Source organism: Limnohabitans sp. (assembly GCF_031539105.1).
Taxonomy (GTDB): Bacteria; Pseudomonadota; Gammaproteobacteria; order Burkholderiales; family Burkholderiaceae_C; genus Limnohabitans.
The window spans coordinates 1-55,394 of record NZ_JAVKLM010000038.1 but is presented as its reverse complement, the minus strand read 5'-3'; the positions used below and the strand labels follow the sequence as shown (position 1 = coordinate 55,394).

The window sequence follows — 55,394 nt, the reverse complement described above, 5'->3', positions numbered from 1 at the left end:
GATCATCGCTTCTCAGCTGGCTTGGCCTGAACTGAACTTTGGCATCCCTTGGTTGACCTACGGTCGTCTGCGTCCGTTGCACACCAATGCGGTGATCTTCGCGTTTGGCGGTTGCGCTTTGTTTGCCACCAGCTACTACGTGGTGCAACGCACCTGCCATACAGCCTTGTTCTTGCCTAAGCTGGCAGCCTTCACCTTTTGGGGTTGGCAGTTGGTCATCTTGGCTGCAGCGGTCAGCTTGCCATTGGGTTTCACTCAAGGTAAAGAATACGCCGAGCTCGAGTGGCCCATCGACATCTTGATCGCTGTGGTGTGGGTTGCTTACGCCGTGGTGTTCTTCGGCACGGTCGGTACACGTAAGGTCAAACACATTTACGTGGCCAACTGGTTCTATGGTGCGTTCATCATCGCGGTGGCTTTGTTGCACATCGTCAACAGCGCTGCAATTCCTTCCGGCATGATGAAGTCTTACTCTGCTTACGCTGGCGCACAAGATGCGATGGTGCAGTGGTGGTACGGCCACAACGCGGTGGGCTTTTTCTTGACTGCTGGCTTCTTGGGCATGATGTATTACTTCATCCCCAAGCAAGCCGGTCGCCCTGTCTACTCGTATCGTTTGTCGATCGTTCACTTCTGGGCTTTGATCTTCACTTACATGTGGGCGGGTCCTCACCACTTGCATTACACCGCGTTGCCTGACTGGACTCAGTCTTTGGGCATGGTGTTCTCCTTGGTGTTGTTGGCGCCTAGTTGGGGCGGCATGATCAACGGCATCATGACTTTGTCTGGCGCATGGCACAAGCTGCGTGATGACCCTATCTTGCGTTTCTTGATCGTGTCCTTGTCGTTCTATGGCATGTCCACTTTCGAAGGTCCCATGATGGCCATCAAAACGGTGAACGCGTTGAGCCACTACACAGACTGGACTGTCGGCCACGTGCACTCAGGTGCTTTGGGTTGGGTGGGCTTGGTGTCTATGGGTTCGATCTACTTCTTGATTCCTAAGTTGTTCGGTCGCAAGGAAATGTTCAGCGTCAAGGCGATCGAAGTTCACTTCTGGCTGGCCACCATCGGCATCGTCTTGTACATCGCTGCCATGTGGATTGCTGGTGTGATGCAAGGTTTGATGTGGCGCGCCATCAACGCCGACGGCACATTGACTTACACCTTTGTTGAGTCAGTCAAAGCCACTTATCCGTTCTATGTGATTCGTGTGTGTGGTGGCTTGTTGTACCTGAGCGGCATGATCATCATGTTGTGGAACGTTGTGAAAACTGTAACCAGCGGTCAAACCGTCAGCGTTGCCATTCCAGCACCTGCACACGCCTGAGGAGAAATAAATGTCTGATAACAAATCCAAAGGCTTCTCCCACGCGAGTGTGGAGACCAATAACTTTTTGATGATCGTCTTGATCTTGATTGCTGTCGCTTTCGGCGGCTTGGTTGAGATCGTGCCTTTGTTCTTTCAAAAGTCCACCACTGAACCTGTGACAGGCGTGAAGCCCTACACCGCGTTGCAGTTGGCGGGTCGCGATGTTTACATCCGCGAAGGTTGCTACAACTGCCATTCACAAATGATTCGTCCCTTCCGCGCAGAAACTCTGCGTTACGGCCACTACTCTGTGGCGGGCGAGTCTGTGTATGACCACCCCTTCCAATGGGGCAGCAAGCGCACCGGTCCAGACTTGGCTCGCGTGGGCGGCAAGTACAGCGACGAATGGCACCGTGTTCACTTGAACAACCCACGCGATGTGGTGCCTGAGTCCAACATGCCTGAATACCCATGGCTGTCAAAGAACTTGGTGGACGCTGCACAAGTGCCTGCCAACATGGCTGCTTTGCGTAAAGTGGGTGTGCCTTACTCGGATGAAGAAATCGCCAAAGCCTCAGAAGACGTCAAGGGTAAAACCGAGATCGAAGCTGTGATTGCTTACCTCCAAGGCTTGGGCCTTGCGCTCAAATAAGGAGCCATGACCATGGATGTCAATGATCTGCGCATCGTCACCACTTTGCTGTCGTTTGCTGTGTTCATCGGCATCATGGTGTGGGCTTTTTCTCGACGTAACAAAGAAGATTTTGAGGCAGCATCGAAGCTGCCCCTCGATCAAGACTAAGGCCACAGGCCTTTGTAAAGGAATCGAATCATGAGTGATTTCACAAGTAATTTTTGGTCGATCTTTGTGTCTGCCATCGCCATTTTGGGCATCGTTTACTGCGCATTTTTGCTGTGGTTCTCGGCCCAAGTAAAGGTTTCAGCACATGAAGAAGATGGCACAACGGGCCACGTGTGGGACGAAGACCTGCGCGAAATGAACAACCCTTTGCCACGCTGGTGGTTGTGGCTGTTCATCATCACCATGGTGTTCGCTGCGGTCTATTGGACGGCTTACCCAGGTTTGGGCAGCTTTGATGGCAAATTGGGTTGGACTTCACAAAACCAATACGAAGCCGAAGTGACCAAGGCGAACAAAGACCTCGAGCCTTTGTACGCTGCTTTCAACGCACAAACACCTGAGCAACTGTCTCAAGACCCCAAGGCCATGGCTGTGGGCGAGCGTTTGTTCATGAACAACTGCGCACAGTGCCACGGCTCTGACGCACACGGTTCTAAAGGCTTCCCAAACTTGACCGACAAAGACTGGTTGCACGGTGGTACCACCGACAAGATCAAAGAAACTTTGACCAAAGGTCGCATTGGCCAAATGCCTCCCATGGCTGCTGCTGTGGGCACGCCTGATGACATCCGCAATGTGTCGCACTATGTGTTGAGCTTGTCGGGTAGCCCTCACGACTCCGTACGCGCTGCTTTGGGTAAGTCTAAGTTTGGTGCTTGTGCTGCCTGTCACGGCCCTGATGGTGCCGGCATGCAAGCTTTGGGTTCTGCCAACTTGACCGACAAAATCTGGTTGCATGGCTGGGGCGAAGAAGCCATCACCGCGATGATCAATAACGGCAAAGTCAACCAAATGCCTGCGCAAGAAGGTCGTTTGACGGAATCACAGATTCACGTGTTGACGGCTTATGTGTGGGGCTTCTCCAATAAACCCGACACCACGAAGTAAAACACTTTGAACTCTGCTGACGACGCCAAGCAGCGCAAAACCATCCCCATTGTTCCAGAGCCTTCGGGCTCTGCGGACGAGGCGATGGTTTCGCTTTATGCTGCATCGAAAAAAATCTACCCTCGTTCTGTCGAGGGTATCTTTGCGTATTGGCGCTGGATTTGTGTTGTCTTGACGCAGTTGGTGTTTTACGGCTTGCCTTGGTTTGAATGGGGCACACGCCAAGCGGTGCTGTTTGACTTGGCATCGCGCCGTTTTTACATTTTTGGTTTGGTCTTGTACCCGCAAGACTTTATTTATCTCACCGGTCTGTTGGTGATTTCAGCATTGGCGTTGTTCTTGTTTACCGCTGTGGCTGGTCGTTTGTGGTGCGGTTACGCCTGCCCGCAAACGGTGTACAGCGAAATTTTCTTGTGGATTGAGCGCAAGGTCGAAGGCGACCGTTCGGCCCGTATGCGCTTAGATGACGCCAATTTCTCCATGGAGAAATTGGTCAAGAAATGGTACAAGCACATCATTTGGATCTTCTTGTCGGTCTGGACGGGCTTTACCTTTGTGGGCTACTTCACCCCCATCCGTGAATTGGCGATGGAGTTCTTCCTGACGCAGATGAGTTCTTGGGAACTTTTCTGGGTGTTCTTCTACGCATTCGCCACCTACGGCAACGCAGGTTTCATGCGCGAACAAGTGTGCAAATACATGTGCCCGTATGCGCGCTTTCAAAGTGCTATGTTTGACAACGATACGCTCATCGTCACTTACGACGCAGAGCGTGGCGAGCCCCGTGGCCCACGCTCTAAAGCTTCAGACTCAAGCAGCTTGAATTTGGGCGCTTGCGTGGATTGCACCTTGTGTGTGCAGGTGTGTCCGACGGGTATCGACATACGCGATGGTTTGCAGTACGAGTGCATTGGATGTGGTGCCTGTGCAGATGTGTGCGACACCGTCATGGACAAGCTCGGTTATGCCCGAGGTTTGGTGCGTTACTCCACGCAAAATGCCATGGACAACAAGTGGACGCCCGAACAAATGTGGCAACGTTTGAAGCGTCCAAGGATTCAGATTTACACCATGATTTTGGTGGCAGTCACTGTGGGTTTGTTTGTTTCGCTGAGCCTACGCACGCCTTTCAAAGTGGATGTGGTGCGTGACCGTTCGACTTTGTCGCGTATCACCGAGTCCGGAACTTTGGAGAACGTGTATCGCTTGCAAATCATGAACGCTGCTGAGACCGTTCAAACCTATCGCTTGTCTGTCAAAGGCGTACCGAATTTGAAAATCACGACTGAGACCGAGGTGATGGTTGATCCTGCACAAGCCCGCTGGGTGGTGTTGCGTGCAGACATTCCTTACGGTTCTGTCGAGGGCGGCTCGCACAAGATCATGTTCGAAATTCAGGCCGTGGGTACGGATGCCTTTGTGGTCGAAAAATCTGTGTTCATCGTTCCTAGGTAATCCATCATGAAACAACATACAACCGATACCAAACCTTGGTGGCAATATGGCCACGTCTGGCTCATCATCTCTGGGCCAGCCGTGGTCATCGTGGCGGGCTTCATCACTTTGGTGATTGCCATCCGAATGCCAGACCCTGTTTTGGCGGAAGACTATTACCGTCGTGGTTTGAACATCAATCAGACCTTGGCTGCAGAAAAGGACATGCAACTTGCGCCTGCCATGCAGTCGCGCAACCATGTGGTCACACCAAAACCCGAGTCTGCCAAACCAAATACCCCCACGAAAACCCCATAACTTCTCAGGCCTATTAAGAACTAGACTGATTGGAGTCCTTGTAAGGAGAATCAGTATGTTGGCTCAGCGAATGATGTGGATTGCATGGCCCGCCTTTTTGGTGGCGGGCGTTTTAGAGGTATTGGTCTTTGCGTTTGTTGATCCACAGGATATGCAATGGTTGGGTCAACCCATTGAGCTATCACGACAGGGTGTGTATACCTTGTCGTTTTTTGTGTTTTGGAGCGTCACTGCGGCCTCTAGTGCTTTGACCACTTTGCTCTCGCTGTCCCCCTTCGAGATGAACCGTTGCACACGGGTGCCGACCGAGCGTCCAGATGGTTGCCCCAAACAAGAGGTGTGTCGCGATCCCTTAACGGCTTAACTTGATTGGCAGTTTTGTGCGTTAACGATGTGCTTGAGTGCGTCGGCATTCAAGATGCGCACATGGCGTTGTTTCACTTCAATGACGCCGTCGTCTGCAAACTTCGAGAAGGTGCGGCTCACTGTTTCGAGCTTCAAGCCAAGATAGCTGCCAATTTCTTCGCGCGTCATGCGCAATATCAACTCTGATTGAGAGAAACCTCGCGCGTGCAAGCGTTGCACGAGGTTCAGCAAGAAAGCTGCCAAGCGCTCTTCAGCGCGCATGCTACCCAAGAGCAACATCACACCGTTTTCACGCACGATTTCACGGCTCATGATTTTGTGCACATGGCGTTGCAGCGATGTGATTTCGCGCGACAACTCCTCAATGCGATCAAACGGCATCACGCACACTTCGGCGTCTTCCAGGGCCACGGCATCGCAGGTGTGGTGGTCGCTCACGATGCCATCCAAGCCGATGATCTCGCCAGCCATTTGAAAACCGGTCACTTGGTCGCGCCCGTCTTCAGCAGAGATGCGTGTTTTGAAGAAGCCCGTACGAATGGCGAACAAGGAATTGAACTTATCGCCATTTCTGAACAGGTTTTCACCACGTAAGACTTTGCGGCGTGTGGCCACCACATCGTCGACACGCGCCATCTCACTCTCGTTCAAGCCTAGCGGCATGCATAGCTCGCGCAAATTGCAATTGGAACAAGCGACTTTGATAGCGGTGATATTCATCGGCATGTACTGTATTTGAGTTGATACAGGTCAACTTTTGAGAGTGGCAACGCACCTATTATGGTGGCCAAATATGACGCGGATCTTATGAATACTTTAGTGATTAGCCCTGAACTGTTGCAGCGTTATGACGTTGCAGGACCACGCTACACCTCTTACCCAACAGCCGATCGCTTTGTGGAGGCTTTTGGTGAGGCTGATTACTTGCAAGCCTTAGAGCAGCGGCGAGATGGCTTGGGCACGAAGCCCTATCCCTTGTCACTCTATGTGCATATCCCGTTTTGTGAGTCGCTTTGTTATTACTGCGCCTGTAACAAGATCATCACCAAACACCATGAGCGCGGCGCCGAGTATTTGCATTACCTTGCGCGTGAGGTGGCTCTCAACATCGCACACCTCGGCCAAGGCCAAGTGGTGTCGCAGCTGCACTTGGGCGGTGGCAGCCCGACGTTCTTAAGTGACGCAGAGTTGGCGCAACTCATGGTTATGTTGCGTCGCAACTTTCAGTTTGCGCCCGGTGGTGAATACTCGGTCGAGATCGACCCGCGCACGGTCACGCGTGAACGCTTGGCCCATTTGGCCGAGCAGGGCTTTAACCGCCTGAGCTTTGGCGTGCAAGACTTTGAGCCTGCTGTACAAAAAGCCGTGCACCGTATTCAACCTGCAGAGCAGGTGTTTGACTTGGTGGCCGCATCGCGGGCGTTGGGCTTTGAGTCAGTCAACGTCGATTTGATTTATGGCCTGCCCATGCAAACGCCAGAGACTTTTGAGCGCACGCTAGAGCAAGTCACCCAGCTGCGTCCTGACCGCATTGCTTTGTATGCCTATGCCCATTTGCCCGAGCGGTTCAAGCCGCAACGGCGCATTCATACCCAAGACTTGCCACCTGCTGCGTCAAAGCTGGTCATGTTGTCGAGCGCGATGCGTGTGTTGCTGGCAGCGGGTTACGTGTATGTGGGCATGGACCACTTTGCCTTGCCCACCGACGCCTTGGCCGTGGCCAAACGCCAAGGTCGCTTGCATCGCAATTTTCAGGGCTACAGCACACAGCCCGACTGCGATTTGATTGCCTTGGGCGTCTCATCCATTGGACGTGTTGGCCCCACCTTTAGCCAAAACGTCAAAACTCTGGACGAGTACTACGACTTGCTCAAACAAGGCCGTTTGCCTGTGGCCCGTGGCATGGCATTGACGCGTGACGACTTGGTGCGTCGCACCGTCATCATGGCACTGATGTGTCAGGGTAGCGTGCTGTTTGAATCGGTGGAGTTGTCGCACCTCGTGGACTTCAAGCAATACTTTGCAACAGAGATGGCAGCGTTGACTGCCATGCAAGATCAAGGGCTATTAACCCTCGACGACTCTGGCATTCAAGTCACAGAGCTGGGTTGGTTTTTTGTGCGCGGCGTCGCCATGGTGTTTGACAAATACCTGCAAGCCAACCAGAACCGCGCCAGGTTCTCTAAAATCATCTGATGAATAAAACTCTGGCCCTCACCGCACTCCTCATGGGGCTGGCGGGTGGGCCGCACTGCTTGGCCATGTGCGGTGCGGCCTGCGCCGGCATTGGACGTGCCGCTCAAAAACAAACAGGCGGTCAGGGCACCTCAGCCATGCTCTTGTTCCAGTTGGGTCGCATCATTGGCTACAGCACATTGGGTGCAGTGGCGGCCAGCACCATGCAAGGTGTGGGTTGGCTCAGCACTCAGTCGGCGGTGTTTCGGCCTGTATGGACTTTGTTGCACATCGTGGCCTTGATGGTGGGTGTGCTTTTACTTTGGCGTGGCGAACAACCCATTTGGCTCGAAGGTTTTGGTCGTGGCATTTGGCGTCGCGTGCAAAGCATGACGGCGCACCTCAAGCTGCGCAATGGTGGCGCAGTGGTGCTGGGAGTTTTGTGGGCCTTGATGCCATGTGGTTTGCTCTACGGCGCGCTCTTGGTGGCGGCACTCAGCAACAGTCCTTTGGAGGGCGCGGGCGTGATGGCTTTATTTGCACTGGGTAGCGCTGTTGTGTTGACCATTGGCCCTTGGGTATGGTTGCGCCTGCGTGGTGCGCAAACTGTGGATGGACGCAGTGGCGCATGGGGTGTGCGTTTGGCAGGTTTCGCGTTGGCAGCCAGCTCAGGCTGGACTTTATGGATGGGCTTGGTCGAGTACCAAGCACCATGGTGCTTGGTGCCTCAATAAGCCTTAGGCTGCGGCGCTCAGTACTTCAGATGGTCGCTCAGCAACTGAGCTACATGAATGGCTTGGCGAGCCGCACCATCTTCAATTTGATGGCGGCAACTTGTGCCGTCGGCCACCACAATCGCTTCAGGCTTGGCACGCACAGCGGGCAACAAACTCAGCTCTGCCATTTGCATCGACACCTCTAAGTGCGAGGCTTCGTAGCCAAAACTACCGGCCATGCCGCAGCAGCTGCTTTCAATCAACTCGGGCGCAGCGTTGGGAATGAGGCGAATCACATCCAACACAGGCGGCATCAAACCAAAGGCTTTTTGATGGCAGTGGCCATGCAGCAAGATGGCTTTGTCCGCAGGCTTGAGGTGAAGTTTCAGTTCATCCAGAGCACCCGTTTTGGCTTCGCGTGCCAAGAACTCTTCCAGCAGCAAAGCTTGTTCGCTCACGCGGTGTGCGCTGTCACCCAAACCCAACACCAGTGCTTCATCACGCAGCGTGAGTAAGCACGAGGGCTCTAGGCCCACGATGGCAATGCCGCGCTCGGCAAAGGGCAGCAAAGTGTCGATCAGCTCACGGGCGTGTTCACGTGCTTTGTCCACCATGCCGTTGGCCAAAAAGGTGCGACCGCAACACAAATGACCCGCATCAGCACCGTGGCCGCGTTCGTTTTTCGACGCCACATGCACGCTGTAGCCTGCCGCTTGCAACACACGCAGGGCGGCGTGGGCGTTGCTTGATTCAAAGTAGCCATTGAAAGTGTCGACAAACAACACCACAGGTTTATCGGCGCTCAGCACGGCTTCTTTTGAAACGCCTTGAGTACCTTGGTTGAAGAAATGTTGGCCTTGCCAAGTGGGCCAGCTGCGTTGCGCGGACAAGCCTGTGAAGCGTTCGGCCAGCTGAGCCAGCAACGGAATTTTGTTGCGCAAATTCAGCATCCCAGACCAACGCGCCGCATGCCTTGCGTAGCGTGGCAAATAAGCAATCAGGAGGTCTTTGAGGCTGAAGCCGTGTTTGGCTTTGTAGTGGTGCAAGGTTTCCACTTTCATGCGTGCCATGTCTACGCCCGTAGGGCAGTCGCGCTTACAACCCTTGCAGCCCACACACAAGTCCATGGCTTCCATCAACTCGGGGTTGCTCAGGCCCTCAACGCCGAGCTGACCACTCAAAGCCAATCGCAGGGTGTTGGCGCGGCCACGCGTGAGGTGCTTTTCGTCGCGGGTGACGCGGTAGCTGGGGCACATGGTGCCTGCATCAAATTTACGGCAAGTGCCGTTGTTGTTGCACATCTCCACCGCTTTGGCAAAGCCTTGGGCCGCGTCGCCACCGGTGCCGGGTGCCGTGGTTTGCTCGGTGGCGGGGTCGTTTTGCACGTCCCAGGCACGCCAGTCGAGGGCGGTTTGAATCGGGATGACTTTGTAGTCGTTGCCGAAGCGCATCAGCGAGGTGTCGTCCATCTTGGGTGGGTTGACGATGCGCTGGGGAGACAGCAAATTCAAAGGGTCTAAGTGCTGTTTGATTTGCGTGAAGGCTTCATTGATCTTGGGGCCGAACTGCCACTCAATCCACTCGCCGCGGCACAGACCATCACCGTGCTCCCCGCTGTAAGCGCCTTTGTATTTGCGCACCAAGGCACTGGCCTCGTCGGCAATTTCTCGCATCTTGGCCGCGCCGTTACGACGCATGTCCAGAATAGGGCGCACATGCAGCGTGCCCACCGACGCGTGGGCGTACCACGTGCCTTTGGTGCCATGGCGTTTGAACACTTGGGTCAGCTCGTCGGTGTATTCAGCCAAGTTGGCCAGCGGTACGGCACAGTCTTCGATGAAGCTCACGGGCTTGCCATCACCTTTGAGGCTCATCATGATGTTGAGGCCGGCTTTGCGCACTTCCCACAGGTTCTTTTGTGGTGTGTCGTCGATCATTTCCACCACACTGCCAGGCATGCCTAAATCACCCATGAGCTCTACCAGTTGACGCATTTTCGGCTTCAGCATCTCTTTGTTGGCGCCTGCAAACTCCACCAGCAGCACAGCCTCGGGCTCACCAATCAGGGCAGTGCGAATGGTGGGTGCGAAGGCCGGGTTTTGCAGAGACAAATCAATCATGGTGCGGTCGACCAATTCGACCGCTGTGAGCGTGCCATCGCCCAGCTTGACGATGTGCTGGGCTGCATCCATGGCTTTGTAGAAGCTGTCAAAGTTCACCACGCCCAAGACTTTGGCGCGTGGCAGGTCACTGAGTTTCAAGGTGAGTGATTTCGTCAAGCCCAGCGTGCCTTCGCTGCCAATCAGCAGGTGTGCCAAGTTCACCGAGCCATCGTGGGTGTAAGGGCGCTCGTTTTGGTTGTTGAAGATGTCGAGGTTGTAGCCGGCGACACGGCGCATGACTTTGGGCCAATGGGCCTCAAGCTCGGGTGTCAGGCCTTGTGCCAAGTGCTTGACGAAATCGCCCATCTGTTGAGCGCGTCCGCTGCTTGTGCCGTAATTGCCGAGTTGCATTAATTCGCCATTGCTCAGCCATGCATTGGCGCCCACCACGTTGTGCACCATGTTGCCGTAGGCGATAGAGCGGCTGCCGCACGAGTTGTTGCCCGCCATACCGCCCAAGGTGGCTTGCGCGCTGGTGGAGACATCGACTGGAAACCATACGCCATGCGCTTTGAGTTGGGCATTCAAGTGGTCCAGCACCATGCCGGGTTCGACCTCGACGGTGCGTGCTTCCACGTCGAGCTGGATGACGTTGCGAATGTGTTTGCTGTGGTCAATCACCAAGCCTGCACCCGTGGTTTGTCCGCATTGGCTGGTGCCGCCGCCGCGCGGCACGATGGGCACGTTCAAGTCGCGACAAATCTCTAGTGCGATGGGCACCTCGTGTGCGTGACGTGGCACAAACACCCCCACGGGTGTGACCTGGTAAATCGACGCATCGGTGGCGTAGCGGCCACGGTCGGCGGCAGAGAACAACACCTCGCCTTGGGTTTCAGCACGCAAGCGTGCGGCCAACTTGCCAGCAACTTCATTGCTGATGGTGGCCACGCGTTCGTAGGTGTTGGCGGGTGTGTCGGTGATGTGGCGGGGCAGAGGGGCGTTCATGGTCAGGCTTTGAGGGGGTGTTTGGTGAGCGTAGTGGCGCTGGTCTGTTGGGCGAGCAATTGGGCAATCACCACATCGCGTTTGTTTTCTAGGTGTTTGAGTAGCACACGGCTGAGTGCTGGCGCATCGCGGGCTTGCAGTGCATCAATCATTTGCGTGTGCTCCGCCATCGCGTTGTTCCACTTCTCTTCATCTTGGTTGGAACGAAAGCGTAGGGCTTGCAAACGCGCGTTGACTTGGTCATAAGTGTTTGATAGCACTGGGTTTTTGGCCGCCGCATTGATGGCGCGATGAATGACGGCGTTGAGTCGGTAATAGGTGGAGAGGTCACGGCGCACATGGGCCGCCATCATTTCCAAATGCAGGGCACGAATTTCGTTCAGTTCGGTGTCTGTGATCCGCTGGGCGGCCAGCATGCCGGATTGGCTTTCTAAGCCCGCCATCACCTCAAACGTGTTGCGCACATCGGCCTCCGTCAAGGCCACAGCCACAGCGCCACGGTTGGGCAGCAACTCCACCAAGCCCTCGGCTGCTAAGGCCTTGATGGCTTCACGCAAAGGCGTGCGGGAAATGTTCAGCGCCTCGCACAAGGTGCGTTCGTTGAGCTTGGCGCCTGGTGCAATTTGGTTTTCCACCAGCATCTGGCGCAGTCGGTGGGTGACTTGGTTGTGCAAGGCGGCACGGGGGATGGTCAAGATGTCTGCAGTCATGGCTTTATTTTGTATGCAAAAAATTCGATCGTCAATCTATGAATTTAAAAGGTATTTAGGGTTTTCGATAGTTGTTAAATGAATTTTGTATGCAAAAAATAGACAAATATTCAGGAGATATTTGTTCATGCTCAATTTAGACTTTCACCCCACCGGCCGCCACTTTTTGCAAATTCCGGGGCCCTCGCCTGTGCCAGACCGCATCTTGCGGGCCATGAGCTTGCCCACCATTGACCACCGCGGTCCTGAGTTTGCGGTGTTGGGCTTGAAGCTGATCGCCGACATGCAAAAGATTTTCAAAACCAAGCACCCGGTCATGATTTATCCCTCGTCGGGTACCGGCGCTTGGGAAGCGGCTTTGGTGAACACCTTGAGCGCGGGCGACCATGTGCTGATGTATGAAACCGGACATTTCGCATTTTTGTGGAACAAGTTGGCCACCCGCTTGGGCATCAAGACCGAAGTGCTGGGGATGGCTGGGGTCGAGGGCTGGCGCCACGGGGTGAACGCCGACATGATCGAGCAGCGCCTCAAGGCCGATACCACCCACAGCATCAAAGCCGTGTGTGTGGTGCACAACGAAACGTCCACAGGCGTGACCAGCGACATCCCCGCGGTGCGCCGAGCCATCGATAACGCCAAACATCCGGCCCTGTTGTTGGTCGACACCATTTCAGGATTGGCCTCAGCCGACTATCGCCACGATGAATGGGGCGTGGACGTGACGATCAGCGGCTCGCAAAAAGGTTTGATGCTGCCGCCTGGCATCGGCTTCAACGCCTTGTCACCCAAAGCCATTGAAGCCAGTAAACATGCCACGCTTCCGAAATCGTTTTGGGCATGGGACGAGATGCTGGAGATCAACAAAACGGGTTATTACCCATCCACGCCCAACACCAACCTGATGTACGGTTTGAGCGAGGCCTGCGACATGATTTTGGGCCAAGGCTTGGAGGTGGTGTTCAAACGCCACCTGCGTTGGGGCGAGGGCGTGCGCTCTGCGGTGAACGCGTGGGGCTTGCCGATTCAGTGTGCCGATGCCAAGGTGTATTCACCCATCTTGACGGGCGTGATGACGCCTGAAGGCATTGACGCCGACGCCGTTCGCAAGGTGATTTACGAGCGCTTTGATTGCTCGTTAGGCACGGGCTTGGGCAAAGTCAAAGGTCGCATGTTCCGCATTGGCCATTTGGGGGACTGCAACGATTTGACGCTCATTGCTGCGTTGTCCGCTTGCGAAATGGGCCTCAAGCTCAGTGGCGTGAAGTTGGCGGGCTCTGGCGTGCAAGCGGCCATGGACTTTTTCTCGGCACACCCCGTGCCACCCTTGGTCAGGTCTTAAAAACACAAAGGAGACAGCATGAAACGCAGAACGCTACTTCAGGCCAGCGCCGCCACAGCCGTCACATTGGCTGCTCCCATGATTCAAGCGCAAACCTTGCCCACTGGCCCCATTCGCATCGTGGTGGGTTTTCCACCTGGTGGGGGCACCGACGCATTGGCCCGCGTGCTGGCACAAAAGCTTCAAGCCATGTGGGGCGTGACCATCGTGATTGACAACAAAGGTGGTGCAGCGGGTGTGATTGCAGCTGACTACGTCGCTAAGCAACCCGCCGATGGCAACACCTTGCTGATGGCGCACATCAACAGCCATGCGTTGGCCCCTAGCTTGCAGCCTAAGTTGGGCTACAACGTCGAGCGCGATTTCACACCCATTGGCTTGGTGGGTGTCACGCCCAATTTGTTGATTTGCAACGAAAACCAACCCGCCAAAACAGTGAAAGACTTGGTCGCGCTGTGCAAAAAGAATCCAGGACAAGTCAGTTTTGCTTCTGCAGGCGGCGGCTCGGCGCAGCACTTGGCGCTGGAGATGTTCAAGTTGCGTGCAGGTATTGATGCGCTGCATGTGCCCTACAAAGGTTCAGGCCCTGCCTTGACCGATTTGATTGGTGGTCAAGTTCAATACTGTTTTGAAACCATGACCTCAGCCACGCCGCACGTCAAAAGCGGCAAGGCCATTGCACTGGCGCAAACTCGCCCCAAGCGTGCCAAAGGTCACCCCAATGTGCCGACCATGGACGAGCAAGGATTTGCCGGCTTTGACGCCACCACTTGGTATGGTTTGGTGGGCCCAGCCAAGATGAACCCTGCCTTTGTCAAGCGCATCAACGAAGACATGAACCGCGTCATGGCCATGCCCGATGTGATCGAAAAGTTTGACCAATACGGCGCCGAAGACGGCGGTGGCACGCCCGAGCGTTTTGCTGAATTTATCCGCAGCGAAACCCAGAAATGGGCCAAAGTGATCAAAGACGCCAAGGTTCAGGTCGACGCCTAATCTGGGTGCTCCAAGTCAAAGGCCTGTTGTTTAGCTCGACAGGCCTTTGTACAACATATAAGCGGCCAGAACATATAAAACGCTGGCAAACACGCGTTTGAGTTTCTTCACTGGCAACATGTGTGCTGCCTTAGCGCCCAAGGGTGCTGTGAACACGCTGCAGGCGGCAATCACAACCAAGGCAGGTACCCAAATAAAGCCAAACGCATCATCAGGCAAGCCTTGCACCGACATGCCGCTGATGACGTAGCCCACCACGTTGGCCACGGCAATTGGGAAGCCCAAAGCCGCGCTGGTGGCTACCGCGTTGTGAATTGCCACGTTGCACCACGTCATGAACGGCACGCTGATAAAACCGCCGCCCGCACCGACCAAGCCCGAGATAAAACCAATCACACCACCGGCGCCCATGAGGCCCGCAGTGGCTGGCACTTGACGGGTAGGCGCTGGCTTCTTGTCTAAAAACATTTGGGTGGCTGAGAAGCCCACAAACAAACCAAAGAAGATGGCCAAGTAAGAGCCCTTGAGCATGGCGAACACACCCAAACTGCTGATCAGGCTACCCAACACGATGCCTGGTGCCAAAGCCTTAACCAAATCCCAACGCACTGCGCCACGCTTGTGGTGCGCCCGCACGCTAGATACCGAGGTGAAGATGATGGTGGCCATGGATGTGGCAATGGCCATCTTGACGGTGAGGTCTGCATCCACACCCCGCTGCGAGAGCATGAAGGTGATGAAGGGCACCATCACCATGCCGCCCCCAATGCCAAGCAAGCCAGCTAAAAAACCTGTGCAAATGCCGAGCGCGACGAGTTCAAGAATCAGTTGAGGTTGGAAATCCATGAGGTGCAGGCCTTAAAAATAAAAGGTGTCTGCAAGGCTCCCCAGGACCGTCATCCTGAACCGGGGGTTCAGGTGGGCGAGGTCAGGTCAACGTTGGGTTCATCTGACGCGAGACGATCACGCTCATCAACCGATGTTCCAAGCCCGAGCTCTATGAGCATTGGTTCAAGGAAATATAAAGCCCTAAGGACTTGCAGACGAATCGATTGTAGGCGCGCTTAGATCAGCTGGTTGTCGCGTGCGAGCACCGCATCCATGCGCTGCAGCAAGTTGTGCAGGTCGGTGGTGCCACTGCTCAAAGTGCTGCCGTCGCCGCTGGCTTGCACTGCAGCTGGACGGTCGGTTAAGTCAAACGCCAAGTTGAGCGCGGCCAACACGGCAATGCGGTCGCGGGCTTTGATCTTGCCGGCATCGCGAATTTTGCACATGGCTTGGTCGACCTTACCCACCGCTTCGCTCAAGCGAGTTTCACCACCTTCGGGGCAACCCAGCACATAGCCTTGACCCATGATTTGAACTTCGATTTGCTTCACACGTTGTCCTTTGTCGTGGCCTCTGTGCCTTGGGGCAGGCGATCAATCAATGCATCAATGCGGTGTCGGGCTGCGCCTAAACGGGACTTGAGCAAGTCGCGCTCGTGCGTGAGCTCTTGCACCTGGGCTGCCAGCAAAGCATTGGTGCGTTGAAGTTCTTCGTGGCGAAGCAACAAATGCTCGACACGCTGGGCAATTTGATCGATCAGGGGTGTTTGTGACATGGCCACAACATTTTAAGGTGGCTGCAAGGTAAATCGTTAAAATTATCAATGTTGGTGCTCGAGGTGTGGTTCACATACCTCAGTTCAACGGGAAGCAGGAGGGTGGCGTCGACCAACTCGACAACACCTAACCTGCGCTGCCCCCGCAACGGTCAAGCGGACGAGCCCTTTGGCTCCGCTTCTGTCACACAGCCACTGAGCGCCTTGAACAAGCGCTTGGGAAGGCGACAGAGGTAGTCTCCGCCAGCCCGGATACCGGCCAACAAGGTGGCGGTGCGTCTAAAAAACGTGCCGCTAATTCGCTCAAGCACTGTCGGGGATGGCGGTGAGGGCACACAAAGTTGGTATTTAAATCATGAAGAAATTTATTCGTCCGCGTGCGCGTGCAATAGCGCGCTTTGCTACGCCTGCGCTTTCTGTGTTGTCTTTGGCAGTTGCTGCTAGCGTTCAGGCGCAAGACATTGAAATCAACCCGGTGGTGGTGGTGTCTAGCCGTGTGAACGAGCAACTGTCGGACGTTTTGCCGTCTGTCAGTGTGATCAACAAGTCGGACATCGAAAAGTTCCGATATGCAGATTTATATGAACTGCTCTCTGGGCAAGCAGGTATGCAGCTGACTCGTGCGGGTGGGGCAGGTAATCCGACCTCTGTGTTTATGCGTGGTGCGAACAGTACTCAGACTTTGGTTTTGGTCGACGGCATACCGTTTGCATCTCAAGGCGCGATTGGTGCTATTTCTCCTTTAGAAGCTATTCCTGTGGCGCAGGTTGAACGCGTCGAAATTTTCCGAGGTAATGCTTCGGCCGTCTACGGCCCGGGGGCTGCAGGGGGTGTGATTCAAATTTTCACGCAATCTGCCACCGCATTGACAGAGGGCGTGGATGTAAAAGCAGAAATGGGATCGCTTAACTCTCGCACGCTTCAAACGTCAATGCGAAAAAACCTAGGGGATGGTCAACTTAGCCTCACCTTAAGCGACAACCGTTCTGATGGAATCAGCACTTTGACACCAGCCCGATATTCCAATTTACCCAACATCAAAGTAAACCCGGATCGCAATGGTTTTGACTCACAAAGCTTAGGCCTAGGATGGCGTCAGAATTTATCAGTGGCTACTCAATTGGCGTTTCACTATCTCAACACGTCAACGTTGGCCAGTTATGACAACCCATATGCCAATTCAACTTCAGAGCGCTGGGGCAGCAAATCTAAATTGGAGTTGGGCGGAGCTCAGTTGTCACATCGTATTTCTGAGGTGTGGAAAACCACACTGACATATGGTCAGTCGATATCTAAGCTGAGCACATTGACCAACGATATCTTGAATGCAGACTACGGAACTTCTAATTCGCGTCAGCAACAGTTGAAGTGGGATAACTTGGTGGCTTTAGGCAATGAAACTCAAATTACATTTGGCTATGGCAACCAAGTAGCTGAGCTTGATACGGGGCGGACTTCCTACGATAACAACGCTTCACCTGTCGACATTTATGTCAAAAAATCTGTTCGTCAAGAACGTTTTTTTGGAGGAGTCAATCAACAAGTTGGGGCGTGGTCATGGCGCGCTAACCTCAGCTATGAACAGTTGCCAGGTAGCCAATCGGGAGACACTTACCTTGTTGGAGCAGGATATGAACTCAACCGCAATTACAAAATCACCTTGACGCGTTCAACTGCCATCCAGTCACCAACAGTTGGGCAGCTATACGACGTGGCCTATGGAGGAAATGTGGCTCTCAAACCAGAGCACTCGTCCTCCACGGAAGTCGGCTTGCAATTTAAAGATGACAACAGCTTTTGGCGCGTGGTGGCCTTCGATGTTCAGTACAAAGACATGATCGCTGCCAGTACTAACCCTGTGGGCGATCCATTTTGGGCGGCTCAATACATCACACAACTTGAGAATTTAAGTAGCACCCAAAACAAAGGTTTTGAGTTCGCTTACGCCAGAAAGTGGGCTTCATGGGGGGCTCAATTGGCATATACCTCTCAAAATCCTGAAAATCTGAACTCAAGTCGTCCGATACAAAATCGAGCTAAGAGATTTGGCTCTGTCACCGTCAGCCACTTCTTGGACGATCGCACCAGTTTGAATGCCAAGGTGCTTGCCACGTCGGATCAATGGACACCTATGACCGGCTCTTTCAGTTCCGCTGCATTGGTTCCGGGTTATGCAGTCTTGAATTTGTCGGCAGACCACAAGGTTCGCCCTGATGTCAAGCTGACTCTGAGTGTTCTAAACGCCTTGGATAAAACCTATTTCCATTTGGACGGGTACAACAATCCAGGCAGGTCCTATTTCATGGGGCTTAAGTACGCCTACCGTTGAAGTTATGAAGCCACATTTTCTCCCCCAACGCATCGTCTGCCTAACCGAGGAAACGACCGAGTGGCTGTACCTGCTGGGGGAAGAGGCGCGCATTGTGGGCATCTCGGGTTACACCGTGCGCCCGCGTCGTGCGCGTGACGAGAAGCCCAAAGTCAGCGCGTTCTTAAGCGCCAAGATTGACAAGATCTTGGCGCTCAATCCCGATTGCGTGTTTGGGTTTTCTGATTTGCAGGCCGACATTGCGGCCCTGCTCATCCGTGCGGGTGTGCAGGTCACGGTGTTCAACCAGCGCAGTGTGGATGAGATTTTTTCGATGCTCTACCAAGTCGCTGCGATGGTGGGGCAAGCAGAGCAGGGGCTGGCGCATTTGCAACAGATGCGTGCGCAGCTAGACGCTATTCAAGCAAAAGCGGCTACGTTCAAGCGCCGACCCAAGGTCTATTTTGAAGAGTGGGACGAGCCACACATCAGTTGCATCCGTTGGGTGTCTGATCTGATTGGCATCGCAGGCGGCGACGATTGTTTTCCTGAGTTGGCGCAAATGCCCATGGGTAAAGATCGCATCATTGCCAATGGCCAAACCATCATCGACCGTGCGCCCGATATCATCATTGGCTCGTTGTGCGGCAAGAAGTTTCGCCCTGAAAAAGCAGCAGCACGCGAAGGCTGGCAAGACGTACCAGCGGTTCGCAACAACCAAATTTTTGAAATCAAATCTGCCGATATCTTGCAGCCAGGCCCAGCGGCCTTGACCGATGGCGTGGCGCAGTTGCACCGCATCATTCAGCAGTGGGAGGCAACGCATGCTTGAGCGTTTCACAGCGATTCGTCGGATTGCCTGGCTCGTGCTTTTGGGGTTCTGCACCCTATCCCAAGCCGAGGTGTTGCGCGACGACCGCCAGGTCGACGTGACCATCATCAAAACTCCACAACGCATCGTCAGCCTGTTGCCATCGCTCACCGAAACCGTTTGCGCTTTGGGTCAATGCCAAAAATTAGTGGGTGTGGACCGGTATTCCAACTGGCCCGAGACTATTGCCAAATTGCCGCGCATGGGCGGCGGCATCGACCCCAATATTGAAAGCGTGGTGGCCGCCAAGCCCGACTTGGTGTTGATGGCCACTTCGGCACGCGGTGCTGAGCGTTTTGCCGCATTGGGCTTGACGGTGTTGGCGTTAGAGCCCCGCTCGCACGCTGACGTGCAGCGCGTCATGCGCATCGTGGCCCAAGCCTTGGATGTGCCGCTAGCTGAGAGTGACCGCGTGTGGCGACACATCGATGCTGCGGTGAATGCCGCCGCGCAATCGATTCCTGCGCAAGCCAAAGGTCAGCGTGTGTACTTTGAAGTCAGCGCTGCGCCGTATGGTGCCAGCGAGTCATCGTTCATTGGTGAGACCTTGCAGCGCTTGGGTGCGCGCAACATCTTGCCTGCGTCGCTAGGGCCATTCCCAAAAATCAACCCCGAGTTTGTGGTGCGTGCGCAACCTGACATCATCATGGTGGGCGACAGCAACTTTGCCGATATGGCATCGCGCCCCGGTTGGCAAAACATGCACGCCATGCGCACACAGCGTGTGTGTCATTTCAAGTCAGAAGAGTCTGATGTGCTGGTGCGCGCTGGTCCGCGCATGGCAGAGGCTGCGCGTTTGATGGCCAAGTGTTTGACTGACAAAGCCAATGACAAGCCGAAAGGTCAGCCATGACGACGCACGGTCCACGTTGGTCACCTGTGCTGGTGGCGTTGAGTTTGTTGTTGTTGTGTTTGCTCGGCATCTCAGCAGGCAGTGCCGTGGGCAGCACAGGGTTTGAAAGCTGGATAGGCGCTCTGCAAGATGACACAGCTTGGCAAATCGTGTGGGACATCCGTTTGCCCCGCAGCGTGGGCGCTTGCGCCGCAGGTGCATTGCTCGGCCTTGCAGGCGCATTGGCGCAAGGCTTGTTTCGCAATCCCTTGGCTGATCCGTATTTGTTAGGCAGTGCATCTGGTGCCTCGCTGGGTGTGGCCGTAGCCTTGGCGCTGTTTGGCGCTCACCCGTTTGCCACTGACTGGTTGGTGCGCGTGGGTTTGACAGGCGCCGCGTTTGTGGGCGCCGTGTTGGCGGTGATGCTCACCTTGGTGTTGGCGCGTGGTGTGCAACACACGCTGCGTTTGTTGTTGGCAGGCGTGATTGTGGGTGTGGTGTTAGGTGCGTTGGCGTCACTCATTACCCTCATGCGTCCCGATGTATTGCAGGGCATGCAGGGCTTTTTGTTGGGCTCCACCAGCTTCATTGGTTGGAACGCATGCGTGTTGATGTTGGGTGTGTTGCTGGTGTGCTTGGTGTTGGCCTTGGCATTCAGCCGCGTGCTGGATGCTTTGAGTTTGGGCGAGTCCACAGCCTTGAGTTTGGGGCTGCCGATCGCGCCCGTGCGTGTGGCGCTGGTGTGTGTGTTGGCTTTGGCCACAGGGACTGCCGTGGCACAAACGGGATTGGTCGCGTTTGTCGGTTTGGCCGCGCCGCACTTGGTGCGATCGTTGGTGAAGACCAAGCACAACTGGATGGTGTTGCTGTCCACCTTGATGGGCGGCGTGTTGTTGTTGGTGGCTGATTTGCTGGCCCGCATGTTGTTGTCACCGCAAGAAATGCCTGTTGGCGTGCTCACAGCGGTGTTGGGCGGCGGCTATTTGCTTTGGCTGATGTGCCGCAGCCAAGTGGCGGGGGTGGCGCGATGAGCTCGCAAAAAATAGCCCTGCGTTTGCACGATGTGCACGTCTCTCTTGCAGGACAAGAGGTTTTGCACGGCATCGATATGTCTTTTGTAGCGGGGCGCTGGACCAGCATCGTGGGTCCCAATGGCGCAGGCAAGTCCACCTTGCTCAAAGCCATGGCGGGACTCTTGCCCATCACGGGCAGCATCTTTTTGTTTGACCAAGAGCTGATGGCGACGGATCGCAAGCTGCGTGCGCAGCAGCTGTCTTGGTTGGGTCAAAACGAATCAACATCTGATGATTTGCGTGTGTGGGACATGGTCATGCTCGGACGCATGCCGCATCAAGACTGGTTGGCTGCGCCCAATGCGCACGACCATGCCGTGGTGGAAACTGCTTTGAAAGCCACACAGGCGTGGCGCTGGCGCGAACGTTCAGTTGGCCAGCTCTCAGGCGGCGAGCGTCAGCGCGTGTTGTTGGCCCGTGCCATGGCGGTACAAGCCGAAGTGATGTTGATGGATGAACCATTGACCAACCTTGACCTACCTCACCAAGTGGATTGGTTAGAGCAAGTGCGCTGCCTGACCTTGCAAAACACCACCGTCATCAGCGTGCTGCACGAAGTGGGCATGGCCTTGCATGCAGACGACATGGTGGTCATGCAAGCAGGGCGTGTGGTGCACCAAGGTGCGTGTGCAGATGCTGCCACGCACCGTGCCGTAGAAGCCGTGTTTGACAAACGCATGGCCATTCACTCACTGGATGGCCAGTGGGTGGCTGTGCCTAGGTTGTCAAACTAAGGCTTCGGCGTCTTGGGTTTGAAGCTACAAAACTCAGACACACCACACTGCCAGCACAGTGGTTTGCGCGCTTGGCACACGTAGCGGCCATGCAAGATGAGCCAATGGTGCGCGTCTACCAAGTACTGTTCGGGTATGCGCTTCATCAGTTTCATTTCCACCGCCAACGGTGTTTTGCCTGGGGCTAAGCCCGTGCGGTTGCCCACGCGAAAGATGTGCGTGTCCACCGCCATGGTGGGCTCACCAAAGGCCACGTTCAACACCACATTCGCCGTTTTGCGGCCCACGCCCGGCAGGGCTTCTAGTGCTTCGCGTGTGCGGGGCACAAGGCCCGCGTGTTGATCGACCAAAATGCGGCAGGTTTGTATCAGGTGTTTGGCTTTGCTGTGATACAGGCCAATCGTCTTGATATAGCCCTCAAGGCCTTCGAGGCCAAGGTTCAAAATTTGCTGCGGGGTGTTGGCCGCTGGAAACAAGCGGCGCGTGGCCTTGTTCACACCCACATCCGTGGCTTGGGCACTCAGCAGCACAGCGGCTAGCAACTCGAACACGCTGGTATATTCCAACTCGGTATTGGGCTGCGGATTGGCTGCTTTCAGCGTCGCGAAAAAAGGCTCAATGTGCTGTGTTTTCATCCGTCCATTATTCCCCACGCTATGCCCTCAACTATGAAGTTTGCTGACCGCCTCAACAACGTTGAAACCTCCGCCATTCGTGAACTGTTCAAACTGCTGGGCAAGCCCGGCATCATCAGCTTTGCAGGCGGCTTTCCCGACAGCGCCATGTTTGACGTGGATGGCATTCGCGAAGCCAGCAACTTGGCACTTACCGAAGAGCCAGGTGCAGCTTTGCAATATGGCGCCACCGAGGGCTACAACCCACTGCGTGAACAGCTCGCTGCCTTCATGGCCAGCAAAGGCGTGACCGGCTTAGACGCCAACGGCCTCATCGTTACCACCGGCAGCCAACAAGGGCTGGACCTGATTGCCAAAACTTTGCTCAACCCAGGCGATGTGGCCTTGGTCGAAGGCCCCACGTTCTTGGCCACCATTCAGTGCTTCCGTTTGTATGGCCCGCAAGTGGTGGGTGTACCCATCGACGCGCACGGCGTGCAAGTGGACAAGCTTGAAGAAATGATGGTGCAACACAAACCAAAGCTCGTGTACCTCATTCCAACCTTTGGTAATCCAAGTGGTGCCACCCTCAGTCTAGAGCGCCGTTTGCGTGTGCTCGAACTCGCCGTGAAATACAAAACCGTGGTGGTCGAAGACGACCCCTATGGCGACCTGTACTTTGGCGAAGCACCACCGCCATCGTTGCTCGCTTTGAGCGACCAAGTGCCGGGCAGTCGTGAATGGCTGGTGTATTGCGGCTCGCTTAGCAAAGTGCTGTCACCCGGCCTGCGTGTGGGCTGGATGATTGCCCCGCCCGAGCTGTTGGCACGCGCCACCATGTGCAAACAGTTCAGCGATGCACACACCTCCACCTTTGCGCAAGCCACCGCTGCGCATTACCTCAAAGCAGGCCGCATGCCCGCTACCTTGGCGCACGTGCGCAGCGTGTACGCCGAACGCGCCCAAGCCATGGGCGAAGCCCTGAAGCGCGAACTGGGTGATGCCTTGACCTTCACCCAGCCCCAAGGCGGTTTGTTCTTCTGGGCCAACCTCACGGGTGCAGGCGGCAAGTTGAAGGACGGTGCTGAATTGGCCAAACGCGCGATTGAAAAAGGCGTGGCCTTTGTGCCGGGTGCGCCGTTCTTTGCGAACAACCCCGACGCATCAGCGATTCGTTTGAGCTTTGCAACGGCAGATGTGGAGAAGATCAAAGAGGGCATCGCCCGGTTAGGGCAAGCGCTTTAAAGTGCCTGCATTTGCAAACAAAAAAGGCTGCTCATTTGAGCAGCCTTTTCGTTTGTCGGGGTCTATAAATTAACCAGCGATAGCCTGATAAGCCGAAGCATCCATCAAGCCATCCAATTCAGCAGGGTTGCTGAGCTTCACCTTATAAAACCAACCCTCACCCTCGGGGTCGTTGTTGGCCAGTGAAGGGTCAGCGCGCAAGGCTTCGTTGTGTTCGAGGATTTCTACACTCGCCGGCATGTGCACGTCGGCGGCGGCTTTGACCGACTCGACCACGCCGGCCACGGTGCCTTGTGCAAATGTTTTGCCGACGTCTGCGAAGTCCACAAACACGATGTCGCCCAGCGTGTCTTGTGCGTGTTGGGTGATGCCTACCAAAGCGGTGTCGCCTTCGATGCGCACCCAAGTGTGTTCTGCGTGATATTTGTTCATAGTCTTACATACCGCTGTAGTTAGGGCCGCCACCGCCTTCAGGCGTGACCCAGATGATGTTTTGAGTGGGGTCTTTGATGTCGCAAGTTTTGCAATGCACGCAGTTTTGCGCGTTGATTTGCAAACGGTCGCTGTTGTCGTCGTTCTTCACGTACTCGTACACACCGGCAGGGCAATAACGGCTCTCGGGGCCTGCGTAGGTGGCGAGGTTGATGTTCACGGGCACTGACGCGTCTTTGAGCGTCAAGTGTGCGGGTTGGTTTTCTTCGTGGTTGGTGTTGCTGATGAACACGCTGCTCAAGCGGTCAAACGTGAGCTTACCGTCGGGCTTGGGGTAGTTGATTTGGGCGTGCTGTGCGGCGGGCTCCAAGCACACATGGTCGGGCTTGTTGCCGTGCAGGGTCCACGGTGGCGTGGTTATGCCGAGCTTGGGCAGCAGCCATTGCTCAATGCCGGTCATCACCGTGCCGACCAACATGCCTTTTTTGAACCACAGCTTGAAGTTGCGGTATTGGTTGAGCTCTTTGCTCAGCCAGCTGTTCTCAAACGCAGCAGGGTAGGCGCTCAGCTCGTCGTTGGCTCGGCCTGCAGACACTGCTTCGTAGGCTGCGTCAGCAGCCAACATGCCGCTCTTAATCGCGGCGTGGCTGCCTTTGATGCGTGCAGCGTTCAAGTAGCCTGCATCGCAGCCAATCAGTGCGCCACCTGGAAACACGGTTTTGGGCAAAGCTTGTGGCGTACCGTTGTTGATGGCGCGTGCGCCGTAGCCAATGCGCTTGGCTCCTTCGAGGTGGGCTGCAATGGCTGGGTGTGTTTTCCAGCGTTGCATTTCTTCAAAGGGGCTGAGCCATGGGTTTTTGTAGTCAAGCCCCAGCACAAAGCCGAGCGTGACTTTGTTGTCTTCGAGGTGGTACAAAAAGCCGCCGCCAAAGGCGTCGTCTTGCATGGGCCAGCCAGAGGTGTGCACCACCAAACCGGGCTTGGCTTTGGAGGGATCGACTTCCCACAGCTCTTTCACGCCGATGGCGAAGCTTTGTGGGTCGCGGCCTTCGGCCAAGTTGTATTTGGCAATGACTTGTTTGCCCAAGTGGCCACGTGCGCCTTCGGCGAAGATGGTGTACTTGGCATGCAGCTCCATGCCGAGCTGGAAGTTGTCGGTGGGCTCACCGTCTTTGCCGATGCCCAAGTTGCCAGTGGCGACGCCCTTTACTGAAGGTAAACCGCCATGCTCGGCGCCATCGTCGTTGTAAAGCACTTCAGCAGCCGTGAAGCCAGGGAAGATCTCTACGCCCAGCGATTCAGCATGCGCCGCCATCCACTTCACCACGTTGCCGAGCGCCACCACATAGCAGCCGTCGTTGTGGAAGTTGCGCGGCATCAGCCAACCCGGCACGCGGCTGACGCCAGTTTCGGTCAGCGTCAGCAAGTCGTCGCCCGTGACTTCTTGGTTCAGTGGGCAGCCGAGTTCTTTCCAGTTGGGTATGAGCTCGGTCATGGCCTTGGGGTCCATCACTGCGCCAGACAAGATGTGTGCGCCTGGCTCGGAGCCTTTTTCCAGCACCACCACTGACACGTCGTTGCCTTTTTCAGCAGCCAGTTGTTTGATGCGAATGGCCGTGGCCAAACCACCGGGTCCGCCACCAATCACAACCACGTCGTACTCCATGGCTTCACGTGGGCCGAACTGGGCGAGGATTTCTTCTTGTGTCATTTGTTATCTGTCTCGGTCTTTTGTCAGAGGTGAGACAGATTTTAGGGCCTGCCATAGATGCACTTGTCATAATGAAATAACTCAACCTTCAGGAGCTCAGCATGGCGTACAGCATGGATTTGTCGGGCCGCGTGGCCTTGGTCACCGGTGCATCAAGTGGTTTGGGCGCGCAATTTGCCCGCACCTTGTCACGCGCAGGCGCAGCTGTGGTGCTGGCCAGCCGCCGTGTGGAAAAGCTCAAAGAGCTGCGTGCCGAGATTCAAGCGGAAGGCGGCGACGCCCATGTGGTGAGTTTGGATGTGACGACCTTGGGCAGCATCAAATCCGCCGTGGCCCATGCCGAGACTGAGGTGGGCAGCATCGACATCTTGGTGAACAACTCAGGCGTGAGCACCACCCAGCGCGTGCAAGACGTGACCGAAGAAGACTTTGATTTCACCTTCAACACCAACGTGCGAGGTTCGTTCTTCATGGCGCAAGAAGTGGGTAAGCGCATGCTGGCCCGTGCCAAGGGCGCAGCGCCCGGCACCTACACAGGTGGGCGCATCATCAACATTGCCTCAGTCGCCGGTCTGCGCGTGTTGCCGCAAATTGGCCCGTATTGCATGAGCAAAGCGGCGGTCATTCAAATGACCAAAGTGTTGGCCATGGAGTGGGGCCGCTTTGGCATCAACGTGAATGCCATTTGCCCGGGCTACATTGACACCGAAATCAACCACCACCACTGGCAAACCGAGCAAGGTCAAAAGCTGGTGAACATGTTGCCGCGCAAGCGCATCGGTAACCCGCAAGATTTAGATGCCTTGCTGGTGTTGCTGGCCAGTGCAGAGAGCGCGTTCATCAACGGCGCCATCATTTCCGCGGACGATGGATTTTCGGTATGAGATACGAGATTCCTGAGAACAAAAAGCTGGTGTACGAGTGCACCATCCCCATGCGCTGGGGCGACATGGATGTGATGGGTCACGTCAACAACACGATTTACTTTCGCTACCTTGAAATCGCGCGCGTGGATTGGTTGCGTCAATTCGACGCCGAACCCAAACCCGAGGGTGAAGGCCCTGTCATCGTGAATGCGTTTTGTAACTTTTACAAACAGCTTGAATACCCAGGTGATGTGCTAGTGAAGATGTATGCCAGCGACCCTGGCCGCACCACATTTGAGACCTGGGCCACGATGGAGCAGGCCGCCAACCCCGGTGTGATCTACGCCGCAGGCGGGGCCACCACCATTTGGGTGGACTTTCCCAAGCAAAAAGCGGTGGACTTGCCCGATTGGGTGCGCGAGATGGTCACGCCTTAAGCGGCTTCAAAGCACTACGGGCGCAGTGGCCGCATCCAGCTGCGTGAGCCACAGCAGCGCAGCTTGGCGGTCGGCTCCGCACATGTCAGCCGATGGCTGCAAGCCTCCACAAAACGCAGGCCGCTCGGGCTTGCCAAACACAGCGCATCGCATGTCGGGCAGCAATTGCACACATGGCACGCCTGCAGGTTTGCCATGCGGCATGCCGGGCAGGGGGCTGGTGATGGAGGGCGCGATGCAGCACGCGCCGCATCCGGTGCGACATTCCATGATGGGCTTCAAGTGGCTTGGGCTGGGACCATGATTTGGGCGCATTTAACCCACCACCAGTTTGTGCACCAAGTCTGCAGTGGTGGATGCTTTGTATTTGCGCATCAGCTTGGCGCGGTAAATTTCTACCGTCCGGTGGCTGATGCCCAGTGCTCTACCAATTTCTTTGGAGGTCATGCCCTCCATCAAGAATGCAGCCACCTCTCGTTCACGTGCGGTTAGCTCAGCCCGAACAGGGCGTGTGGCGCTGAGGTCTTCAAAGCTCCAAATGCCAGCTTCGTGGGGTGAATCTAAGTTCAACGCACGGCCTGTGACGTGGCACCAAAAGGGTTCGCCCTTCAGTCGACCATCAATGCGTTTCATCAGACGGTCGTCAGCGTACAGGCCTTTGGTGTTGAGGCTGAGTTTGATGCGTGCGCCCGTGCGCTCGTACTCATCCGCGCTGGGGTAAAGCACCTGAAAGGACTGGCCAATCAGCTGCTCGCGCGTGGCACCAAACATGTCGCACAGGTGTTGGTTGCAGTCCACCATGGTTCGGTTGCGCGACAGCACCAGCCCCACGGGGGCGAGGTCAAAGGCTTGGCGGTAATCAATCATGGGAGAGGCTTCAAGGGGTCTGTGCTTACGAAGAACTACGTAGTTTGTTACGTAGTATCGTAATGCCATTCTGTTGTACTTTGACTGGAGTCTCCCTTGAACAAAGTTTTCCCTTCTGCTGCTGAAGCACTCAAAGACATCGTGGCCGACGGCCAGCTGATGGCTGTGGGTGGTTTTGGCTTGTGTGGCATTCCTGAAGCGCTGATTGACGCCTTGCGCGACAGTGGTGTGAAGGACTTGACCGTCATCTCCAACAACGCTGGCGTAGATGGCTTTGGTTTGGGCAAGTTGCTTGAAACCCGCCAAATCAAAAAAATGATTTCTAGCTATGTGGGCGAGAACAAAGAGTTCGAACGCCAATACTTGGCTGGCGAGCTAGAACTTGAATTCACCCCCCAAGGCACCCTCGCTGAAAAGCTGCGTGCAGGCGGCGCTGGCATTCCTGCCTTCTTCACCAAAACTGGTGTGGGCACTTTGGTAGCAGAAGGCAAAGAGCTGCGCGAGTTTGACGGCCAAACCTATGTGATGGAGCGCTCGTTGGTGCCCGATATTGCGTTGGTCAAAGCCGAAGTGGCCGATATGTCGGGCAACTTGCGCTTCAACATGACCGCACGCAACTTCAACCCCGCGGCAGCCACCGCCGGCAAGATTTGCGTGGTGGAAGTCGAGCGCATTGTGGCCACGGGCGAACTGGCCCCTGACGACATTCACTTGCCTGGCATTTATGTGCACCGCATCGTGCACAACCCCACGCCCGAGAAACGCATTGAAAAGCGCACCACCCGCGACCGTAAATAAGGACACCACCATGGCTTGGACTCAAGACGAAATGGCCGCACGTGCGGCAAGCGAACTGCAAGATGGTTTTTATGTGAACCTCGGCATTGGCATTCCCACGCTGGTGGCCAACCACGTGCCAGACCACGTGGAAGTGTGGCTGCAAAGCGAAAACGGCATGCTCGGCATTGGCCCGTTTCCCTATGAAGATGAAGTCGACGCCGACCTCATCAATGCGGGCAAACAAACCGTCACCACCATCAAAGGCTCAGCGATTTTTGGCAGCGATCAATCGTTCGCCATGATTCGTGGCGGCAAGATCAACCTCTCCATCCTTGGCGCAATGCAGGTGAGCGAGAAGGGCGATCTGGCCAACTGGATGATTCCCGGCAAGATGATCAAAGGCATGGGCGGCGCGATGGACTTGGTCGCAGGCGTCAAGCGCGTCATCATCTTGATGGAACACGTGGCCAAGAAAAAAGACGGTACCGAAGATTTGAAAATCTTGAAAGACTGCACCTTGCCTTTGACCGGCGTGGGTGTGGTGGACCGCATCATCACCGACCTCGCGGTGATGGATGTGGTCCCTGAAGGCCTCAAAGTGATTGAGCTGGCCCCTGGCGTGACCCGTGAGTTCTTGCAAAGCAAAACGGGCGTGACCTTGATTTAATTCATCGTCGTCACACAACGAAAAAGCCGCTCTGTTTTTGAGCGGCTTTTTTATTTGGAGCGGGTGATGGGAATCGAACCCACGTTATTTGCTTGGGAAGCAAGAGTCCTACCATTGAACGACACCCGCGAATGAGTTTGTATTGTAGGTAGCTTAGATGTGAAAACAGCATCCGCTAGGGATGCTGTTTGAGGGGGGAGCGTGGCTGAGGTTTAAGCGGTAGCCAGTGCCTGCTGCATGACTTGACCGACTTGGTTGAAGTAGTCATGTGCCATTTGCGTTGGCGTCAAATATTTGGTGCGGCGGTTTTTGCCTTCAAACACGGTGTCGATCATGCCCAGTTCACGCAACTGGTCGAGCTTGCGGTGAATCGTGGCTGGTGAGGCAATGGTGTTCAATGCCATGGCATCTGTCACGGTCAAGGGCTTTTCAGAGGCGTGACGAACAGCAATCACTTCGAGAAGCTTCTTGGCGTCCAAGTCCATCACAGGCGCGTTCGCTTGTCCATCTAAGGCGTGGATGAGGTTGAGAAAGCGCAGATAGATTTGTTTGGATTCCATTAGGTATGTCCTTGATTACATAGGTAAAACGTATCTCTATTGTAAATAACAAAACTGTCATAAAAGAAGTAAAACCACGTAGAGCTACGTTTCTAAAGGCTTTGTCATTATTTGTGGATGTCGCCCAGGCACAAATATTTCATTTCTAGGTACTCATCCATGCCGTGGCTAGACCCTTCCCGACCCAAGCCCGATTGCTTCACACCACCAAAGGGCACATGCTCGGTGGCGATCACGCCCACGTTGATGCCGACCATGCCATATTCCAGCGCTTCGCTCACGCGGTAAATGCGGCCAATGTCGCGGCTGTAAAAGTAGCTGGCCAAGCCAAACTCGGTGTTGTTGGCGGCGTCAATCGCTTCTTGGTCATGTGAGAAGCGGAACACAGGGGCGAAGGGGCCAAAGGTTTCTTCGCGGGCGCACAGCATGTCGGCGCGGGCGTCGGCAATGACGGTGGGCGCATAAAACTGGCCTTCCAGCTTGTGGCCACCTGCCATGACTTTGCCGCCTTTGGCAATGGCGTCTTGCACATGGCGCTCGACCTTTTCAACTGCTGAGTCTTCGATGAGCGGGCCTTGCACCACGCCTTCGTCAAAGCCGTTGCCCACTTTGAGGGTTTTGACCTTGGCTGAGAACTTTTGCACAAACTCGTCGTACACAGCGTCTTGCACGTAAATGCGGTTGGCACACACGCAGGTTTGGCCGGCGTTGCGGTATTTGCTGGCCATCGCACCTTGGACGGCACTGTCGATGTCGGCATCGTCAAATACGATGAAGGGGGCGTTGCCGCCGAGCTCTAAAGCCAGCTTTTTGATGCTGGGCGCAGACTGCGCCATCAAGATGCGGCCCACTTCAGTGGAGCCTGTGAAGCTGATGTGGCGCACGATGTCGCTGCTGCAAAACACCTTGCCAATGGCAATGCTGTTGTCGCTGTCGGCGGTGATGATGTTCACCACGCCCGCAGGGATGCCTGCACGAATGGCCAGCTCAGCGGCGGCTAGGGCGGTGAGAGGTGTGAGTTCGGCGGGTTTGATGACCACTGGGCAGCCCGCTGCCAGTGCAGGTGCTACTTTGCGGGTGATCATGGCCAGTGGAAAGTTCCACGGCGTGATGGCGGCGCACACCCCGATCGGTTGCTTCAAGACCATCAAGCGACGGCTGTTGTCAAACTGGGGCAGTGTCTCGCCATTCACGCGTTTGGCTTCTTCGGCAAACCACTCCACGAAGCTGGCGCCATAGGCCACTTCGCCTTTGGCTTCGGCAAAAGGCTTGCCTTGCTCGGCAGTCATGATGCGGCCCAAGTCCTCTTGGTTGTCCATGAGCAGGTCAAACCACTTGCGCAACAAGATGCTGCGCTCTTTGCCGGTTTTGTTGCGCCATGCGGGCCAAGCTGCATTGGCGGCGTCAATCGCAGCTTTGGCGTCTTGGGGGCCGAGGTTGGCCACATCGGCCAGTTTTTGACCAGTGGCGGGGTCATGCACATCAAAACGGCTGGCACCTTTGACCCAATGGCCGTTGATCAAGGCATCAGTCTTGAGCAAAGTGGGGTCGTTGAGCAAAGAAAGGGGTGCTGTTTTCATGTCCATCTCGGTCTCCAAAATAATTACGTGAAGCATACCGCCGCCCCAAAGCCAGCAATGACTCTGGGGTGACACCCAAACTTATAATTCGAGGATGACTACACCCCAATTCACCGTCGCCGACATTCGCAAAACATTTTTAGACTTCTTCGAGTCCAAAGGCCACACCGTTGTGGCCTCTAGCCCATTGGTACCGGGTAACGACCCCACCTTGATGTTCACCAACTCGGGCATGGTCCAGTTCAAAGACGTGTTCTTGGGCGAAGACAAGCGCTCTTACGTGCGCGCCGCCTCGGTGCAAGCCTGCTTGCGTGCCGGTGGCAAACACAACGATTTGGAAAACGTGGGCTACACCGCACGCCATCACACTTTCTTCGAAATGCTGGGCAACTGGTCTTTTGGTGACTACTTCAAACGCGAGTCGCTCAAGTGGGCGTGGGAGTTGTTGACCGAGGTCTACAAGCTCCCCGCCGACCGTTTGCTGGCCACTGTGTATCAAGAAGACGACGAAGCCTATGACATTTGGACCAAAGAAATTGGCCTGCCCCCCGAGCGCGTGATTCGTATTGGCGACAACAAAGGTGGCCGCTACAAGAGCGACAACTTCTGGATGATGGCCGACACCGGCCCCTGTGGCCCTTGCTCAGAAATCTTCTATGACCACGGCGACCACATCCCTGGCGGCCCACCCGGCAGCCCCGATGAAGACGGCGACCGTTTCATCGAAATTTGGAACAACGTGTTCATGCAGTTCAACATGGACGAAACAGGTGCCGTCACCCGCTTGCCTGCGCCTTGCGTGGACACGGGCATGGGCCTTGAGCGTTTGGCTGCCATCTTGCAACACGTGCACAGCAACTACGAAATCGACATCTTTGATGCCCTCATCAAAGCCGCATCGCGCGAAACCGGCTGCCAAGACTTGGGCCACAAGAGCCTGCGCGTGATTGCTGACCACATTCGTGCCACCTCGTTCTTGGTGAGCGACGGCGTCGTGCCTAGCAACGAAGGCCGTGGCTATGTGCAGCGCCGCATCATCCGCCGCGCCATTCGCCACGGGTATTTGTTGGGTCAGAAAAAACCGTTCTTTCACAAGCTCGTGCCTGACTTGGTCAAGCTCATGGGCGAGGCCTACCCCAACATGGGTAGCCAAGCCGAGCGCATTGCGTCGGTGCTGAAAGCCGAAGAAGAACGCTTCTTTGAAACCCTTGGCGTGGGCATGCAAATTTTGGATGCCGCTTTAGAAGGTGGCGTCAAAGTGTTGCCAGGCGATGTGGCCTTCAAGTTGCACGACACCTACGGCTTTCCACTCGACTTGTCGGCCGACGTGTGCCGCGAGCGCGGCCTGAGTGTGGACGAAGCGGGCTTTGCCGCTGCCATGGAAAAACAAAAGAGCCAAGCCCGCGCCGCTGGCAAGTTCAAGATGGACAAGGCTTTGGAGTACACAGGCGCTGGCAACACGTTTGTGGGCTATGACGACCTCAAAGCCACGTCTAAAGTGGTGGCCGTTTATTTAGACGGTAACTCCGTGGCTGAACTCAAACACGGCCAAACCGGCGTGGTGGTGTTGGACACCACCCCTTTCTACGCTGAGAGTGGCGGCCAAGTGGGCGATGCTGGTGTGTTGGTGAGCGGCTCTGCCAGCTTTGCAGTGGAAGACACCTTGAAGATCAAGGCCGACGTGTTTGGCCACCACGGCACCTTGACCCAAGGCACGTTGGCCGTGGGCGACCACGTGGATGCACAAGTCGACATTCAAGTGCGCGCGGCCACCGTGCGTAACCACTCGGCCACCCACTTGATGCACAAAGCCTTGCGCGAAGTGCTGGGCGACCACGTGCAACAAAAAGGCAGCTTGGTGAATGCCGAGCGCACCCGTTTTGACTTTGCGCACAACGCGCCTGTGACCGATGCGCAGATTCGCGAGATCGAAGCCAAGGTCAACGCCGAAATTTTGGCCAATGCCGCTGCACAAGCGCGTGTGATGGACATCGAATCCGCTCAAAAAACTGGCGCCATGATGTTGTTCGGCGAAAAGTACGGCGAGACCGTGCGCGTGCTCGACATCGGCTCTAGCCGTGAGTTGTGCGGTGGCACCCACGTCAAAGCGACGGGCGACATTGGCTTGTTCAAAGTGGTGGGCGAGAGCGGTGTGGCCGCTGGGGTGCGCCGCATTGAAGCCTTCACTGGCGCGAATGCCTTGGCTTATTTGCAATCGCTCGAAGACTCGGTGTCCCAAGCTGCTGGCGCACTCAAAGCGCCAACAACGGAACTCAACGCTCGTTTGGCTCAAGTGTTGGAGCAAGTCAAAGCGCTTGAAAAAGAAGTGTCGGCCCTCAAAGGCAAAGTGGCTTCTGCTCAAGGCGATGAGTTGATGACACAAGCGCTCGACGTCAAAGGCACCAAGCTCTTGGTGGCCAAGCTCGACGGTGCAGATGCCAAAACATTGCGCGACACCATGGACAAGCTCAAAGACAAGATGAAGTCTGCCGTGATTGTTTTGGCTGCTGTGGACGGCGAAAAGGTGAACATTGCCGCTGGCGTGACCGCTGACAACTTGGGCAAGGTCAAGGCTGGCGAGTTGGCCAACTTTGTAGCCCAACAAGTCGGCGGCAAAGGCGGCGGCAAACCCGACATGGCCATGGCCGGTGGCACCGATGCCGCTGCTTTGCCCAAGGCCTTGGCCAGCGTGCAAGCTTGGGTGACCGAGCGCGTTTGATGCGCTTTTTTGTTGGCCTTGTGCTGAGCATGGCCTTGTCAACTGCGTGCGCGCAGTTTGACAAAACCGCGTGGCACGTCAACACGACGATGCCAAAAATTGAAGCCGTTGATTTGCAAGGTAAAGCTTGGACCAACACTGAGCTATCAGGCAAAGTGGTGGTGCTCAACTTTTGGGCGACGTGGTGTGCCCCCTGCAAAGACGAGCTGCCCACTTTGCAAACCCTGCATGACATCAGCGACGCACACACGGTGGTGCTCACCATCAACGTGCGCGAGCCCGCAGCTCGCGCGTCGCGTTACATGCAAAGCACGGGCATGACGTTTCCTGTTATCTCAGACGCCAAAGGCGACTTGGCCAAACGCTGGGGAGTGACGGTGTATCCCACTACGATCCTCATTGCACCCAACGGTCAAGCCCGCTGGCGCGTGGTGGGTGATGTGGACTGGAGTGGGCCGCAGGCCAATGCGTGGTTGGCTGAAGTACGTCACAACGCTTCACCCACCAACGCGCTTTCTAAGGCCGCCAACCCCAAGCGATAATTCGCACGCCTCGCGCACTCTGTGTGAGGCGACCTGCCTTCGGGGCATCTAGGTATGCGCCGACAGGTCTCACTCATTATTCGGAGCTCTCTTTCATGACTCTCGTGCGTCGTTCCCTTCTCAAGGGGGCCGCAGCTGCGTGCGCCCTCTCTGGTGTGCCCAGCTTTGCTTTGGCCCAAACCACTCCCCAAAATTCTTCTCAAGCCGCTCGCCGCTTCGAGCCACAAGCGGGCCAATGGCGCACGTTTGAAGTCACCACCCGTGTGGACTTGGCTGACGCCAAAGGTGCCGCCTCACGCGTGTGGTTGCCAGTGCCCAGCATCAACTCGGATTGGCAACAGTCCTTGGAAAACAGTTTCCAATCCAACGGCACCTCGCGCATGACGAGCGACGGCAATGAAGGCGCGCGCATGCTCTACACCGAGTTCGCAGCTGGCGTGACCCCGTTTGTCGAAATCACCAGCCGTGTGCAAACGCAAAGCCGATTTGTGGATATCACCAAGGCTTCATCACCCGCGTTCACCCGCGAAGATGCGGGCACATTGCACCACTACACCCGTGCCACCAAGCTGTTGCCTACCGACGGCATCGTGCGCACCACGGCCCTCAAAGCCACGCAAGGCGCGAAGACCGATGCGCAAAAAGCACGCGCTATTTACAACTGGGTCGTGGCCAACGCATGGCGCGAACCCAAGACACGCGGTTGCGGCGAGGGCGACATCAAAACCATGTTGGAAACGGGCAATTTAGGTGGCAAGTGCGCCGACATCAACGCCTTGTTTGTGGGCCTGTGCCGCTCGGTCGGCGTGCCTGCACGCGATGTGTACGGCATACGTTTGGTGCCTTCGGCCTTTGGCTACAAAGAGTTGTCGGGCAACCCCGCCAGCTTGAAAGGCGCGCAACATTGCCGCGCTGAGGTGTATTTGCAAGCCCACGGTTGGGTGGCGATGGACCCCGCCGACGTGGCCAAAGTGATGCGCTTAGAAACGCCTGAGTGGATCAAACGCACCGACAACGCTGTGGTGCAACCCGTGTACAACCGCTTGTTCGGCGGCTGGGAAGGCAATTGGCTGGGCTGGAACACCGCGCACGACGTGGTACTGCCCGGGAGCAAAGAAGACCGCTTGGGCTTCTTGATGTACCCCGTGGCTGAGACGGTCGATGGCCGCGCAGACTCTTACGCGCCTGATACCTTCAAGTACCAAATCACGGCACGCGAAATCAAGGTGTAACGTTTTTTCACAGCGCAATGCTCAAACGCATCGTGCTGTGAAACTCTCTGGCCTGACCCGTGACGGGGTCGGTGAAAGCCACGCTTTTGGCCAGCAGCTGCAACGGGTGGCTGAAGTCTTCCTCCGCATCTGGTCCGCGTAACACCGTGGGATAAAACTGGTCGCCCTCCAGCGGCAAACCCAGCGCCATCATGTGCACACGCAGTTGGTGGCGCTTTCCGCTGATCGGCTCTAGCTGGTACAGCGCTCGCGTGCCTTCTACTTTCAGCAGGCTGATGCGTGTTTCGCTGTTGGGCTCGCCCAGCACTTCTTGTGTTTTGAAAAAAAGCGCATCCGGCTGCAAGCGGCTGGTGTGTGTGTATGGCAATTCAAGCGCAGGGTTGTAAGCCGCCACTGCTTGGTACACCTTGTGCATTTCTTTGTCGCGAAACAGCGCGTGATACGCATCACGGTCAGAGAAGCGCTTGCCAAACATCACGAGACCCGCAGTTTCTCGGTCGATGCGGTGCAGGGGCACGAGGTCATCGTTGCCTGTGAGGTGCTTGAGCTGCACCAATAAACTTTGCTGCACATAGCGGCCCGCGGGTGTGACTGGCATGAAGTGCGGTTTGTCCGCCACCATCAAATGGTCGTCTTCAAACACGATGCTGGCCTTCTCAGGCAGCACTGGCTCGTTGGCGATGTGGCGGTAATAGTAGAGCTTGGTTCGTGATGTGTAGGCCTGCGTGGCTTTGACGGGCTGGGCTGATTCATCCAACACCAGTTGGTCTTCAAAGCGTTGAAGCCACTCGTCACGAGAGATGTCTGGCATGCGCTCCAACAAAAAATCAAGCACCGTGGGCCAAGGCCCAACTGGCAGTGACACGCGGCTTGGGCCTACGCCGTTGCGCGTGGGGATGCGCATGTGTGCCAGAGCTTTCAGACCTTGGTGAATACCAAGTCCCACACGCCGTGACCGAGCTTCAAGCCGCGGTTTTCAAATTTGGTGAGGGGGCGGTAGGCGGGCTTTTCGGCAAAGCCGCTGGCGTCGGTGGCTGTGTTTTTCAGTAAGGGCTCGGCAGACACGACTTGCATCATTTGCTCTGAATACGGCTGCCAGTCGGTGGCCAAGTGCAGGTAGCCACCTGGCTTGATGTGTTTGGCCAAACGGTTGACGAATGCACTTTGAATCAAGCGGCGCTTGTGATGGCGGCTCTTGTGCCAAGGGTCAGGAAAGAAGATGTGCACGCCGTCTAGGCTGTTTTCACCCAGCATGTGGTCCATCACCTCAATCGCGTCGTGCTGCACGATGCGGATGTTGCCAATGCTTTCTTCACCGCAATGCTTCAGCAAAGCGCCGACACCTGGTGCGTGAACCTCGCAACACAAAAAGTTGTCCTCAGGGCGCGTGTGTGCAATCTTGGCGGTGGCGTCGCCCATGCCAAAACCAATTTCCAAAATCAGTGGGGCAGAGCGGCCAAAGGCGGCGACCACATCTAAACGCTCAGGCGTGTAGGGCACCAAAAACTTTGGACCGAACTGCTCAAACGCACGTGTCTGACCGGGCCCCATACGCCCCGCGCGCAGCACGTAGGTTTTGATGACGCGCATGAAAGGTGCGTCGGTTTTCGGAGCGTCGGGTGTGATGGGCGTGTCAGCAGTCATGGCAGGCGAGTCTTTGAATAACCGGTGATTATCGCGGCACTGAACTGCTTATTTGTGGCCATGCATTTGTCCATGCGGTGAGGGCATGCTCTATCGATGCGCCATCGTTGGAGTTAGGCAGACCTAGGGCGAGTGCAGCAGCTTGAAGTGCCAGAAGTGGTTCACTTAAGTCCAGCGCCTCAGCGCCATTTTGTTTACTCAGCTTTTCCCCGTTTTCACCCAACACCAACGGCGTGTGCATGTAGCTGGGCGTGGGCAAACCTAGCGCACGTTGTAGCAAGATTTGTCGTGCGGTGTTGTCGGTCAGGTCTGCACCACGAACGATGTGGGTGATGCCTTGCGCAGCATCGTCCACCACCACGGCAAGTTGGTAGGCCCACAGGCCGTCGGCGCGGCGCAGCACGAAGTCGCCTACTTCTTTCGCCACGTCTTGTTGTTGTGGTCCGAGCAAACGGTCATGCCATGCAAGAGGCGTATCTAGTTTTAAATCGTCAATGACGCGTTGCACATTCAGCCGCCAAGCGCGTGCGGCTTTGCCATTCAAACCGTCGCGGCAAGTGCCGGGGTAGACGGCGGCAGTGTGGCGTTCACGCGTGTGGCCCATCAAGGCTTGTGCATCTTCAATCTCTTTGCGCGAGCAGCCGCAGGGATAGGCCCAGCCTTTGGCAATCAAGCGATCAAGTGCAGCTTGGTAGGCATCGCTGCGTTGTGATTGCCACATCACTGGCGCATCGGGCACAAGACCGAATTTAGCGAGCTGTTGGAGGATGTGTTGGTCTGCGCCGGGGATGCAACGCGGTGTGTCCACGTCTTCAACGCGCACCAGCCATTGACCACCGTGCGCGCGTGCGTCTAGCCAGCTGGCGAGTGCCGCAACGAGCGAGCCCGCGTGAAGCGGGCCCGTGGGGGATGGAGCGAATCGACCGACGTACGGCAATTAAAAACGCTTGGCGGATTGGCAAACAGCCAAGGCGAGTTCAAGGCCCGACACAAAAGCGTCTTCTACGCGATGGCCCAAGTGCCAGTCGCCACAGGTACCCAAGCCGTTGGCTGGGTTGTATTGGTGGGACACCCCCAGTGGCTTGGTGGTCTTGGCATAGAGCCAACGGTGCGTTTGCACATGAGCAGGCTCGGCACGAATGCCTGTGAGCTCGGCAAACGCACGCAAGAGTTTGGCTTTCACACGGGCTTCGGTGTCGGTGATGTGTTCGGTGGACCAAGCGGCGCTGGCTTGAACAGTCCAACGCTCAACCTTGCTGCGGCCAGGCTTAGACGATTCGCGCGCCAACCAGGCAATGCGGTGGTGAATGCTGCGCGCCGCGTTCCATTGAGGGCCGATGTGCAGGTTGGGTTGTGTGGCATTGGGGAAGGCCACCATCATGGTCCAGCAAGGTGCCACGTCCACGGCGTCCATGGCCTTGAGCCACTGTGCGTTGGCGGCTTCTTTGCCTGAGGCTTTGAGCAAGTTCTCGGCTTGCACCGAGGGAATGGCCAGCAACACATGGTCAAAGCCGGCGTGTTTTTGCGCCACTTCTTTGCCCGATGTGCTGTTGACGGTGTGCAATGTCCACAAACCTTTGGCGACGCGTTCAAGGCGATTGACTTGGGTGTTGTAGGTGACGGCGTTGCCCAAAGGCTCAGCCCAGTGACGCACCAAGGCGTTCATGCCGGGCTTGGCCACGAAGTGCGCGTCTTTGGTGGCGCGGGCGGCTTCAAAGACGTGGCCCAGTGGGTCGAGCACGCGCACGGCGTTGGCGCTCCAAGGGCGGCAAATGTCTGTGGTGCCGGGCACGGCTTGAATAGCCAGCGAAAAGCGCGGGTCGCGCACTGTGAAGTATTGGGCACCGTGGTCAAACGTGCCGAAGTTGGTTTCGCGTGTGGACATGCGCCCACCTGCACCGCGGCTCTTTTCAAACACATGCACGTGGTGGCCAGCTTTGGCCAAAGTGCGGGCTGCGGTGATGCCAGCAATGCCGGCTCCGATGATGGCGATGTTTAAGGTCATGGTTGCACTCTACACCTTCTGTTGGGTTGCTAAACGTACTTGATTCTCGCGGTGGTTGGCCAATAGCGCAACGCGTGTGGCAGAGCTTTTGAGTTGTTTGAGCCACCACTGCAAAGCGCGACCACCGCGCTCGCCCTCACTGCCATCAGGGATGCGCCAAGCGTAACTGAGCTGTGCCACACGCTGCGGTCTGTTCACTTCGCGCACCACGAGCACACCTTGGTCAATCAAAGGCTTGACCATGAGCTCGGGCACAAAGCCCACGCCAAGACCGCGCACCTGTGCCTCAATTTTGCTGTGCATATTGGACACGGTGAACACATCTTGACCCGGCAGCAAGCCAATACTCACCCCCGCACCGCGCTGCACCGAGTCTGCTACGGCCACGGCTCGGTGTTGGCCAATGAGCGCATCGGTCAAAGGTTCTGGCGCTTGGGCCAAAGGGTGGTGCGGTGCCATGGCAAATACAAAGCGCATGGGGCCCAATGTGTGGCTGTGTATGCCGGACGTCGTGCCGCTTTCGCTGACGGTACCCGCAATGCCCAGCGCCAAGTCGGCTTGGCCGCTGGTCAATGCTTCTAGCGTGCCGGTGAGTGTTTCGTCGCGCAGTTTCAGGCGCGTGGGGGCGTTCAAGGCCATGAAGGCTTCGCACAGTTCCATCACGGTGGTGCGGTCGATGATGCCATCCACTGCAATGGTGAACTGACTTTCCCAGCCGGTGGCCACGCGCTTGACGCGGTTGGCAATTGCGTCCATATCTGCCAGAAGGCGTTCGCCTTCGCGCAGCAGCTCGTGGCCTGCGGCGGTGAGCACGGCTCGCCGCGAGCTGCGGTCAAACAGCAGCACATCGAGTGCGTCTTCCATCTGACGCACACGGTAGGTCAGGGCGCTGGGTACCAGGCCTAGCGTGCGTGCGGCGGCGGCAAAGCTGCCAGCTTTGTCAATCGCATGCAACATGGACAGTGAATCGGGGGTGAGGACGTCACGTGGAGAAGTCATGCAATGAGGCTTTGATCGTTCAAATAATTTGAATGATGCCATCAAATGCAGTGGATGGCAAAAGCGGGGCGAGCGCCTAAAGTTCAGGTCAAGATAAACAGGAGCGCACACCATGCTGACCGTTCGCAAATCACAAGACCGAGGCTACGCCGATCACGGCTGGCTTAAGTCGTTTCACAGCTTTTCATTCGCCAACTACTACAACCCCGAGTTCATGGGCTGGGGCAATTTGCGCGTCATCAACGAAGACCGCATTGCGCCGGGCACGGGCTTTGGCACGCACGGCCATCGCGACATGGAAATCATCAGCTATGTGTTGAGCGGCAACTTGGCCCACAAAGACAACATGGGCAACATCGAAGGCATTCCGCCCGGCGACGTGCAACGCATGAGCGCAGGCAATGGCGTGCAGCACAGCGAGTTCAACCACGCGCCAGCCGAGACCACGCACTTCTTTCAAATTTGGATTGAGCCCAATGTGCGCGGCATTCCTGCCAGCTACGAACAAAAGCAAGTGCCCCCTGTTTCTAAGCGCGGCGCACTCAGTCGCATTGCTGCGCCCGAAGGCGGCGTGGTGAATATCCATGCGGATGCCGCTTTGTATGCAGGCCTGTTTGACGGCGACGAGGCCACCACATTGACCATCGCATCTGGTCGCAAAGCTTATGTGCACCTCATTCGCGGCAGCTTGCAAGTCAATGGCGTGGCATTGGCCACGGGTGACGCTGCTTTGTTGGACAACGAACCGACCATTCACCTCACCCACGGCGAAGATGCCGAAGTGCTGGTATTTGATTTGGCTGCTTAATTTTTCATTTCATTCATTTTTCAAAGGAACCTTCACATGAACAACGCACTCAACCTCATTGGCCGCATCTTGCTAGCCGCACTCTTTTTGCCTGCAGGTTTGTCCAAGCTGTCAGGTTTTGAAGGCACTGTGGGCTACATCACTTCGGTTGGTTTGCCGTTGGCCTCAGTGGCTGCCGCTGCTGCGATCGCTGTAGAAATTTTGGGCTCAATCGCTTTGATCGTGGGCTTTCAAACCCGCATCGCTGCTGCGGTGTTGGCTGTGTTCACTGTGGTTGCCTCTGTCTTCTTTCACGCCTTTTGGGTCGCCGCGCCTGAACAAGCCTTTGTGCAACAGCTTATGTTCTTCAAGAACATGGGCGTGATAGGTGGCTTGTTGGTGTTGGCTTCTTCAGGCGCTGGCGCTTGGAGCATCGACGCCAAAAAAGCAGCTCAATAATTCGTACCTTTTTCTGAACTTATTTTTTAACCGCATCAAGGAACAACACCATGACTAAAACTGTCGTCGTTTACCACTCAGGCTACGGCCACACACAACGCGTGGCCCAATTTGTGGCCGAAGGCGCGAAAGCCACCATCGTCGCCATCGACGCAGACGGCAACATCACCGATGCCGAGTGGGACATTTTGAACGCCGCTGACGCCATCATCTTTGGCTCACCCACCTACATGGGCACGGTGTCATGGCAGTTCAAGAAGTTTGCGGACGCAACGTCCAAGCAATGGTTTGGCAGCGCATGGAAAGACAAAGTGGCTGGCGGTTTCACCATTTCGGCCAGCCCCAGCGGTGACAAGCTGTCGACCATCCAATACTTCATCACTTTGGCCATGCAGCAAGGCATGGTCTGGGTGGGGCAGCCTGCCATGAACGACGGCAACATCAACCGCTTGGGTTCCAACTCTGGCCTGATGGCGCAAGTCGGCCCCACAAGCCCAGCCGCTGACATTCCTCAAGGCGACTTGGACACGGCCAAAGCTTATGGCGAGCGCGTGGCTGCAGTGACTGCCAAGTTGCACGCTTAAATTTACAAGCAAGTTAGACACACTGCCTCAAGTGGCGTGTGAAATAAAAGGGCAGTTCGAAAGAGCTGCCCTTTTTCTTTGGTTAGTATTCAACGCATGAAAATCATTCAACTGCTACCTTGGACCGATTGGGTCGCTCTCGGTTTTTTTGTCGTCGTGTGGATCGGCTATGCCGTATTTGCCAAGCATTGGAGCGATGGCAAACACTCCATCTTGGCCATGACCAACCGCTACCGCCATTTGTGGATGTTGCAAACCACGGCACGCGACCCGCGCATGTTGGACGGCATCATCACGCAAACCTTGTCGGCCACGCCTGCCTTCTTTTGCTCTACCAGCATTTTGATTTTGGGTGGCTTGTTTGCTTTGCTGGGCACCACTGACAAAGCGGCTGAGCTGGTGCGCGAAATTCCGTTTGCCGAACAAACGCCTATTCTTGTGTTTGAGTTCAAGATCTTGGTGCTGGTGGTGATCTTTGTGTATTCGTTCTTTCGCTTCTCGTGGTCGATGCGTCAGTACACGTTTGTGGCCTTGCTCATTGGTGCCATGCCGCCACCTGATACCTTTGCACACGAAGGCGCCCCTAATCGTCAAAAGTATGCCGATCGCGCTGCCGCCATGACAGGTTTGGCCGCCGAGACTTTCAATGGCGGCTTACGGGCTTACTATTTTTCGTTCGCAGCCTTGGGTTGGTTTTTTTCACCCGCCATGTTTGTATTTGCCACGTTGCTGGTGGCCGGCGTGTTGTACACCCGTGAATTCAAGTCTGAGGTGCTGGCGCTGTTGGAAGAGTAACGGGGAAGGTGCCTTCGGGGGTCAAGCCCGTGGCACTGAGGTCAGCGCCCACCGCACGGCGTTCGTCAAACACAAAGCAGCCGCCCTCGTAGTGGTCGCTGCCCACTTCTTCAAAGTATTTCAGAATGCCGCCTTCAAGCTGGTACACATGGGGCAGCCCCGCGTTGCGCATGTAAATGGCGGCTTTCTCGCAGCGAATGCCGCCCGTGCAAAAGCTGATGACGGTCTTATCTTGTAGTTCGCTCAAGTGCGCTTGCACCGCATCTGGAAATTCTGTGAACTTGTTGATTCCCCAGCTGATCGTGTTCTTGAACGTGCCTGCATCCACCTCAAACTGGTTGCGCGTGTCCAGTGTCACCACGGGCCTGCCTTCGTCGTCATGGCCTTGGTCTAGCCAGCGCTTGGCGGTCTCGGGTGTGACAGCAGGGGCACGGCCCGAAGCAGGGCGAATGCTGGGATGGTTCATGCGGATGATTTCGTTCTTCACCTTCACCAGCATTTTGCGAAACGGCTGGGTGTCAGACCAACTTTCTTTGGGTGTGAGGTCGGCAAATCTGGCGTCAGTGCGCAACCAATCGACAAAGCCATGCACATCGTTGGCGCTGCCAGCCAAGAAGAAATTAATGCCTTCTTCTGCTATCAGAATCGTGCCCTTGAGCTGGCGTGCCAATGCGTTGTCTAGGCAAGGCTGGCGCAGGTCTTGGGCGTCGGGCAGGGCAACGAATTTGTAGCAAGAAATATTCAGGATTTGGTTCACGTGGTCATTCTAAGTAACGGCGTGTCCCTACAATCTGTTGCATGTTTGTTCACCTGCGCCTTCACTCCGAATTTTCTGTCGTTGACGGGACCAACCGCATCGATGAGGTGGTGAAAGCAGCCGCAGCCGATCAGCAGCCCGCGCTGGCCATCACAGACATCAACAACCTTTACGGTGCCATCAAGTTCTACAAAGAAACACGTGGCAAGGGCGTCAAGCCGGTCATCGGCGCCGAGATTTACCTCGAGAGCCTCACCCAAGATGCAGCACTTACCTCGCGCATGGTGTTGCTGGTGCAAAACCACCAGGGCTACTTGAACCTGTGTGAGCTCATCAGCCGTGGCTGGACGCAAAACGTGCACAAGGCCGTGGCCGTGACCAAGCTGGAATGGCTGCAAGAGTTGTCACAAGGCCTGATTGCTTTGTCTGGCGCACAAGCCGGCGCGGTGGGCCAAGCCTTGGTGCAGGGCGACACCACGCGTGCGGGCGAAGTGGCTTTGCAGTTGGCGGGCATCTTTCCTCATCGTTTTTACATTGAGCTGCAACGCGCAGGCCGTGCGGATGACGAAACCCATGTGTCTGGTGCGGTTCAGTTGGCCGCTCGCTTGAGCTTGCCTGTGGTGGCCACGCACCCTGTGCAGTTCACCAAGCCTGACGATTACGAAGCGCACGAAGCGCGCGTGTGTATTGCCGAAGGCGAAATCTTGGGCAACCAACGCCGTGTGCGCAAGTTCACGCGCGAGCAGTATTTCAAATCGTCTGCGCAAATGTGTGAGTTGTTTGCCGATGTGCCCAGCGCCATTGCCAACACCGCCGAAATCGCCAAACGTTGCAACCTGACCTTGGTGTTGGGTAAACCGCAGCTGCCCAACTTTCCCATTCCGCCCGTGAACGGTGTGGTGATGTCGGTGGAAGACTATTTCCGCCATGTGTCGCACGAGGGTCTAGAGGCCCGTTTGCTCCATCTGTACCCAGTGCAAGCCAAGCGCGACGAAGAGCGTCCACGCTATGTGGAGCGCCTCGAGTTTGAGCTGAACACGATTTTGAACATGGGCTTTCCTGGCTACTTCTTGATCGTGGGTGACTTCATTCAGTGGGCTAAAGCCAATGGCTGCCCTGTGGGGCCAGGCCGTGGTTCGGGTGCGGGCTCGCTGGTGGCGTATGCCTTGAAGATCACCGACCTTGACCCGCTGCAATACAACTTGCTGTTCGAGCGTTTCTTGAACCCTGAGCGGGTGTCCATGCCCGACTTTGACATTGACTTTTGCCAAACCAACCGCGACCGCGTGATTGATTACGTGAAAGACAAATACGGCCGCGAAGCCGTGTCGCAAATTGCCACCTTCGGCACCATGGCGGCGCGTGCCGCCATTGGTGACGTGGGCCGTGTGCTTGATATGAGCTACACCTTTTGCAAAGGTATCAGTGGCTTGATTCCCAACAAGCCCGGTCAACACATCACCATCGCGGGTGCGATTGAGGTGGAGCCCATCTTGGCCGATCGATTGGCCAAAGAAGATGAAGTCAAAACACTTTTAGAGCTGGCCCAAAAGCTTGAAGGCATGACGCGTAACGTGGGCATGCACGCCGGCGGTGTGTTGATCGCTCCGGGTAAGTTGACCGACTTCTGCCCGCTGTACCAACAGCCCGGCAGCGAATCGGCGGTGAGCCAGTTTGACAAAGACGACGTGGAAGCCGCCGGCTTGGTGAAGTTCGACTTTTTGGGCTTGGCCACGCTGACTATTCTTGAGATTGCGCGTGAGTTCATCATGGCGCGTCACAAAGGCCAAGAGAACTTCGCGTTTGAAAACATCCCGCTCGACGACAAGCGCACTTACGAACTGTTCCAAGACGGCAAGACCGAAGCTGTGTTCCAGTTTGAAAGTCGCGGCATGCAGGGCATGTTGCGCGATGCGCGTCCCACGCGTTTGGAAGACTTGATCGCGTTGAACGCTTTGTACCGTCCAGGCCCCATGGACTTGATTCCAAGCTTCGTGGCGCGTAAGCATGGCCGCGAAACCATTGAGTACCCGCACCCCATGGTGGCGCAGATGTTGTCCGAGACCTACGGCATCATGGTGTACCAAGAGCAGGTGATGCAGACCGCGCAGATTTTGGGCGGCTACTCGCTGGGCGGCGCCGACATGTTGCGCCGTGCCATGGGTAAGAAGAAGGCCGAAGAGATGGCCGAGCACCGCGCCATCTTCCGCGAGGGCGCAGCCAAGAACAACATCGACCAAGACAAAGCGGACGAGATTTTTGACTTGATGGAGAAGTTTGCGGGCTACGGCTTTAACAAGTCGCACGCGGCTGCTTACTCCCTGCTGGCCTATCACACCGGCTGGTTGAAGGTGCATTACACGGCCGAGTTCTTCTGCGCCAACATGACGGTGGAGATGGATAACACCGACAAGCTCAAGGTTTTGTTTGAAGACGCGCACAAGATGGGCCTGACGTTTGAAGCGCCCGATGTGAACCGTGGCTTTTACCGCTTCGAACCTATCTCAGACAAAGTCATTCGCTACGGCCTAGGCGCCATCAAAGGTTCAGGCCAACAAGCCATTGAAGCCATCGTGGCCGCACGCGAAGAGGGGCCGTTCACCAGCCTGTTTGATTTCTGCCGCCGCGTGGACCGCAGCCGCTTGAACAAGCGCACAGTCGAAGCCCTCATCAAAGCTGGCGCGTTCGACAACTTGCACCTCAACCGTGCCGAGCTGCTGGCCAGCGTCGAGCGCGCGTTTGACTTTGCATCAGCCAGCGAAGCCAACGCCAACCAAGGCGGCCTGTTTGACATGATGGGCGACGATGCCCATGGCTCTAGCACGCAAGAGCCGGAGTATGTGGAAATGTTGCCTTGGGGCGTGAAAGAGCGCCTGACGCACGAGAAAGTGGCTTTGGGCTTTTACCTCTCAGGCCACTTGTTTGACGAAGTCGAGCGCGAAGTGCGACGCTTTGCGCGCACCCGCATTGAAGACTTGATGGATTCTCGGGAGCCTCAGCTCTTAGCTGGCATCGTGAGTGATATGCGCGTGATCAACGGTCAGCGTGGCAAGTTGGCCATCTTTAAGCTGGATGACAAATCGTCGGTCATTGAAGCCACGGCCGATGAAGCCACCATCAACACCTACCGCAACACCTTGAAGGATGACGAGCTGGTCATCATCATGGGTAAGGCGCAGCCCGACCGCTTTTCGGGTGGTTTGCGTTTGTCTATCCAGCAAGTGTGGAGCCTCGAGCAAGCCCGTTGCCGCTTTGGTAAATACCTGAGCGTCACGGTCAACGGCACCTCGCCCGACATTGCCCGCATGCTGCGCGAGCACCCTGCCAAAGTAGAGCAATCTGAGCAGGGCGAGTTGGTGCGAGGGATGGGCGTACGATTGAAGTTGCTACGCGATGGCGCCACTGCCGACGTGCAGCTAGGCGATACCGCCAAATTTTTCCCTAGCGATGCGGCCTTGGCCAGTTGGATGGCGCAGGCCCACGAGGGGCAATCACACATCATTTATGAATAAACATTTGCTCTGGACCATTCCGACGCTCATGACGCTGACGCGTATCGTCGCCATTCCTTTGATCGTGGGTTTGTTTTACTTGCCCATTGACGCAGAGCAGCGCAACCTGTGGGCCACTGTGATGTTTGTGGTGTTTGCTTTGACCGACTGGCTCGACGGCTACTTGGCCCGTAAGTTGAACCAATCGTCGGCTTTTGGTGCATTCCTCGACCCAGTAGCAGACAAGTTTTTGGTGTGTGCTTCTCTGCTCATCTTGGTGCATTTGCAACGCGCCGATGTGTTGGTAGCGCTCATCATCATTGGTCGCGAAATTGCTATCTCTGCCTTGCGCGAGTGGATGGCGCAAATCGGCGCATCACGCAGCGTGGCTGTGCATGTGCTGGGCAAGCTCAAGACCATGGTGCAAATGGTGGCCATTCCTTTTTTGCTGTACGACGGCATGTTGTTTGGCTTGATTGACACGGCCTTGTGGGGCACGGTGTTGATTTGGATTGCAGGCGTCTTGACCGTTTGGTCGATGGTGTATTACCTGCAAAAGGCTTGGCCCGATATCGTGGACCACGCCAACTGATGCCTGTTCAACAAAACCAAGCATGGTTGCGTGCCATGCCTTGGCTCTTTGTGTTGATTTGGAGCACAGGCTTTATCGTGGCGCGCTTCGGCATGCCCAATTCGCCACCGTTCACCTTCTTGTTGTGGCGCTACGTTTTTTCTATTGTGTGTTTTGTGTTGTGGGTCAAATGGGCGCGTGTGCCTTGGCCGCAGGGCAGGGCGCAGTGGTGGCATTTGGCTGTCACGGGGGTGTTGATGCACGCCGGTTATTTGGGTGGTGTGTGGGCTGCTGTCAAGGTGGGCATGGGCGCTGGCCTGACCGCTCTGATTGTGGGTTTGCAACCCGTCCTCACCGCTATTTGGTTGTCGGCGCGTGGCGGCCATGTGTCGCGTCGTCAGTGGCAAGGTTTGGCTTTGGGCTTTGTGGGCTTGGCCATGGTGGTGTCGCGCAAACTCGAAGGCGGTATTGAAGTCACGCCTTGGAGCTTGACCATGATCACCATGGCTTTGGTCTCCATCACCACCGGCACGCTGTACCAAAAACGCTTTGTGCAGCCCTGCGATGTGCGCAGTGCGAATGCGGTGCAGCTGATGGCCGCCTATGTGGTGACCTTGCCCTTGGCGCTCATGGAAACAGAGCCCGCCTTGTGGAACGCCGAAATGACTTGGGCCATGGTGTGGGCCGTGTTGGTGCTCACCTTGGGCGGTAGCTCGTTGTTTTACATCCTCATTCAGCGTGGCGCAGCGGCGTCGGTGACCAGCTTGTTGTATTTGGTACCGCCCACCACGGCTGTGATGGCTTGGATTTTGTTCAGCGAACCCATCACCTTGGTGACATTGGCAGGCATTGCCGTGACTGCGGCGGGGGTGAGTTTGGTGGTGCGACCGCCTAGAATTGAAGCTTAATTTTTCGTAAGTTTGTTAAAGGTTGAAGATGAGTCAAAAACGCATTGCAGTGATCGCCGGTGACGGCATTGGCAAAGAAGTCATGCCCGAAGGCATTCGCGTCATGGACGCGGCAGCACGCAAGTTTGGCATCGACTTGAAATTTGACCACTTTGATTTTTCCAGCTGGGACTATTACGAGAAGCACGGCCAAATGCTGCCCGATGATTGGAAAGACCAAATCGGCGGCCACGATGCGATTTACTTTGGCGCGGTAGGTTGGCCCGAAAAAATTGCAGACCATGTGTCGCTATGGGGCTCGCTGTTGATGTTTCGCCGTGAGTTTGACCAGTACATCAACTTGCGCCCCGCACGTTTGATGCCCGGCATCATTGCGCCCGTGGTGCGTCGTGACGGTACACCTCGCCAGCCCGGCGAGATTGACATGTACATCGTGCGCGAGAACACCGAAGGCGAGTATTCCAGCATCGGTGGCCGCATGTACCCGGGCACTGAGCGCGAAATCGTGATGCAAGAAACCGTGATGTCGCGCATTGGTGTGGACCGCGTGTTGAAGTTTGCGTTCGAATTGGCGCAGACCCGCCCCAAAAAGCATTTGACCAGCGCCACCAAGTCCAACGGCATTGCCATCACCATGCCTTACTGGGATGAGCGCGTGGTTGAGATGGCCAAGAACTATCCTGGCATCAATGTGGATAAATTCCACATCGACATCTTGACTGCCCACTTTGTGCAGCGCCCCGACTTCTTTGATGTGGTGGTGGCCAGCAATTTGTTTGGTGACATTTTGAGCGACTTGGGGCCGGCATGCACCGGCACGATTGGCATTGCACCCAGCGCCAACTTGAACCCCGATCGCAAGTTCCCATCCTTGTTCGAGCCCGTGCATGGCTCTGCGCCAGACATTGCAGGCAAAGGCATTGCCAACCCCATTGGCCAAATTTGGTGTGGCGCAATGATGCTTGAATTTTTAGGCCATAAGGATGCACACGATGCTGTGATGGCTGCGATTGAGAAAGTGCTTGACCCTAAGAGTGGCGCGCCTAAGACACCAGATATTGGTGGTAACGCGAGTACGTCAGATGTGGGTCGTGCCATTGCAGATGCCTTGTGATTTTTAGCTTCAAAAAACGACTAGAATTCTTTTTACACCGTGTTTGATGACAACATTCGCGGTATCTAACTCCTACTAACATCACATCTCATTGAGAGGGGATTTTTGTGAATAAGACAGAACTGATTGAGCACATTGCCAAGCACGCAGACATTTCTAAAGCTGCTGCCACCCGCGCACTCGAGTCCACCATCGGTGCAGTGAAAACCACCTTGAAAAAGGGCGGCACAGTTTCATTGGTAGGTTTCGGTACATTCGCAGTGGGCAAGCGCGCTGCTCGCACGGGCCGTAACCCACGCACAGGCGAAGCGATCAAAATCAAAGCTGCCAAGGTGCCTAAGTTCCGTCCAGGCAAGGGTTTGAAAGACGCCTTGAACTAATTAACGGTTTCGGTTGGGTGCTTAGCTCAGTTGGCAGAGCGGCTGCCTTACACGCAGTAGGTCGGCGGTTCGACCCCGTCAGCACCCACCACCCATTAAAAAGGCGAACTCAAAGGTTCGCCTTTTTTCTTGGCTTCTCACACTTCACGATGAGTTCCTCACATGTTTGATTTTGTTCGCAAGCACACACGGGTCATGCAGTTTTTGCTGTTCCTGTTGATCTTCCCGTCTTTTGTTTTGTTTGGCCTTGAAGGCTACAACCGCTTCCGTGAAGGTGGTGCCGCTGTTGCCAGCGTGAATGGGCAAGACATCACCCAAGGCGAATGGGATGCAGCGCACCGCAGCCAAGTTGAGCGCATGCGCAGCAGCATGCCCAATGTGGACGTGAAGTTGTTCGACACACCTGAAGCCAAATACAGCACGCTGGAGCGCTTGGTGCGTGACCGCTTGTTGCAAGTGGCTGCTAGCCAGCTGCGCTTGGGCGCCAGCGATAGTCGCTTGGCCGCTGAACTGCAACAAAATCCCACCATCGCGGCTTTGCGCCGTGCCGATGGCACTTTGGACATGGACCGCTATCGCCAACTGTTGGCCACTCAAGGCATGTCGCCTGAGTCGTTTGAAGCGCAAGTGCGCGCTGACTTAGCTTCACGCCAAGTCATGTCCGGCGTGGGCGTGACGAGCTTTAGTTCGGCCGCATTGGCGGACGTGACTTTGAACGCTTTTTACGAGCAACGCCAAGTGCAAGTGGCACGCTTTGCACCGGTTGACTTTGTGGGTCAAATCAACCCCACCGACGCTGAGCTAGAGACTTATTACAAAGCAAATGCCGACAAGTTTCAGTCGGCCGAACGTGCGGACATCGAATATGTGGTGTTGAACTTGGCCGCCGTGCAAAAAGACATCGTGGTGCCTGAGGCTGACCTCAAGACTTACTTTGAACAAAACGCAGCACGCTTGGCTGGCCTAGAAGAACGCCGTGCCAGCCACATCTTGATCAATGCCGGCAAAGCTTTGCCTGTCGCTGAGCGCGATGCTGCGCGCGCCAAGGCGCAAGCCCTGTTGGCCGAAGTGCAAAAGTCGCCAACGCAGTTTGCTGAGTTGGCCCGTAAAAATTCGCAAGACACAGGGTCTGCCGCCAAAGGTGGTGACCTTGATTTCTTTGGCCGTGGTGCCATGGTCAAGCCGTTTGAAGAAGCTGCTTTTGCCCTGAAAAAAGGCGAGACCAGCGGCGTGGTGGAAACTGAGTTTGGCTTTCACATCATTCGCCTGACCGACATCAAGCAGCCTGAGCAAAAAAGCTTTGAATCGCAACGCGCCAAGCTGGAGCAGGAAGTGCGTGCCCAATTGGCCCAACGCAAATTTGCCGAAGCCGCTGAACAGTTCACCAACATCGTGTATGAACAGTCTGACAGCTTGAAGCCCGCAGCGGACCGTCTGAAGCTAGATGTGCAGCGTGTCAGCAACTTGGGCCGCGAGCCCGTAGCTGGCAACACTGCTGCTAACAACCCCAAGCTCCTGGCAGCGGTGTTCTCGCAAGACTCGATCGAGAAAAAACGCAACACCGAAGCGGTGGAGTTAGCCCCTAACGTGTTGGCTGCTGCGCGAATCATCAACTACAACCCAGCTCGCACCTTGCCGTTGGATGAAGTCAAAGCCCGCGTGCGCGAGCAAGTGGTGGCCCAACAATCTTCCGAGCGAGCACGCTCAGAAGGCACGGCCAAATTGGCCGAGTGGAAGGCCAGTCCAGATGCTGCCAAACTGCCCAGCGCCTTTGTGGTGTCGCGTGAATCAAAGCAAGCGCAGCCCACCGCCTTGGTAGAAGCGGCCTTGCGTGCCAGCACGCAAACCTTGCCCGCATGGGTGGGTGTGGACTTAGGCACCAGTGGCTACGCCGTGGTGAAGGTTGAAAAAGTATTGCCCCGTGATGCGGCCAACGCAGCAAGCGCAACCCGCGAACGCGACCAATACGCTCAGTGGTGGGCTTCGGCCGAAGGCTTGGCCTACTACAAGCTATTAAAAGAAAAATTCAAGGCAGAAATCAAAATAGCTAGGTTATAATTTTTCCTCTACGGTGGCTGTAGCTCAGTTGGTAGAGTCCAGGATTGTGATTCCTGTTGTCGTGGGTTCGAGCCCCATCAGCCACCCCAGTATTTATGCGGGCTCCCTAAGGAGCCCGTTTTTATTTACAGCACTGTATATTTAAAATTTTAAATACTCCCCCTACTGATCAAGCTTTTTACCTTAGCCGAGGAAGCAATCAGGGGCTCAAGTAGAGAGATCATGAAGCCCGAATCAGTCAGGGCAATTTTGATTAGCGTGTCATATCTCGTGCGATTGGCTCGTAGTTGGCAGGCTGTTGATCAACTATCTATTCCTAACCATTTGAAGATGGACAGTACGGCATATCACTGCTTACGCAGGGGAACTGCTAGCCTTAGAGCAGTCACGCACAAGTAGTGGGCTGAAATCAGGACTAATTTTTAAATGTTTAACCGTGCGCTTTTCTTTTTGTTTAACTACCCAAGTAGGCTGCTATTAATTCCTTGGGAATTTGAGCGCGTGCATTTAAGCTGATCGATTTAACGCACTTGTGAAAAGCCTGGATATCCAACGCATCTTTGGTTAAAACATTCACGCCAATGTCATTCATACGCGCAAGGGCGACGGCGTCTTGCTCCGCAGCTAATTGACGTTGAAGTGCAGTAGACGTATTGACTGCATGCGCAAGTAGTTGGCGCTCTTCTTGATCCAATGTGTTGTACCAAGCTTTCGGACACACCAGCAGAAGTACGCCATAGAAATGGTGCGTCAAGCTGACATAAGCATGGTGCTTCCAAAGCTCAAATCCCATGTAGTTGGTTAATGGATTTTCTTGGGCTTGTACAACATCTTGCTGTATCCATGCCACTAAATCTTTGACGTCACTTGTGAGGGCTTGAAAGCCAATAGCATCTAAAGTGGCTCTGTAGAGTGTGCTGTCGAGTGTGCGAATTTTCAAGCCGACCGCATCTGTTGGGTGTTGGATAGGACGCACTGCATTCGACAAATGCCTAAATCCGTTATCCCAAAAGCCCAATACATGAAACCCCGTTTTTTGGCCAACCGCCTTAGTGAGTATTTCGCCAGCAGAACGGTCTAACGCCGAGAGAGCGGTCTCGCGGTTATCCACCGTGAATGGCAGCTCAAGCACTTCAAGTTCAGGAACCCTTGCTGACAAATAGCCTGAGGCCATGTAGCCGATATGACGCGAGCCGTTCTCGATCGACACGAATAAATCTGCTGCTTTTTCTTGATGCTCGGTGACGTTGGGAATCCAGTCGATGTCTGACTTCCATCCGTTAATCTTGAGTGTTTTAACGAGACAAGCTAAGCCCTGAGTCAGAATGGAAGAGGGGCCTTGGTACCCCGCGATACGCAACATGAAAACGCTTTAACCTTGGATATTGGCGTCTTGAATAATCTTTTTCCACCGTTGGAAATCAGACTCGACGATACGTTCTAACTGCTTGGCAGTTTTTGGCCAAGGCTCAAGTCCTGAGCGAATCAGTTGCACTTGAAAGTCTCGGTCTTCACTGATAGATTGCGCTTCACGCTTCAGTATCTCCACCACATCAGACGGAACATCTTTGTGAAAAAATAAAGCAATCCAAGACGAATAGTCGTAATTAGCAACGCCTTGCTCTTGCATGGTGGGTATGTCTCTAAATTGCGCATGCCTTTCAGTTCCGCAATAGCCTATTAGGCGAACTTTTCCGTCTGACAAAAATGGTTGCGCTAATGAGAGTGCCATTGACATCACTTGAACTTCCCCTGAAGCCACTGCCAATGCCGCTTGGCTTGCGCCCCGATAGGGTATGTGTGTGAGTTGCGTGTTGGTGAAAGACTTAAACATCTCGGTGGCTAAATGTTGTGGGCTACCAACCCCGCCAGATGAATAGGTAACAGGTGCCGCTTTATTTTTTGCTTGTTGGATGAGGTCTTGCACATTCTTAATTTTTGAGCCGCCAGGAACAGCAAAAAAAGTTGGGATATTGGCGACGCCTGCAACAGGTACAAAATCTTTACGCGTGTCCACTTTCATATTTTTTGCTTGTAAGTGGGGCAAGATTGTCATGATGCTGTTGTTGAGTGCAGCCACCACCAGTCCATCAGTTCTGGCTTTACTCAAACGATCGAGTCCTACGAGTCCAGCAGCAGCTGCGACATTTTCAACAGCAAAGCCTTGGCCGAGTTTTTGTGTCAAGCGCTCAGCCATATGTCGAATAGCCACATCGGACGCGCTGCCCGCTTGCAAGGGGACGATTATGGTAGAGGGACTACTTGGATATTTTTGCGCCCAAGAATAGGCGCTTACCAAAGGTAAAGTTACCAGGGGAAGAAAGTTGCGGCGTTTCATACAGTCCTTTGGTTGACTATGGTTTTGATTATCTGTGTTCATTTAAGAAACCGCAACTGCATTTTCGATATCAGGTAATCATGTGGCTGCTTGTAGGAAAAAAAAAGATAAAGAGAATGGTGCTACGGATTAAAAGAGAAAGCACCGAAACCAACGAGGGAAAGCTATGCCAATTCCATTGCTTTAGGCGAGATAGTCGGCATCAAGGTCACGTTGTTGGTGGAGCAGTGCACTGGTTGCCCAAGGCGCTGCCCCAATATTTATGCGCCCTAGCGATCTTTTCGGTTTCTAGGGTGCTTTTCATTTGCAGTCAATACCACCGTTATACCGATCTGGATGCTGAGATTTTTTCCATTCATCGTGGCCTCCAGCCTTTGTGCCTAGAACCAATCAACTATTGTGGTGAATTGAAGTCGCCCATGTAATGAAATCAATCATTTTCATCACGGGGGTTATATGCAGTTATCGGCGGATTCAAGGACGAAGTGCAACACGCTTTAACGAGGCATGGAATACCTCGTGAGGTGTCTTGAATCCTAGTCGCTTTCTGGGGCGGTGATTCAATCGGTTTTCAATCATAGTCAATTCCTCATCCGTCACGGTTT

55 protein-coding genes, 3 tRNA genes and 1 riboswitch (1 of these 59 running past the window's edge) are annotated in these 55,394 nt (G+C 55.4%); of the genes, 36 read left to right on the top strand and 22 right to left on the bottom strand.

Annotated features, from left to right (window positions below; all coding sequences use genetic code 11):
* The 7 genes from ccoN to RMR24_RS10575 form a co-directional block, all read left to right on the top strand.
* Positions 1 to 1,330 carry the 3' portion of a cytochrome-c oxidase, cbb3-type subunit I gene (ccoN, locus tag RMR24_RS10605; RefSeq protein ID WP_310615048.1) on the top strand. 98 nt of this gene lie to the left of the window's left edge, so only the last 1,330 of its 1,428 coding nucleotides appear in the window; its start codon lies off the left edge, out of view; it ends in the stop codon at positions 1,328 to 1,330.
* 10 nt (positions 1,331 to 1,340) lie between these two features.
* Positions 1,341 to 1,964: a cytochrome-c oxidase, cbb3-type subunit II gene (gene ccoO / locus RMR24_RS10600; protein ID WP_310615047.1), complete on the top strand. Its 624-nt coding sequence runs from the start codon at positions 1,341 to 1,343 to the stop codon at positions 1,962 to 1,964.
* Positions 1,965 to 1,976: 12 nt separating this feature from the next.
* Entirely contained in the window at positions 1,977 to 2,114 is a 138-nt protein-coding gene (locus tag RMR24_RS10595; RefSeq protein WP_310615046.1) for a cbb3-type cytochrome c oxidase subunit 3, read from the top strand.
* Positions 2,115 to 2,144: 30 nt separating this feature from the next.
* Complete coding sequence (gene ccoP, locus RMR24_RS10590) at positions 2,145 to 3,062, top strand: cytochrome-c oxidase, cbb3-type subunit III (protein WP_310615045.1); 918 nt, start codon at positions 2,145 to 2,147, stop codon at positions 3,060 to 3,062.
* Positions 3,063 to 3,146: 84 nt separating this feature from the next.
* Positions 3,147 to 4,517 (top strand): cytochrome c oxidase accessory protein CcoG, encoded by a 1,371-nt coding sequence (gene ccoG, locus RMR24_RS10585; protein ID WP_310615079.1) that lies wholly within the window; start codon positions 3,147 to 3,149, stop codon positions 4,515 to 4,517.
* A gap of 6 nt (positions 4,518 to 4,523) precedes the next feature.
* Positions 4,524 to 4,814 carry a FixH family protein gene (locus RMR24_RS10580; protein WP_310615044.1) on the top strand — a complete coding sequence of 97 codons (291 nt, stop codon included), beginning with the start codon at positions 4,524 to 4,526 and terminating at the stop codon, positions 4,812 to 4,814.
* Positions 4,815 to 4,869: 55 nt separating this feature from the next.
* Entirely contained in the window at positions 4,870 to 5,178 is a 309-nt protein-coding gene (locus tag RMR24_RS10575) for a hypothetical protein (protein ID WP_310615043.1), read from the top strand.
* Here RMR24_RS10575 and fnr read toward each other — a convergent pair.
* A complete protein-coding gene (gene fnr / locus RMR24_RS10570) occupies positions 5,175 to 5,900 on the bottom strand; it encodes a fumarate/nitrate reduction transcriptional regulator Fnr (RefSeq protein ID WP_310615078.1) in 726 nt (241 codons plus the stop codon). The genes RMR24_RS10575 and fnr overlap by 4 nt on opposite strands.
* An 87-nt stretch (positions 5,901 to 5,987) precedes the next feature.
* Here fnr and hemN point away from each other — a divergent pair, with 87 nt between their 5' ends.
* Both hemN and RMR24_RS10560 read left to right on the top strand, forming a co-directional pair.
* Positions 5,988 to 7,376, top strand: a complete 1,389-nt coding sequence (gene hemN / locus RMR24_RS10565; protein WP_310615042.1) for an oxygen-independent coproporphyrinogen III oxidase — start codon at positions 5,988 to 5,990, stop codon at positions 7,374 to 7,376.
* A complete protein-coding gene (locus tag RMR24_RS10560) occupies positions 7,376 to 8,089 on the top strand; it encodes a sulfite exporter TauE/SafE family protein (protein WP_310615041.1) in 714 nt (237 codons plus the stop codon). The genes hemN and RMR24_RS10560 overlap by 1 nt, the downstream gene beginning before the upstream one ends.
* A 17-nt stretch (positions 8,090 to 8,106) precedes the next feature.
* Here the strand turns inward: RMR24_RS10560 and RMR24_RS10555 are convergent, their stop codons facing one another.
* Positions 8,107 to 11,178: an FAD-linked oxidase C-terminal domain-containing protein gene (locus tag RMR24_RS10555; RefSeq protein WP_310615040.1), complete on the bottom strand. Its 3,072-nt coding sequence runs from the start codon at positions 11,176 to 11,178 to the stop codon at positions 8,107 to 8,109.
* A 2-nt stretch (positions 11,179 to 11,180) separates the two neighbouring features.
* Complete coding sequence (locus RMR24_RS10550; RefSeq protein ID WP_310615039.1) at positions 11,181 to 11,888, bottom strand: GntR family transcriptional regulator; 708 nt, start codon at positions 11,886 to 11,888, stop codon at positions 11,181 to 11,183.
* A 127-nt stretch (positions 11,889 to 12,015) separates the two neighbouring features.
* On the opposite strand from RMR24_RS10550, the gene RMR24_RS10545 reads away from it, so the two are divergent.
* On the top strand, positions 12,016 to 13,230 hold the full coding sequence (locus RMR24_RS10545) for an aminotransferase class V-fold PLP-dependent enzyme (protein ID WP_310615038.1): 1,215 nt from the start codon (positions 12,016 to 12,018) through the stop codon (positions 13,228 to 13,230).
* Positions 13,231 to 13,248: 18 nt separating this feature from the next.
* Positions 13,249 to 14,226, top strand: a complete 978-nt coding sequence (locus RMR24_RS10540) for a tripartite tricarboxylate transporter substrate binding protein (RefSeq protein ID WP_310615037.1) — start codon at positions 13,249 to 13,251, stop codon at positions 14,224 to 14,226.
* 30 nt (positions 14,227 to 14,256) lie between these two features.
* Here RMR24_RS10540 and RMR24_RS10535 read toward each other — a convergent pair whose 3' ends face one another.
* The 3 genes from RMR24_RS10535 to RMR24_RS10525 form a co-directional block, all read right to left on the bottom strand.
* On the bottom strand, positions 14,257 to 15,072 hold the full coding sequence (locus tag RMR24_RS10535) for a sulfite exporter TauE/SafE family protein (RefSeq protein ID WP_310615036.1): 816 nt from the start codon (positions 15,070 to 15,072) through the stop codon (positions 14,257 to 14,259).
* 218 nt (positions 15,073 to 15,290) lie between these two features.
* A complete protein-coding gene (locus RMR24_RS10530; protein WP_310615035.1) occupies positions 15,291 to 15,605 on the bottom strand; it encodes a cell division protein ZapA in 315 nt (104 codons plus the stop codon).
* Positions 15,602 to 15,829, bottom strand: coding sequence for a DUF904 domain-containing protein (locus tag RMR24_RS10525; RefSeq protein ID WP_310615034.1), 228 nt, complete (start codon positions 15,827 to 15,829; stop codon positions 15,602 to 15,604). Before RMR24_RS10525 ends, RMR24_RS10530 begins: the two co-directional genes overlap by 4 nt.
* Positions 15,830 to 15,864: 35 nt before the next feature.
* A riboswitch (cobalamin riboswitch) is annotated at positions 15,865 to 16,108 on the top strand.
* Between the two features lie 76 nt (positions 16,109 to 16,184).
* Here RMR24_RS10525 and RMR24_RS10520 point away from each other — a divergent pair.
* Genes RMR24_RS10520 through RMR24_RS10500 form a run of 5 tightly spaced genes read left to right on the top strand, consistent with a single transcriptional unit; the run spans position 16,185 to position 21,647 of the window.
* A complete protein-coding gene (locus tag RMR24_RS10520; protein WP_310615033.1) occupies positions 16,185 to 18,158 on the top strand; it encodes a TonB-dependent receptor domain-containing protein in 1,974 nt (657 codons plus the stop codon).
* A gap of 4 nt (positions 18,159 to 18,162) precedes the next feature.
* Positions 18,163 to 18,969, top strand: coding sequence for an ABC transporter substrate-binding protein (locus tag RMR24_RS10515; RefSeq protein ID WP_310615032.1), 807 nt, complete (start codon positions 18,163 to 18,165; stop codon positions 18,967 to 18,969).
* A complete protein-coding gene (locus RMR24_RS10510) occupies positions 18,962 to 19,861 on the top strand; it encodes a helical backbone metal receptor (RefSeq protein ID WP_310615031.1) in 900 nt (299 codons plus the stop codon). Before RMR24_RS10515 ends, RMR24_RS10510 begins: the two co-directional genes overlap by 8 nt.
* A complete protein-coding gene (locus RMR24_RS10505) occupies positions 19,858 to 20,871 on the top strand; it encodes an iron ABC transporter permease (RefSeq protein ID WP_310615030.1) in 1,014 nt (337 codons plus the stop codon). The genes RMR24_RS10510 and RMR24_RS10505 overlap by 4 nt, the downstream gene beginning before the upstream one ends.
* Positions 20,868 to 21,647, top strand: coding sequence for an ABC transporter ATP-binding protein (locus tag RMR24_RS10500; protein WP_310615029.1), 780 nt, complete (start codon positions 20,868 to 20,870; stop codon positions 21,645 to 21,647). The genes RMR24_RS10505 and RMR24_RS10500 overlap by 4 nt, the downstream gene beginning before the upstream one ends.
* On the opposite strand, the gene nth is transcribed toward RMR24_RS10500, so the two are convergent.
* Positions 21,644 to 22,282, bottom strand: a complete 639-nt coding sequence (nth, locus tag RMR24_RS10495) for an endonuclease III (protein ID WP_310615028.1) — start codon at positions 22,280 to 22,282, stop codon at positions 21,644 to 21,646. The genes RMR24_RS10500 and nth overlap by 4 nt on opposite strands.
* A gap of 33 nt (positions 22,283 to 22,315) precedes the next feature.
* Here nth and RMR24_RS10490 point away from each other — a divergent pair, with 33 nt between their 5' ends.
* Positions 22,316 to 23,506 (top strand): PLP-dependent aminotransferase family protein, encoded by a 1,191-nt coding sequence (locus tag RMR24_RS10490; protein WP_310615027.1) that lies wholly within the window; start codon positions 22,316 to 22,318, stop codon positions 23,504 to 23,506.
* Between the two features lie 69 nt (positions 23,507 to 23,575).
* Here RMR24_RS10490 and gcvH read toward each other — a convergent pair whose 3' ends face one another.
* Positions 23,576 to 23,938 carry a glycine cleavage system protein GcvH gene (gene gcvH / locus RMR24_RS10485; RefSeq protein ID WP_310615026.1) on the bottom strand — a complete coding sequence of 121 codons (363 nt, stop codon included), beginning with the start codon at positions 23,936 to 23,938 and terminating at the stop codon, positions 23,576 to 23,578.
* 4 nt (positions 23,939 to 23,942) lie between these two features.
* Positions 23,943 to 25,649 carry an electron transfer flavoprotein-ubiquinone oxidoreductase gene (locus RMR24_RS10480; protein WP_310615025.1) on the bottom strand — a complete coding sequence of 569 codons (1,707 nt, stop codon included), beginning with the start codon at positions 25,647 to 25,649 and terminating at the stop codon, positions 23,943 to 23,945.
* Between the two features lie 101 nt (positions 25,650 to 25,750).
* Between RMR24_RS10480 and RMR24_RS10475 the strand changes: the two genes are divergently transcribed.
* Together RMR24_RS10475 and RMR24_RS10470 are read left to right on the top strand one after the other, a co-directional pair.
* Positions 25,751 to 26,533 carry an SDR family oxidoreductase gene (locus RMR24_RS10475; RefSeq protein ID WP_310615024.1) on the top strand — a complete coding sequence of 261 codons (783 nt, stop codon included), beginning with the start codon at positions 25,751 to 25,753 and terminating at the stop codon, positions 26,531 to 26,533.
* Positions 26,530 to 26,952: a thioesterase family protein gene (locus RMR24_RS10470; protein WP_310615023.1), complete on the top strand. Its 423-nt coding sequence runs from the start codon at positions 26,530 to 26,532 to the stop codon at positions 26,950 to 26,952. Before RMR24_RS10475 ends, RMR24_RS10470 begins: the two co-directional genes overlap by 4 nt.
* 6 nt (positions 26,953 to 26,958) lie before the next feature.
* Here the strand turns inward: RMR24_RS10470 and RMR24_RS10465 are convergent, their stop codons facing one another.
* Both RMR24_RS10465 and RMR24_RS10460 read right to left on the bottom strand, forming a co-directional pair.
* Positions 26,959 to 27,222 carry a YkgJ family cysteine cluster protein gene (locus RMR24_RS10465; RefSeq protein ID WP_310615022.1) on the bottom strand — a complete coding sequence of 88 codons (264 nt, stop codon included), beginning with the start codon at positions 27,220 to 27,222 and terminating at the stop codon, positions 26,959 to 26,961.
* Positions 27,223 to 27,267: 45 nt separating this feature from the next.
* Positions 27,268 to 27,819: a PAS and helix-turn-helix domain-containing protein gene (locus tag RMR24_RS10460; protein WP_310615021.1), complete on the bottom strand. Its 552-nt coding sequence runs from the start codon at positions 27,817 to 27,819 to the stop codon at positions 27,268 to 27,270.
* A gap of 96 nt (positions 27,820 to 27,915) precedes the next feature.
* Between RMR24_RS10460 and RMR24_RS10455 the strand changes: the two genes are divergently transcribed.
* Together RMR24_RS10455 and RMR24_RS10450 are read left to right on the top strand one after the other, a co-directional pair.
* Complete coding sequence (locus tag RMR24_RS10455; protein WP_310615020.1) at positions 27,916 to 28,617, top strand: CoA transferase subunit A; 702 nt, start codon at positions 27,916 to 27,918, stop codon at positions 28,615 to 28,617.
* A 10-nt stretch (positions 28,618 to 28,627) separates the two neighbouring features.
* Entirely contained in the window at positions 28,628 to 29,266 is a 639-nt protein-coding gene (locus tag RMR24_RS10450) for a 3-oxoacid CoA-transferase subunit B (RefSeq protein WP_310611299.1), read from the top strand.
* A gap of 55 nt (positions 29,267 to 29,321) precedes the next feature.
* On the opposite strand, the gene RMR24_RS10445 is transcribed toward RMR24_RS10450, so the two are convergent.
* From RMR24_RS10445 to RMR24_RS10435, 3 genes are all read right to left on the bottom strand, one after another.
* Positions 29,322 to 29,395, bottom strand: a tRNA-Gly gene (locus tag RMR24_RS10445).
* 83 nt (positions 29,396 to 29,478) lie between these two features.
* Positions 29,479 to 29,826 carry a hypothetical protein gene (locus tag RMR24_RS10440; RefSeq protein ID WP_310615019.1) on the bottom strand — a complete coding sequence of 116 codons (348 nt, stop codon included), beginning with the start codon at positions 29,824 to 29,826 and terminating at the stop codon, positions 29,479 to 29,481.
* A gap of 107 nt (positions 29,827 to 29,933) precedes the next feature.
* Positions 29,934 to 31,412, bottom strand: a complete 1,479-nt coding sequence (locus tag RMR24_RS10435) for an NAD-dependent succinate-semialdehyde dehydrogenase (RefSeq protein ID WP_310615018.1) — start codon at positions 31,410 to 31,412, stop codon at positions 29,934 to 29,936.
* Positions 31,413 to 31,500: 88 nt separating this feature from the next.
* On the opposite strand from RMR24_RS10435, the gene alaS reads away from it, so the two are divergent.
* The 3 genes from alaS (at position 31,501) to RMR24_RS10420 (ending at position 35,899) form a co-directional block, all read left to right on the top strand.
* Positions 31,501 to 34,125: an alanine--tRNA ligase gene (gene alaS, locus RMR24_RS10430; protein WP_310615017.1), complete on the top strand. Its 2,625-nt coding sequence runs from the start codon at positions 31,501 to 31,503 to the stop codon at positions 34,123 to 34,125.
* Positions 34,125 to 34,667, top strand: coding sequence for a TlpA disulfide reductase family protein (locus RMR24_RS10425; protein ID WP_310615016.1), 543 nt, complete (start codon positions 34,125 to 34,127; stop codon positions 34,665 to 34,667). Before alaS ends, RMR24_RS10425 begins: the two co-directional genes overlap by 1 nt.
* Before the next feature lie 95 nt (positions 34,668 to 34,762).
* A complete protein-coding gene (locus RMR24_RS10420; protein WP_310615015.1) occupies positions 34,763 to 35,899 on the top strand; it encodes a transglutaminase domain-containing protein in 1,137 nt (378 codons plus the stop codon).
* A 7-nt stretch (positions 35,900 to 35,906) separates the two neighbouring features.
* Here RMR24_RS10420 and RMR24_RS10415 read toward each other — a convergent pair whose 3' ends face one another.
* From RMR24_RS10415 to RMR24_RS10395, 5 genes are read right to left on the bottom strand one after another with little or no spacing between them, the layout of a single operon-like run.
* Positions 35,907 to 36,803, bottom strand: coding sequence for a pseudouridine synthase (locus tag RMR24_RS10415; protein ID WP_310615014.1), 897 nt, complete (start codon positions 36,801 to 36,803; stop codon positions 35,907 to 35,909).
* A 14-nt stretch (positions 36,804 to 36,817) separates the two neighbouring features.
* Positions 36,818 to 37,543 carry a tRNA (guanosine(46)-N7)-methyltransferase TrmB gene (gene trmB / locus RMR24_RS10410; RefSeq protein ID WP_310615013.1) on the bottom strand — a complete coding sequence of 242 codons (726 nt, stop codon included), beginning with the start codon at positions 37,541 to 37,543 and terminating at the stop codon, positions 36,818 to 36,820.
* 28 nt (positions 37,544 to 37,571) lie between these two features.
* Positions 37,572 to 38,480: a tRNA glutamyl-Q(34) synthetase GluQRS gene (gene gluQRS / locus RMR24_RS10405; RefSeq protein ID WP_310615012.1), complete on the bottom strand. Its 909-nt coding sequence runs from the start codon at positions 38,478 to 38,480 to the stop codon at positions 37,572 to 37,574.
* Positions 38,481 to 39,548 (bottom strand): FAD-dependent oxidoreductase, encoded by a 1,068-nt coding sequence (locus RMR24_RS10400; protein WP_310615011.1) that lies wholly within the window; start codon positions 39,546 to 39,548, stop codon positions 38,481 to 38,483.
* A 9-nt stretch (positions 39,549 to 39,557) separates the two neighbouring features.
* Positions 39,558 to 40,547: a LysR family transcriptional regulator gene (locus RMR24_RS10395; RefSeq protein ID WP_310615010.1), complete on the bottom strand. Its 990-nt coding sequence runs from the start codon at positions 40,545 to 40,547 to the stop codon at positions 39,558 to 39,560.
* 112 nt (positions 40,548 to 40,659) lie between these two features.
* Between RMR24_RS10395 and RMR24_RS10390 the strand changes: the two genes are divergently transcribed.
* The 4 genes from RMR24_RS10390 (at position 40,660) to RMR24_RS10375 (ending at position 43,172) form a co-directional block, all read left to right on the top strand.
* Positions 40,660 to 41,355, top strand: a complete 696-nt coding sequence (locus RMR24_RS10390) for a pirin family protein (protein ID WP_310615009.1) — start codon at positions 40,660 to 40,662, stop codon at positions 41,353 to 41,355.
* Positions 41,356 to 41,391: 36 nt separating this feature from the next.
* Positions 41,392 to 41,793, top strand: coding sequence for a DoxX family protein (locus RMR24_RS10385; protein ID WP_310615008.1), 402 nt, complete (start codon positions 41,392 to 41,394; stop codon positions 41,791 to 41,793).
* A 50-nt stretch (positions 41,794 to 41,843) separates the two neighbouring features.
* Entirely contained in the window at positions 41,844 to 42,377 is a 534-nt protein-coding gene (locus RMR24_RS10380) for a flavodoxin family protein (protein WP_310615007.1), read from the top strand.
* A 96-nt stretch (positions 42,378 to 42,473) separates the two neighbouring features.
* Positions 42,474 to 43,172: a DUF599 domain-containing protein gene (locus tag RMR24_RS10375; protein ID WP_310615006.1), complete on the top strand. Its 699-nt coding sequence runs from the start codon at positions 42,474 to 42,476 to the stop codon at positions 43,170 to 43,172.
* On the opposite strand, the gene RMR24_RS10370 is transcribed toward RMR24_RS10375, so the two are convergent.
* Positions 43,138 to 43,929 carry a sulfurtransferase gene (locus RMR24_RS10370; RefSeq protein ID WP_310615005.1) on the bottom strand — a complete coding sequence of 264 codons (792 nt, stop codon included), beginning with the start codon at positions 43,927 to 43,929 and terminating at the stop codon, positions 43,138 to 43,140. The two genes, RMR24_RS10375 and RMR24_RS10370, sit on opposite strands and share 35 nt — an antisense overlap.
* 41 nt (positions 43,930 to 43,970) lie before the next feature.
* Here RMR24_RS10370 and dnaE point away from each other — a divergent pair, with 41 nt between their 5' ends.
* From dnaE to RMR24_RS10330, 8 genes are all read left to right on the top strand, one after another.
* A complete protein-coding gene (gene dnaE, locus RMR24_RS10365; RefSeq protein WP_310615004.1) occupies positions 43,971 to 47,441 on the top strand; it encodes a DNA polymerase III subunit alpha in 3,471 nt (1,156 codons plus the stop codon).
* Between the two features lie 4 nt (positions 47,442 to 47,445).
* Positions 47,446 to 48,012, top strand: coding sequence for a CDP-diacylglycerol--glycerol-3-phosphate 3-phosphatidyltransferase (gene pgsA / locus RMR24_RS10360; RefSeq protein WP_310615077.1), 567 nt, complete (start codon positions 47,446 to 47,448; stop codon positions 48,010 to 48,012).
* Positions 48,012 to 48,899 (top strand): EamA family transporter, encoded by an 888-nt coding sequence (locus RMR24_RS10355; RefSeq protein ID WP_310615003.1) that lies wholly within the window; start codon positions 48,012 to 48,014, stop codon positions 48,897 to 48,899. Before pgsA ends, RMR24_RS10355 begins: the two co-directional genes overlap by 1 nt.
* Positions 48,900 to 48,927: 28 nt before the next feature.
* The gene (locus RMR24_RS10350) at positions 48,928 to 50,013 is read left to right on the top strand and encodes a tartrate dehydrogenase (protein ID WP_310615002.1); all 1,086 of its coding nucleotides are present in this window, start codon (positions 48,928 to 48,930) and stop codon (positions 50,011 to 50,013) included.
* 107 nt (positions 50,014 to 50,120) lie between these two features.
* Entirely contained in the window at positions 50,121 to 50,393 is a 273-nt protein-coding gene (locus RMR24_RS10345) for an HU family DNA-binding protein (RefSeq protein WP_104799252.1), read from the top strand.
* Between the two features lie 15 nt (positions 50,394 to 50,408).
* Positions 50,409 to 50,484 (top strand) — tRNA-Val (locus tag RMR24_RS10340).
* A gap of 71 nt (positions 50,485 to 50,555) precedes the next feature.
* Positions 50,556 to 52,451 carry a SurA N-terminal domain-containing protein gene (locus tag RMR24_RS10335; protein ID WP_310615001.1) on the top strand — a complete coding sequence of 632 codons (1,896 nt, stop codon included), beginning with the start codon at positions 50,556 to 50,558 and terminating at the stop codon, positions 52,449 to 52,451.
* A gap of 13 nt (positions 52,452 to 52,464) precedes the next feature.
* Positions 52,465 to 52,540, top strand: a tRNA-His gene (locus RMR24_RS10330).
* Between the two features lie 365 nt (positions 52,541 to 52,905).
* Here the strand turns inward: RMR24_RS10330 and dctP are convergent.
* On the bottom strand, positions 52,906 to 53,814 hold the full coding sequence (gene dctP, locus RMR24_RS10325; protein WP_310615000.1) for a TRAP transporter substrate-binding protein DctP: 909 nt from the start codon (positions 53,812 to 53,814) through the stop codon (positions 52,906 to 52,908).
* Between the two features lie 9 nt (positions 53,815 to 53,823).
* On the bottom strand, positions 53,824 to 54,789 hold the full coding sequence (locus tag RMR24_RS10320) for a tripartite tricarboxylate transporter substrate binding protein (RefSeq protein WP_310614999.1): 966 nt from the start codon (positions 54,787 to 54,789) through the stop codon (positions 53,824 to 53,826).
* Positions 54,790 to 55,394 lie beyond the last annotated feature (605 nt).

What these genes read in the sequence shown, in the direction of transcription:
- RMR24_RS10490 (WP_310615027.1), top strand. Translation starts at nt 22,316, where the DNA reads ATGAAGTTTGCTGACCGCCTCAACAACGTTGAAACCTCCGCCATTCGT.
- RMR24_RS10515 (WP_310615032.1), top strand. Translation starts at nt 18,163, where the DNA reads ATGAAGCCACATTTTCTCCCCCAACGCATCGTCTGCCTAACCGAGGAA.
- RMR24_RS10385 (WP_310615008.1), top strand. Translation starts at nt 41,392, where the DNA reads ATGAACAACGCACTCAACCTCATTGGCCGCATCTTGCTAGCCGCACTC.
- RMR24_RS10505 (WP_310615030.1), top strand. Translation starts at nt 19,858, where the DNA reads ATGACGACGCACGGTCCACGTTGGTCACCTGTGCTGGTGGCGTTGAGT.
- RMR24_RS10320 (WP_310614999.1), bottom strand. Translation starts at nt 54,789, where the DNA reads ATGAAACGCCGCAACTTTCTTCCCCTGGTAACTTTACCTTTGGTAAGC.
- fnr (WP_310615078.1), bottom strand. Translation starts at nt 5,900, where the DNA reads ATGAATATCACCGCTATCAAAGTCGCTTGTTCCAATTGCAATTTGCGC.
- RMR24_RS10580 (WP_310615044.1), top strand. Translation starts at nt 4,524, where the DNA reads ATGAAACAACATACAACCGATACCAAACCTTGGTGGCAATATGGCCAC.
- nth (WP_310615028.1), bottom strand. Translation starts at nt 22,282, where the DNA reads ATGAAAACACAGCACATTGAGCCTTTTTTCGCGACGCTGAAAGCAGCC.
- RMR24_RS10560 (WP_310615041.1), top strand. Translation starts at nt 7,376, where the DNA reads ATGAATAAAACTCTGGCCCTCACCGCACTCCTCATGGGGCTGGCGGGT.
- RMR24_RS10450 (WP_310611299.1), top strand. Translation starts at nt 28,628, where the DNA reads ATGGCTTGGACTCAAGACGAAATGGCCGCACGTGCGGCAAGCGAACTG.
- gcvH (WP_310615026.1), bottom strand. Translation starts at nt 23,938, where the DNA reads ATGAACAAATATCACGCAGAACACACTTGGGTGCGCATCGAAGGCGAC.
- RMR24_RS10375 (WP_310615006.1), top strand. Translation starts at nt 42,474, where the DNA reads ATGAAAATCATTCAACTGCTACCTTGGACCGATTGGGTCGCTCTCGGT.
- RMR24_RS10520 (WP_310615033.1), top strand. Translation starts at nt 16,185, where the DNA reads ATGAAGAAATTTATTCGTCCGCGTGCGCGTGCAATAGCGCGCTTTGCT.
- trmB (WP_310615013.1), bottom strand. Translation starts at nt 37,543, where the DNA reads ATGACTGCTGACACGCCCATCACACCCGACGCTCCGAAAACCGACGCA.
- RMR24_RS10425 (WP_310615016.1), top strand. Translation starts at nt 34,125, where the DNA reads ATGCGCTTTTTTGTTGGCCTTGTGCTGAGCATGGCCTTGTCAACTGCG.
- RMR24_RS10595 (WP_310615046.1), top strand. Translation starts at nt 1,977, where the DNA reads ATGGATGTCAATGATCTGCGCATCGTCACCACTTTGCTGTCGTTTGCT.
- RMR24_RS10475 (WP_310615024.1), top strand. Translation starts at nt 25,751, where the DNA reads ATGGCGTACAGCATGGATTTGTCGGGCCGCGTGGCCTTGGTCACCGGT.
- hemN (WP_310615042.1), top strand. Translation starts at nt 5,988, where the DNA reads ATGAATACTTTAGTGATTAGCCCTGAACTGTTGCAGCGTTATGACGTT.
- RMR24_RS10555 (WP_310615040.1), bottom strand. Translation starts at nt 11,178, where the DNA reads ATGAACGCCCCTCTGCCCCGCCACATCACCGACACACCCGCCAACACC.
- ccoP (WP_310615045.1), top strand. Translation starts at nt 2,145, where the DNA reads ATGAGTGATTTCACAAGTAATTTTTGGTCGATCTTTGTGTCTGCCATC.
- RMR24_RS10400 (WP_310615011.1), bottom strand. Translation starts at nt 39,548, where the DNA reads ATGACCTTAAACATCGCCATCATCGGAGCCGGCATTGCTGGCATCACC.
- dctP (WP_310615000.1), bottom strand. Translation starts at nt 53,814, where the DNA reads ATGTTGCGTATCGCGGGGTACCAAGGCCCCTCTTCCATTCTGACTCAG.
- RMR24_RS10540 (WP_310615037.1), top strand. Translation starts at nt 13,249, where the DNA reads ATGAAACGCAGAACGCTACTTCAGGCCAGCGCCGCCACAGCCGTCACA.
- RMR24_RS10380 (WP_310615007.1), top strand. Translation starts at nt 41,844, where the DNA reads ATGACTAAAACTGTCGTCGTTTACCACTCAGGCTACGGCCACACACAA.
- dnaE (WP_310615004.1), top strand. Translation starts at nt 43,971, where the DNA reads ATGTTTGTTCACCTGCGCCTTCACTCCGAATTTTCTGTCGTTGACGGG.
- RMR24_RS10470 (WP_310615023.1), top strand. Translation starts at nt 26,530, where the DNA reads ATGAGATACGAGATTCCTGAGAACAAAAAGCTGGTGTACGAGTGCACC.
- RMR24_RS10355 (WP_310615003.1), top strand. Translation starts at nt 48,012, where the DNA reads ATGCCTGTTCAACAAAACCAAGCATGGTTGCGTGCCATGCCTTGGCTC.
- RMR24_RS10420 (WP_310615015.1), top strand. Translation starts at nt 34,763, where the DNA reads ATGACTCTCGTGCGTCGTTCCCTTCTCAAGGGGGCCGCAGCTGCGTGC.
- RMR24_RS10335 (WP_310615001.1), top strand. Translation starts at nt 50,556, where the DNA reads ATGTTTGATTTTGTTCGCAAGCACACACGGGTCATGCAGTTTTTGCTG.
- ccoO (WP_310615047.1), top strand. Translation starts at nt 1,341, where the DNA reads ATGTCTGATAACAAATCCAAAGGCTTCTCCCACGCGAGTGTGGAGACC.
- RMR24_RS10550 (WP_310615039.1), bottom strand. Translation starts at nt 11,888, where the DNA reads ATGACTGCAGACATCTTGACCATCCCCCGTGCCGCCTTGCACAACCAA.
- RMR24_RS10525 (WP_310615034.1), bottom strand. Translation starts at nt 15,829, where the DNA reads ATGTCACAAACACCCCTGATCGATCAAATTGCCCAGCGTGTCGAGCAT.
- RMR24_RS10535 (WP_310615036.1), bottom strand. Translation starts at nt 15,072, where the DNA reads ATGGATTTCCAACCTCAACTGATTCTTGAACTCGTCGCGCTCGGCATT.
- RMR24_RS10460 (WP_310615021.1), bottom strand. Translation starts at nt 27,819, where the DNA reads ATGATTGATTACCGCCAAGCCTTTGACCTCGCCCCCGTGGGGCTGGTG.
- RMR24_RS10575 (WP_310615043.1), top strand. Translation starts at nt 4,870, where the DNA reads ATGTTGGCTCAGCGAATGATGTGGATTGCATGGCCCGCCTTTTTGGTG.
- RMR24_RS10465 (WP_310615022.1), bottom strand. Translation starts at nt 27,222, where the DNA reads ATGGAATGTCGCACCGGATGCGGCGCGTGCTGCATCGCGCCCTCCATC.
- RMR24_RS10390 (WP_310615009.1), top strand. Translation starts at nt 40,660, where the DNA reads ATGCTGACCGTTCGCAAATCACAAGACCGAGGCTACGCCGATCACGGC.
- alaS (WP_310615017.1), top strand. Translation starts at nt 31,501, where the DNA reads ATGACTACACCCCAATTCACCGTCGCCGACATTCGCAAAACATTTTTA.
- RMR24_RS10415 (WP_310615014.1), bottom strand. Translation starts at nt 36,803, where the DNA reads ATGCGCATCCCCACGCGCAACGGCGTAGGCCCAAGCCGCGTGTCACTG.
- RMR24_RS10440 (WP_310615019.1), bottom strand. Translation starts at nt 29,826, where the DNA reads ATGGAATCCAAACAAATCTATCTGCGCTTTCTCAACCTCATCCACGCC.
- RMR24_RS10350 (WP_310615002.1), top strand. Translation starts at nt 48,928, where the DNA reads ATGAGTCAAAAACGCATTGCAGTGATCGCCGGTGACGGCATTGGCAAA.
- RMR24_RS10500 (WP_310615029.1), top strand. Translation starts at nt 20,868, where the DNA reads ATGAGCTCGCAAAAAATAGCCCTGCGTTTGCACGATGTGCACGTCTCT.
- ccoG (WP_310615079.1), top strand. Translation starts at nt 3,147, where the DNA reads ATGGTTTCGCTTTATGCTGCATCGAAAAAAATCTACCCTCGTTCTGTC.
- RMR24_RS10435 (WP_310615018.1), bottom strand. Translation starts at nt 31,412, where the DNA reads ATGGACATGAAAACAGCACCCCTTTCTTTGCTCAACGACCCCACTTTG.
- RMR24_RS10480 (WP_310615025.1), bottom strand. Translation starts at nt 25,649, where the DNA reads ATGACACAAGAAGAAATCCTCGCCCAGTTCGGCCCACGTGAAGCCATG.
- RMR24_RS10545 (WP_310615038.1), top strand. Translation starts at nt 12,016, where the DNA reads ATGCTCAATTTAGACTTTCACCCCACCGGCCGCCACTTTTTGCAAATT.
- RMR24_RS10510 (WP_310615031.1), top strand. Translation starts at nt 18,962, where the DNA reads ATGCTTGAGCGTTTCACAGCGATTCGTCGGATTGCCTGGCTCGTGCTT.
- RMR24_RS10395 (WP_310615010.1), bottom strand. Translation starts at nt 40,547, where the DNA reads ATGACTTCTCCACGTGACGTCCTCACCCCCGATTCACTGTCCATGTTG.